Consider the following 48703-nt stretch of genomic DNA (forward strand, 5'->3'; position numbering starts at 1 on the left):
ACACCACTAATTTTAGGGGGGGATTACCCCAGAACCGTCCGTCAGCTGTTCTGAAAACACGATGGATTCAACCGTACGCGCCCAGCCCCCAAAGGGCAGATAAGCACTTGGATCCAAGGTCCAATTGCTGGCAGCAGAGGATTGCGTGAACTCAAGAGACACAGGATTAAAACACGGTTCAGACACCGCATTGTAGCTGTTTCCAGCAAAGACGATATTACGCATTCGAGAATTGTCCAGCGTGGCAAATGTCGTATCCACTTTCTCTGCCCGATCAATACTGCCGTTCAGCGATTTGAACGTATTGCCCTGCACCGAAAGACCTTGAATGAAATGGCCGCTTCCATAAGGCTTTACGACGATCCAGCTGAACCAATCGGCACTGTCGTTAACGGTGAAAATATTGCCGGTGATGGTCAGTCCGCCAAAGGAATATTCGGACGCGAAATCTGGTTCGGCATCATGTTCATTGGTCATTTCAATAAACGAGTTATCGATATAATTGCCCGTGATGACGGATTTCACATTCGGGTAAGTGAACACAAGACCCGCCATACGTGGGCTGTCAGTGTCAGTGTCGCCTTGGAACCAATGATTGCCGGTAAACAAGTGACCATTCCCGAATACGATGCCCGTGTGGCCAAATCGTTGGAAACGGTTGTCGCGGACTTTGGCGTCATTTGCGTTCACGTTGAATGCGATGGACTGACGCGTTTCTGCACGGATTGATTGTTCGCTAGAGACAAAGAAACAGCGATCTATGATCAAATCCTGACAGCCAGAACCCGACGATGTGATACCGCGATTGAGTGGCGATTTGAAATGGCAGTCACGTATCTGAAAGACCGAGCCGGACAATCCAAGCAACACGCCAGATGCACGACCGTTGCACAAGAATTCAACATCATCGATGACAAGCTGCGACAGCTTAGAGAAACCGCTGAAATCGAAGATATATTTATAGCGTGTAAAGGTATAGGTTTGGTTGGCGCTGGCTCCATAAAGCGGTTGGCTTAGCTCCAGTGTCTGCGCCCCGACGTTCACCGACGTCACATAGACTTCACGCCCAACACCGTTGCCTGTGACATGACTGCCCGGTTGAATGTTGGCGATATTCGACACATTGCTCAGTTGGCGCTTGTTGGTAACGGAATAGGACGCGGAAGACGTCGAAACATCTAAATCCCAATCCGTTGAGTCCTGACAATTGAGTTGCCCGTTGCGGATCACGCGACGCACTTCAGACGTGGTTTTATTCTCCACCGCCGCCTGCATATCGATCGGACCGTAAAGTTCAATGCGGCGACCACACAGATCAAGGCTATCGTGATCGGAGAAATTCAAAAGCGCTTGAAACGCCTTTTTAAAGGCCAAGACCTCATCCTCGAAAGCATCGATATAGGAATTCAAATGAAATTCACGACGCAAGGCCAGCCGCACATTATCGGCCATGGTCATGGTGCCTTCGAAAATGGCCTCATGCACCAAAGTCACATTGCTGGTTAGCAGATATGTGCCTTGAGGAACAAGAATTTTACGCCCATTTGCCGCGGCATCAGCAGCCTCAAAGGCATCAGAACAATCCGTCGTGCCATCGCCAATCGCGCCGTAATCGCGCACATCAATAATTCCGATACTGTCCGCCAAAAAGTATGACAAAACATCTTCGATTCGAATGTCATCGATGCGAATGGACCCACCATTTGCTCCCGTTAGATCAATGCCGAAATGCCCGTAAACGGCGTCCAATCCCCAGGCCATATCAACGCCGCCGCGCGCCCCTGTGCCAACGATGGCCGAAACCTCAACAACTTCACCGTACGACGTCAAGGTCACCTCTGGGCCGATTGTGTTGAAAAACTCTGTCACGGCACCTGATAGGCAATTTTTGTAGGAAAATGTTCTGAAGGCGTTGCAAAGCAGCCGAAGATACGGCGCTTGGCTCGTGAATTTAGAACATTGTTCTGCATTTCGAAGAGCGCCGAGAGCCTCAAGGACTTTTTCAACACAATCGGCGAATTCTGTTGAAAAACTCTTCCTTGATCTGGTGCCCATTCACTGATTCAATTCCTTTATTGATTGGAGGATTTGGCGATGATGGGACCGAAGCAGGAAGCGCAGGCGGCACTGTTTTATGAGTTTTCTCTGGAAGAGCATGTCCCGCAAGATCATCTGCTGCGGTCGATTGATCGGTTCGTCGATCTGGATGACATTCGACAATACCTAGCTGAGTTTTACAGCCATACAGGTCGCCCGTCGATTGATCCGGAACTGCTGATCCGGATGCTGCTGGTTGGCTATTGCTTCGGTATCAGATCAGAGCGCCGGTTGTGCGAAGAGGTGCACCTGAACCTCGCGTATCGTTGGTTCTGCCGCCTCGATTTATCTGATCCGGTGCCAAATCATTCGACATTTTCCAAGAACCGCCATGGCCGTTTTCGTGAAAGCGCACTGCTGCGGCATCTGTTTGAAAAGACCGTTGCCCGGTGCATCGCAAATGGCTTGGTCAGCGGGCAGCGTCTTGCCGCAGATGCCAGCTTGATTGAGGGTGAGACCGAAAATAAATTGATCTGGGGGATCAATTTGCGGTCGAACGCGAACAAGCAGAACTCAACGCCAAAGGGCGATTGGGATCGCAGCGCCATTGATCCCGTTGATGCGCCCCGCGCTGTGAAAGAGTATTTGGACGTTCTGGACGATGCTGCTTTCGGTGCTGCATCTGAGGTTGAACCCAAGTTCACATCTCATTCTGATCCAGCAAGCCAGTGGACAGCGGCACGCAAAGGCCCTGCGTTTTTTAGCTATTCCACCAATTACCTAATCGACACAGACCACAGTGTCATCGTGGACGTTGAAGGCACGCGCTCGATCCGACAAGCTGAGGTCGGCTCGGTGCGCACCATGTTGAATCGGATCAAAAACCGACACGACATTAATCCAGAACGGCTGATCGCAGACACAGCTTACGGTTCTGGCCCAATGTTAGGATGGTTGGTGGATCGCAAGATCGCGCCGCACATCCCGGTGATAGACAAAGCAGGTCGGACAGACGGCACATGGTCCCGCACCGACTTCGAATGGGATCCCGAAAACAACCAATACATCTGCCCTGAAGGGGAACCGCTCAAACAGTTCCGCCGGAACTATTCCGACCCAAACCGTAAGCCCACGGGCAAAGGCGTTGCCAAGTATCAGGCTTTAAAACACAGCTGCCAAGCCTGCCCGTCAAAGATGAAGTGCTGTCCAAAAGCCGATGCACGCAAGATCACCCGTGAAGAACACGAAGATGCCCGTCAGGTCGCCCGCGACATTGCAAAAACAAAGCAATATGCGATCTCGATGCGGCTGCGAAAGAAGGTCGAAATGCTCTTCGCCCACCTCAAACGGATCTTAGGGCTGGGGCGGCTCCGATTAAGAGGCCCAAACGGTGCTAATGACGAATTTTTACTCGCTGCAACCGCCCAAAACCTCCGCAAATTAGCCAAGATCTTTCCTGCACCGCAGCAAACGCGAAAAGCCTGATCAGAAAGGCGCTTGCGCCGAATTTGGAAGTCCCATTTCTGCACTCGCAACCGTTAGTTTTTCAACAGAATCGGCCTGTTTCTGTCACACCAGACACGTGGCTAAGCGACGCATCACCGGCCCAACCCGCGATCCGTACAGTTGGCAAGTTGCCCGACACACATTTGACGCGCGCAGTGATCTGCAAATACATTCCGGGCTGCAAAGGCGTCTCGCCCATATAACGCAGTTTTGTCGTGGTGCTTTGTTTGACAATCTCAAGCGCGCCGCCAAAATCGGCATCAGCGGCCACAAAGGCAGCGTTGGCGGCCCCGTCATAGGTTGCCGAGCCCGGCGTTCCATCTTCGCTGGACCATACGCCCAAACCGTTCGCAAACGCTGGTGGCATAAGCACCAGCCCTTCAGTAATGGCCTTGTTCATCCGAACCCCTTTCACACATCTCTTAGGTCACATGCGCAACTGGTCCGGCAAAGCATTTGCCAGTCCAAGAAAATCACTCTCACTTTGAAAGTCATGGCAGCGCATGCCCAGACACCAACAGTCTTACCGCAGGGGAATAACGGGACGCTTAAGGAGGCGTGCGCTTAAGCCGCTGTGCACGCAACGCAGGTCTAACACCCGTAATCAAGTGAACGGGGTAAAGACAGGCTTGGCTCAAATATAAAAAATCTCCGGTGCGATGAGACAGTCCCATATGCGCCGGAGGCTCTTTTCAAATCGACAGTTCTTATGCGTGGATTAAACCAGTTCGCCACTCAGGCCTTGGTCTATCAATGCGATGCTCTCATCCACGCCATAAAGCGCCATGAACCCACCAAAACGCGGCCCTTGAGAGGCCCCCAAAAGCACCTCGTAGAGCGCCTTGAACCAGTCGCGCAGATTGTCAAAGCCGTGATTTTTACCAACAGCAAATACGATGGATTGCAAAAAGTCGCCATCAGTCATGTTGGCCTCAGGAAGCGCATCGTCATTTCCCATCATCGCGTTTTTCTTGACGATTTGCTCAAGCGCCGCTTCGGGCGATGCCAAGGCTGCTTTCAAATCTTCAAGAGCAGCACGTTCTTGATCAGATGGGGCGCGGAAGGTTTTTTCAGGCTTCACGAAATCGTTGTAATAGGCCACAGCATAGCCAACAGCCGCATCCAAACCGGGATGCGTTTCAGGCGACGCGTCAGGGGCGTAGCGCTGCATAAAGCCCCACATTTGATCTTTTTCTTCGGCATTGGCCACCGATGCCAAGTTGAGCAACATCGTAAACGGCACAACCATATCCGATGTTGGCACGTCCTTTCCGTGGATGTGGAACACAGGGTTTGCGGCTTGCTGATCTGGCGTCTGCGTTGGGTATGCGCGCAACTGTTGATGATATTCATCCATCGCACGCGGAATCACATCAAAGTGCATCCGTTTTGCGGTCTTTGGCTTTTGGAACATGAAATAAGACAGGGATTCGGTCGACGCATAGGTCAACCATTCATCAATCGTCAGGCCATTGCCTTTCGACTTGGAAATTTTCTCACCGTTGGCATCCAAGAACAACTCATAGCTAAAGTTCTCAGGCCGAGTGCCGCCCAAAATGTCACAGATGCGGCCATAGATTGGCGCGTTGGTCGAATGATCTTTGCCAAACATCTCGAAATCCACACCCAAAGCCGCCCAGCGCGCGCCAAAGTCAGGCTTCCACTGCAATTTTACATTGCCGCCAGTGACAGGCACGGTCCATTCCTTGCCGTCTTCGTCGTCAAACGTGATGGTGTAATCGTCTTTGTTGACGGATTTCATTGGCACATACAAAACGCGCCCCGTTTCAGGATGGATCGGCAAGAAAATCGAATAGCTCGCCGCACGCTCTTCGCGCAAAGACTTGAGCATGACTTTCATCACGTCATCATATTTGTCGACGGCCTTTTTCAAGATTTCATCAAATTGGCCTGACTTGTACTGCTCAGTCGCGGAATAGAATTCGTAATCAAACCCAAAGGTGTCCAAAAACCGGCGCAGCATGGCGTTGTTGTGATCGCCAAAGCTCGCATGCGTGCCAAATGGATCAGGCACGGCCGTCAGCGGCATTTGTTCCGCTTCTTTCAGCATCTCTTGGTTCGGCACATTCGACGGCACTTTGCGCATCCCGTCCATATCGTCCGAGAAACAAATCAAACGGGTCGGAACGTCCGAGATCACCTCAAAGGCGCGGCGGATCATCGTCGTGCGCAGCACTTCGCCAAAAGTACCAAGATGCGGCAGACCTGAGGGGCCATAGCCCGTCTCGAACAGCACATAGCCTTTTTTATCCTTGGATTGCTCATACCGTTTCAAAACCTTACGAGCCTCGTCAAAAGGCCAAGCTTTGGAAGTCATACCAGCGGTGCGCAGGTCAGTCATGAGAGCAATCCTTGAATCGATTTTAAAAGGGGCAATCAGAATATGCCCCGTGCAAGCCAGCTACCTATTGCGCAAGGCCCATGGGGTCAAGAAAATGCTCACACAAATGCGGCAGATCGCAGCAATTCTATGGGGCAATACTTGTTCTTGGGACCGCTTGAGCCTAAGTTCAATCCTATCACAAGCCAACCGGAGCACCGTGACCATGACTGACACCGCACATTCTCTATCCGCCCAAGATTGCCTTGTGGCCGTCATGATTGCCGTGTCGATGTCAGACGCCAATGTGCGCACCTCTGAACTTGTGGCTATTCAGACCTTCATCAATCATCTGCCTATTTTTGTCGATTTTGATCCCGACCGGATCAAAACGGTCTCTGCCATCGTGATCGAATTGTTTTCTGAAGAAGACGGGCTGGACGCACTCTTTGGTTTGATCCGCGACAACCTACCAGAGCGCCTGTTTGAAACGGCTTATGCCCTGGCCTGCGACGTGGCCGCCTCAGATGGCACCATTCGCGAATCCGAGCTGCGATTGCTAGAAGAGATCCGCTATGAGTTGAATTTAGACCGCTTGCATGCCGCCGCAATCGAGCGCGGCGCACGGGCGCATTACGTCACGCTCTAACCCCGCCCCCTCAGCTGCCGTACACGACAGCCCAGCGTCGGATCATCGCCTGCTGCAATCGCTTGGCACGGGTGTTGAACGTCTTAGCTCCGCGCGGCACCTCATTGCCCTGCGCTTTGGCCGCAGTACGGGCTGACAAATCCGCCGCGAAAACCGCAAAAGTCAGTCTTTGCCCATCTGGGGCCGTAACATAGCCCGCAAGCGTCGATACAAAATCCAATGTACCTGTTTTGGCATGAATATCGATATCGGGTGATTTGATCACGTTGTAATCGCCATCACGGGCCGCGATCGGTTTAAGCAAGGGCCCGATAAGGGGCTCGATCCCCTTTGCTGACAGCAAGCGCACCATGTCTGACGTCGTGACAATAGACGCCCCGCCCAAGCCTGAGTGATCGACAAAGTCCACGTGTCGTACGCCAAGACGATCTTTGGCCCAAAGCGACATCGCTTGGGCAGAACTGCGCAAATCCATCGGATCAAGCCCGCGTTTACGACTTGCAGCAAGCCCTATGACCTCTGCCGTAAGATTGGTCGAGTATTTCAACATATCGCGCACGATCTTGGTCAAATCGATGCTTTGCAATTGCGCCAAACGCATGACGTTTGCGGGCAAAACCTCTAGACGTTCTGGATTTGGCAAAGACACCCCCTGCCCGCCCGCGACAGCGGCAAAGACTTCTCCCGCATAAAGCGCGGGCAAACGCACTGGCAACCAACGCGCGCCGCCATTGCCCAGCGCAGATCGTGACACCGTCCAGTCATCCCGTCCGACACCCGCCGTATGATCAAACACCGGCAAACCTCGGTCTGCGATTTTCATCTGCGCGATACGCACCTTGGGCGCAAATCGTTTGGCCCGTGCATCCATCACCAAATCAAACGCATCGCCGCGCTTTTTCCACTCGAAATGCACACGGTTGTAATTAACGTTCAACCCCGTGATCGTCGGGTTATAGCCAGCGTATTCTGTTTGTTGATGATCGATATGCTCAATACGCGGCAAGGCAGCGCCAAACACGTAAAATTTGCCTGTGACACCTGTCACACCCATCCCAGCAAGCTGTCCCGCCAAATCGCCAAGGCGATCTGTGTCGAGTGTCGGATCACCGCTGCCCGCCAAAATCACATCACCTTGAATGACGCCATTTACAAGCGCGCCTGTGGCGAAGACATCCGTGGCAAAAGTGAAATCACCGCCCAGATTCTCTAACGCGTAAATGGCCGTGATCACCTTGGCCACCGATGCAGGCGGCAAGCGCAACACAGGTCCGTGCGCCTCTAATATCTCGCCCGCCTCATTCGCGACAGCGTAAGACACAGCGCCCGAAATTTTGGACGCTTTGATCAAAGCCTCGCCCGATGGCACCGACATTTTGTGCAAATCTTTAGGGCGTGGAATGGGATAGGGCGATGAGGTGACAACAGGCACGCCAGCGCTTTGAGCCATTGCCGCCCCCGCAGCACCGCCCAAGAGCAACCCAAGGGCTGCGCGGCGGCTAAAAGACTGAACAGATTTCTGGCGAGGATTGTGAGACATGTGCGGAGTTAACCTTGATCTCAAGGCCTCTGCAAGTCGCGGGCGTGGCAAAATTGTGTAATTCTTCGTGATCAACAGCAAGACCAGCAGCAAGATCGTCAACGCGCCTGTGAACGCCTCAGTCGCGCCTCCATGCGCCCGCGTTGCGGATTTCCGTTGATGACGCGTCATTCATCGGCACGTTCACGAAACACCACGCAGGCGTACCGATGCGCCCCAATAGATGCGAAGCACGCGCAGGCACACGCGCGCGCTCGAAAATGCTTGCTGCCACCGATGTGCGCGCCGCAATCCGTTGACCGGGCCGTGCGATCACACCGATGGGCGTGGTCGCCAAGATTCCTTGCCAGTTTTGCCAGTGATGAAACTGCTTTAGATTATCCGCCCCCATCAACCACACGAACGTCACGCCGGGATAAATCTGATGCAGCCTGTCCAACATCTCGGCCGTATAGGTCGTGCCCAAATGCCGTTCTATATCTGTGACCTCGACGCGTGGATGCAGCATCACCTGACGCGCATGCTCCATCCGCTTTTCAATCGGCGCAGGACCAACGGGTTTGAGTGGATTGGCAGGGCTGACCAGCCACCACACACGGTCCAACCCGAACCGTTTCAGCGCCGCCTTGGTGATATGCACATGACCTTCATGCGCAGGATCAAAAGATCCCCCGAGCAAACCGATCACCTGACCAGCACGAGCATATGGCAAAGCGTGACGCATGAGCGCAGGTTGTGGTGGGGAAATGCTTTTGTGTCAATTGTCTAAACACGCTTCGCGTGATGTGGGGTTGCCAATGCGAGGGCATTCTTCCGCAAAGGCCCCTATTGCTTAATCAACAACTCTGGTTCACGTTCTTTAACAAACGTATATATGGCCAGATTTGAATTATGACTGACAAAAGATACCAAGTATTTATTAGTTCCACCTACGAAGACCTCAAAGAAGAACGGCGGGCGGTCCAAGACACTTTGATCAGCATGGGAGATTTCCCTGTTCAAATGGAATCCTTTCCAGCTACCGACGAAGAGCAACTCGAATATATCAAACCGCTAATTGAGGCCTGTGACTATTACATTTTAATAATTGGCGGGCGGTATGGATCGCTCTTAGCAGACGGTAAAAGTTATACAGAAAAAGAGTTTTTACACGCCGCTGCAACAGGCGTGCCTGTTATTGTTCTTGTGCATTCAAATCCAGAAGAATTGCCGCGCAACAAAACTGAGGAAACCTCAGAAGGACACGAAAAGCTTAAGACATTTACAGCATTGGCATCGGACGGTCGCATTAGAAAAAGTTGGAACACGACAGACGGGTTAAAGCTATGTGTTCGAGAAGCTGTTGATCATGCAAAAAAGACCAAAAAACGCACAGGATGGGTAAAGGGCGACACGGTTGCCAGCACCGCAGCGCTTCAAGAACTTGAAGCGCTGCGTAAAAAGGTCAAAAAGCTTGAAACTCTCAATCACCCAATCTTATTGGAAATGGCACCACTCAAATTGCCAGAATTGAGTGATACGGTTGAAATTGAGCTTGAACATTCAAATATCTATTCGAGATTTAATTCAAGCGCGAAAATACGCGGTACATGGCATGAGACATTGATAGCTTTTCACATGGGAGCGATTGTCTCGCTCAACGCATTTGGCGGAGATACAAGCTTTCAAATCGAAAAAGAAAATACTCGTAGAAAAATGGGAGGCCTGCTCGCAAGAACCGTACTAAAAGGTGCGCGCCCAGCAAATTCTTATGACGTATCAGAAACGTCTTTTGCATTACTTGAAAGCTATTTCATTGAAGCATCACTGCTAAACGACGATGGTGTGAAACCATTTTCAGAGCTTGCTCGAAAGTTAGCTCGTCGTTTTACGATTGCAGGTACCCCCCTAAAAAGTTTCGAAGTTATTGAGGGAGAAATTTCTGAGTATAAAGCGCTTATGCCAGACGAAGAGATCCCCTTCTAGCATTCACTTCAATAGCGACACACCGCCCCTTCCCCTCTCCCTCCACACAGGGTAAACCGTCTTAAATCGTTATTCTCCAAAGGAGCGCGGCTCATGGCAGCTAATAAATTCGTTTACTTCATGGACGGCGTGTCCAAGACCTACCCTGGCGGGAAAAAGGTGTTTGAAAACATCCGCCTCAACTTCCTGCCCGGTGTGAAAATCGGTGTGGTTGGCGTCAACGGCACCGGTAAATCATCGCTCATGCGCATCATGGCGGGGCAGGACAAAGAGTATCAAGGCGAAGCATGGCTGGCCGAGGGCGCAACCGTAGGCTACTTGCCGCAAGAACCTGTGCTTGACGAAACACTCGATGTGCGCGGCAATGTGATGCTGGGCGTTGCGGCGAAAAAGGCCATTCTGGATCGCTACAACGAATTGGCGACGAACTATTCTGATGAGACCGCCGACGAGATGGCGCAGCTGCAAGACGAAATCGACGCGCAGAACCTGTGGGATTTGGACAGTCAGGTGGACGTGTCCTTGGAAGCGCTGCGCTGCCCGCCCGACACCTCCGGTGTTGCTGATCTGTCTGGTGGTGAAAAACGCCGCGTGGCTTTGTGTAAATTGCTGCTAGAAGCGCCTGACATGTTGCTGCTCGATGAGCCGACCAACCACTTGGACGCCGAAACAATCGCTTGGTTGCAACAGCATTTGATCGATTACAAAGGGACCATTCTGATCGTCACCCACGACCGTTACTTCCTTGACGACATCACGGGTTGGATCTTGGAACTCGACCGTGGCGCGGGCATTCCATACGAGGGCAATTACACCTCATGGCTTGAACAAAAATCCAAACGTTTGGAACAAGAAAACCGCGAAGATAAGTCCAAACAAAAGACCCTTGAGCGCGAACTTGAGTGGATGCGTCAATCCCCGAAAGCGCGTCAAGCCAAGCAAAAAGCGCGGATCAATTCCTACAACGAATTGGCTGGGCAATCTGAACGCGACAAAGTTGGCCGCGCGCAAATCGTCATTCCAAATGGCCCGCGCCTTGGCAACAAAGTGATCGAAGTCCAAGGTTTGAAAAAAGCCATGGGCGACAAGCTTTTGGTCGAAGACCTGTCCTTCTCGCTGCCCCCTGGCGGTATCGTTGGCGTGATCGGCCCGAACGGCGCGGGTAAAACCACTCTGTTCAAAATGCTCACCGGCCAAGTGCAGCCCGATGAGGGCACTGTCGAATATGGCGACACGGTCAAGCTGTCTTACGTGGATCAAAGCCGCGATGATTTGGATTCCAACGCCAATGTGTTTGAGGCCATTTCTGACGGCCAAGACATCATTATGCTGGGTGATGCGGAAGTGAACGGACGCGCCTATTGTTCGACCTTCAACTTCAAAGGCGGCGATCAGCAGAAAAAAGTCGGCATCTTGTCAGGCGGTGAACGCAACCGTGTGCACATGGCGCGATTGCTGCGCTCTGGCGGCAACGTGCTGCTACTCGATGAGCCGACCAATGACTTGGACGTCGAAACACTTCGTGCCTTGGAAGACGCGCTGACGGATTTTGCAGGCTGCGCCGTGGTCATCTCGCACGACCGCTTTTTCCTCGACCGTATCTGTACGCACATCCTAGCCTTTGAAGGCGATGCGCATGTGGAATGGTTCGAAGGCAACTTTGAAGACTACGAAGAAGACAAAAAACGCCGCCTCGGCCCAGATGCGCTAGAGCCAAAACGCCTGAAACATAAGAAGTTTGCGAGGTAACAAAACGCGAAAGCGTTTTGTTACGGGAGTGCGAGGCAGCTTGTTTTCAAAGAAAACACGCGTTCGCGCTCCTTTCGGCATCAAGCGCAAGGGTTGCGTCAAACGCAACTGAATGCTCTTATTTAGATGCCTAGCTTTTAAAAATAGCGCTTTAACAATTCGAATTGCATACTGGAGACGACATTGAACTTTGAACGAATTTCTCGAGAAAACGGCAAGTGGGACGCACTTTGGAAAGAATGGGACCTAGCTTGCTCCGAATACGACGAATCTATTTCTGAATATGCCACAAGCTCATTGAGTATTTTACACCCACTGGCAAACGATCCGCAGGTCGCAAGTGCTGGCGTATTTGGTTTGTTTCAAGACGATCAAATTCTTGCGACATGCCAACTTAATGTGTGTGGCCTCCCAGGATACACTGGGAAGGTAATTCGCCTTCGGCATTTGGTATTGGCACCCAAATTCGACTTCGATGAAAGCAGTACAATTGAAGATTATGTGCAAGTGCTCACTGAAGTATTCGCCGGTACGATTGCGCAAGCGAACAGCACTATGAAGGCGAAACACGCTAAATTGCACTTCCGCAGCCCCGCGGATAAACAGTTTTTTAGTGATATAGAGCTAAGTTTGAAAAAGAGTTCAGCGTTTAGCAGTGTAGCATTGAAAGGCTCATGGCTTTATGTAAGCTTATAGTTGACACATTTGACTTGTAGACCAACACTTGATAAACGCGCTTTATATTAATTCTGGAGTCTTCCATGACCAAGCAAGATGAAGTTAAATCCGCTATTGAAACAGCGGTTAGGTTCGCCATTAAAAATATGGGAGTTGATAAATTTAAAAAGACTTCCTTCTTTGGGTCGAATGATCCTGAGCGAACACAGCTTGATCAAGCAGCATAACAAAAAGGCCCAGCAGTTTGCTGGGCCTTTTTGTTACCGATAGACCCTCGCGTATCGCTCTCAAATATCAGCCGCGAACACCAATCCCAAAACAGCCTAGGCTGTGGATTTATTGGCCTCGCCTTTGATTTTAACAGCGTCTTCAACAGCTTCGGCTTTGACCTCTTCAGTCGCGGTTTCAACAGCCTCTTCGGCCACCTCTTCAACAGCCTCCTCAACCACAACTTCTGGCTCTGGCGCGGGCAAAGCCAGCGCTTCGTCAGGGAACTGGTCGGGCAGTGCAAAACTGACTTCATTGGTCACAGGGTTCACCGTCACGGCAGGCATTTCGGGCAGCGACGCGATGGCCTCATTCAACTCGCCCACAAGACGTTCAAAGCTTTGGCGCTGGGTTTCAATAACCGCTTCTGGTTTCTTACCGCGCCCGAATTTTAGAAATTTGAACATCTTTTTCCTCACAGATTGTCGTTGATAGATTCTCTTTGCATATGCAGCATTATGCAGAACCACCCGTTCACGCACGGTGAATTTCGCGTGAGATCACTCAGTTCTGGATGCGCAGCGGGAATTCGCCGCCTAGAGATAGGAAAAGGAGACATCATGCACATTATTTTAGCAACGGCACTGACGGCACTCATAGCCCTTATCGCGGGGGTCACCAGCATCGCCGCACAACTGGGCGCGCATCCATGGTGGGCGAACCAAGTCATTCTGGTCGGCGCCCCCATCGGGATCGTTTTGGGCTTGGTGCTTTGGGGGGCGCGCCTCAACCGCGTGTTGCGCCTGTGTCTTGGAGTGGTCGCATTGGCCGCGGCCTTTGGAGTGGCGAAATACGGCCAGATCGGTTTTGCCAATTCTTACGCAGAGGACCAATTAGCAGGCAAACTTTGGTACATGGGCTGGATCGCAACATCGGCAGCCGCCAGTCTTTTGCTGATGGCCGCTGCCCGATCAAAAGTTGCAACGTAATAGGGTGTCAGCCTTTGGACACCGCGATCAGATCACGAGTGCTGTGACCCAAAGGCCAATGCCAAAGGCCGTATGCGCCAACAAACCTAAGCAACGGTTTTTCCATGGTGTCGGCGTTTTGGACAAAGCCCAGCCCAGGCCAAGGCCGGGATGCAACAAAAACCATCCCGCGCCGATGGTCACAATGGCAAAGACCCACGCGGGGAAGAATGTCGGGGCGGCAAGCCAGCTTGGCCCTGCGATCATCACGAATATAACGCCGTAAACGAGGCCAACCACATAGTGAAACACCCAGCCGATGGAGGTTTCGCGCGGCACGGGCGCAGCATTTGAAATCGCGCTGTGAAACACGGTGCCGTTGCGCAGATGGGCAACCCATCGCCCGACATTGCCCCAATTCGGCAATGGCAACCCGAGCAACCGATTCAGAGCAAGCGCCCAAATATCCATCGCAATGGTGCCGCCAAGCCCCACCGCAAGCCCTGCAATCAATATCGCGCCCATTTTCCCTACCCTTCGAAACTCTATAAATAGTGGTTTATATTGCTGTTTTCACAAGATCATGCAAATGGCGCAAGATGCAATTTACGCAATCTTGCTCAAACGGGCTGTGCATTCGAAATGTCTTTCCTTACGCGCGGATATGTGATCTATAGGCGGTGCGACGTTATCTCTATCGACCCTTCTGTTTTCCCTTATCCGGCACTCAGTCTTCGATCAGACACCTGACACGCCGATCTGCCGCAATATCGTGGGCAGTGATTAAGGAGAAAATACAATGGCTAATGGCACAGTAAAATGGTTCAATTCCACTAAAGGTTTCGGCTTTATCGAGCCAGAAGGTGGCAACAAAGACGTGTTTGTTCACATCTCTGCTGTTGAACGTTCCGGCCTTACAGGTCTTCGCGACGGTGCGAAAGTTACTTTCGACATCGAAGCTGGCCGTGACGGTCGCGAATCTGCGATTAACTTGACTGTAGAATAAACTACACTCTCGTTTGAGATAACGCTCGGTGCTTTTGCATCGGGCGTTTTTTTATGCCTGATCACTCTAATGATATAAAAATGGCGCGAAGTTTCCCTCGCGCCTTTTGTATATGTCACTCGAAAAAAGTCTGCTGTGACGCAGTCACTTCTTTTTGACGAATTCCGTCAGAATCACGATACGCTGACTTTCCACGCGTCCCTCGATATGCCCTGCATTGTCTGCAACCAACGAAATGCCACGCACAGCCGTGCCGCGTTTGGCGGTAAATCCGCCGCCTTTGACGGGTAAATCCTTAATCAACACAACCGTGTCGCCCGCTGACAAAACAGCGCCATTGCTATCGCGATGGATCACATCAGGCCCGCCAGATTTGGCCCATTCCTCGACCTCTGGTTCAAGGTAGAGCATTTCCAGCGCATCTGCCGCCCAAGTTTCCTCAGCAAAGCGGGTCAGTAATCGGTAGGACAATACTTTTACAGCATCTGATTCAGACCACATCGATCCGGTCAAAGCGTTCCAATGTCCGTCCGGTACGGCCTCACCTTTCAAACCACCTGCACAGACGTCACATAAAGCGACCTCATCGTGACGTGGAGCCACGGGCACTTGGGTCAAAGTGCCTGTCGCACCACAAATTTCACATTCAGACATATTGCTCTCCTTGATTTGAGCGAACCCTAGGCCTGCGCTCGAATCAGAGCAAGCAACAAACCGCCATTTTTGGCGCTTAGCACTGGAAACTGGTTCGCAAACGGATCATATTAAAGAGGTGTCCCGCGCATCTAATTGGATCAAAACCTATGACCCTTCAGACCACACTGATCGCGGCAGCTTTATGCGCAACTGTGTCAACACCCGCTTACGCCTTCAATGCCCGCTTGGAAGGTGACGCAACAGAGGCCATGCGAGGTCGGCTGTCATCCGCATCGGCTATTTTAGAGGCTGAGCGTGACGGAACGACCGAGCCATCCGACATCATCGCCGCCGTTCAATCCGACTATCGCACCTTGCTCGGAACACTCTATCGGTCAGGGTATTATGCCCCTGTCATTCGTATTTCGGTCGATGGACGCGAAGGCAGTACATTGTCGCTGATCACTTTGCCAAACAGCGTGGAAGACATCGTCATATCCGTCAATACAGGCGATAAATTTACATTCAAAACAACAACCGTCGCCCCGCTCGCGCCGCAAACAGAGCTGCCCGCGGGATTTTCCACGGGGCAGACCGCAAAGTCTGGCGAAATCGGAGCAGCCAAAGACAGCGCAATTGACGCATGGCGTGCGGCATCATACCCAAAAGCAGCCCTGTCGTCACAATCCATTGTCGCGGATCACAATACCAAAACCCTCGACGTTGCCCTTGGCATCGCACCGGGCCCCAAAGCTGTCTTTGGGCAATTAAGCTTTTCTGGCACCAAACGCGTGTCGCAAGAGCGGCTGACGGAAATCACCGGCGAGATCGAAGGCAAAGCCTTCAACCCTGAAACGCTTGAAACCGCAGCGGCGCGTCTGCGTAAAACCGGCGCCTTTCGATCCGTTGCCATAAGTGAAGCGGAAACACTGAACCCCGATGGCAGCTTGGACGTCACCGCAACAGTCACCGACGCCGCCCCGCGCCGCGTCGGGTTTGGCGCAGAGATCAATTCCCTCGAAGGCGGCACATTGTCGGCTTACTTTATGCACAGAAACATTTCGGGCAATGCAGATCGCCTGAGGTTTGATGCCGAAGTTGCCGGGCTTGGGTCTGATACAGGCATCGATTACACTGTTTCGACGACCTACCGCAGACCCGCGACGACGCGTCCGGTCTTGGCGCTCGTCGCCGAAGCAGAACTGGCGCGCATAGATGAGTCAAACTATCTGTCCACCTCGGCCACGGTGTCGGTCAGCGCCGAAGTGACTTTGTCTGACACAACCTATTTCATCGGCGGCGTCGGATATCGTTACTCTGATGTCTCGGATGACCTTGGTGATCGCACATTTTCGCATTTCATCCTACCCATTGAAGGCGCGCGCGACTCGCGCAACAATGCGCTGAACCCAACGTCCGGCACATATTTTGCCGCCGAAATTATGCCATTCATCGGCTTTTCAGGCTCAGCAACCGGCGGGCGCCTGTTTGCGGATATGCGCGGATACAAAGGGTTCGGAGACGACGACAGATTTGTGCTCGCGGGCCGCTTCATGGTCGGCTCTATCATTGGCAGCGATGTCACGGAAACCCCGCCTGACTTGCTATTTTACTCAGGTGGTGGCGGCACTGTACGCGGACAGCCTTACCAATCTCTTGATGTTGATTTAGACGATGACACCTCGACAGGTGGAGCGAGCTTTATTGGCCTATCGACCGAATTACGTGCAGGGATCACCGACAATATATCCTTGGTTGGTTTCGCAGATGTCGGTGGTATTGGCGAGAATGCGACACCGGATGACGCAATGAACTGGCACGCAGGCGCAGGGCTTGGGCTGCGTTATGACACCGGATTTGGCCCTATCCGCCTCGACATTGCGGCCCCTATTTCGGGCACGACAGGTGATGGCGTGCAATTTTATGTTGGAATTGGACAAGCGTTTTGAACACTCGTTTTGCACTCATAGCCATCGCGTCCTTGCCTTTGATGACGGCGGCGCTGGCCCAAGATACATCTGACGATACATCACGAGACCGGTCGTTGATTGTCGGGTTTCTCGAAGACAATCTGTCAGGCGCTGGCCGTGACATTCGGATTGATGGTTTCAAAGGCTTTTTGTCTTCCACAGCCACGATGGGCAGCCTGACCATATCCGATAGCGACGGCGTTTGGTTCACGTTGAACGATGCGGTGTTGGACTGGAACCGGTCGGCCTTGTTGGCAGGTCGTCTGGAGATTGAACAGGTTTCAGCCGCCTCCATCGAAGTTTTCAGGCGCCCCATATCAGAAGAGTCATCCGCCGCCCCAGAGGCCAGCGTTTTTTCTTTGCCCGAATTGCCTGTCAGCATCGACATTGGTGAAATCACAGCCGAAAGTGTCAAGCTGGGGGCAGATATTTTAGGACTTGGCGAAGCTGTCGAGCTGTCAATTTTAGGCGCAGCCACGCTTAAAGATGGTGATGGGTCTGCTGAGCTGGAAATCAAAAAACTATCCGGCCCTGTTGGGGCCTTCACATTGGACGCAGCTTACAACAACGCAGACGCCTATTTTGATCTCGACCTGTCGCTGACCGAAGGGCCAAACGGAATTATCTCTACGCTGATCGGCTTGCCGGGCGCACCCGACCTATCGCTGGTCGCCAAAGGCGCGGGCCCGCTTGATACCTTTACCGCTGATATCGAATTGGCCACTTTGGGCCAGCCCCGACTGTCAGGTACAATCGGGTTGTCGACGGTGATTGAAGCCACTGTGACGGATCAAATAGGATCACAAAGCGTGACCACAGACAACATAGAGGCGATCCAACCCAAGGCCCGCGCCTTTTTTGCGGACATCCGCGGCGATGTCACCCCACTGTTCGATTCTGCTTATGCACCGTTTTTTGGGGCCTCTTCCGCATTATCAGCTAAAGGGACATCCTTTCCCGACGGGCGCTTGACGTTAGAAGCCTTCTCGCTTGCGACGGACACCCTATCTCTGGACGGTGCTGTGGCCATTGGCACAGATTCCCTGCCCACATCCTTTGACCTGTCAGGCGTGATTGCCAACACATCTGGGGCCCCCACCCTATTGCCTATTGCTGGTGACAAGCAGTATTTGCAGCGCGCTGAAATCTCGGCCCAATACGATGCATCAAGGGGCGACACATGGACCGCCACAGCGCATCTGCTTGACTACACCCAACAAGATGTCGCCATCGGTGATGTGTCTTTGGACGCATCCGGCACCATTTCGCGCAGACCAAATCCTCAAGGATCGACCCTGTTGCGGGCCTTCGATGCCAGCCTCGAAATCATCGCGGACGGTATCGACCTAGATGATGCCACCTTGATGTCAACCGTTGGGTCCAATCTGTCGGCACAAACAAAATTGTCATGGCGCGATGGGACACCATTGGTGCTTGAAGCCGTCTCCATCGACGCAGGCGATGCAACCATGACCGCAGACGGCACCATTTCCGGCTTAGACAGCGGTTTTACATTTACGGGAAACCTTGGCGTCGATGCAGCCCGCCTGTCACGATTTGCGGCCATCACTGGCCTGTCGTTACAAGGCAGCCTAAGCGGCGATGCCTCAGGGTCGTTCACTCCGCTTGGCGGCAGTTTTGATGCCGAAATCACAACTCAAGCCCAAAACGCACGCATCGGTATTCCCAAAGTCGATGCGCTTCTGACGGGACAAAGCCAAGTGAGTCTGCGTGCGCAACGCGATGAAACCGGCCTGACGCTTGAAGCATTCGATGTCAAAACATCAGCGGTAAGCGCACAAGGCTCTGGCGTCTTAACCAGCACGACAGCGGACTTGAACCTCACGGCACGATTGGATGATGTGGCCCGTCTCGACGCAGGTATCAGCGGACCTTTGACGGCTGTCGCAAGCGTGTCGAAGGCAACCGAAAATGGAGCGTGGCAAACCTCTGCGACGATGACAGGACCAGGCGGATCTACCGCGCGCCTCACTGGTGATATTGCCCAAAGCTTTGACACCGCTGCGCTGCAAGTGTCTGGAGCAGCCCCTCTTGGTCTTGCAAACAGTTTGACCACGGCCACGCTGCTGCAAGGCACCGCAGATTTTGATTTGCGCTTGAACGGACCGCTGGCGTTAGAATCCTTGGCAGGAACAATATCTGCGCGCACCGACACCCGCGCCGTTTTACCCGCTGCGGGGCTCGCTTTGACCTTCAACCAACTGCGTGCGACTTTGGCCAATGCAAATGCGGATATCACTGCGAATGCGCGCGCAGACACAGGTGGCAGTATTTCGGCCTCTGGGCGCGTAGGCTTAAGCTCTAATTTCGCGGCCGATATCAATGTAATTTTAAACAACCTTGTCGTAGCTGACCCTGATCTTTACACCACATCGGTGAGTGGCAACCTTGCACTGGTCGGGCCCGTGTTGAGCGGGCCAAAAATCAGCGGCACGTTAAATCTAGGGCGCACAGATGTGCGTGTTGCAACTGTTGCGGTGGGCGCAGGTGGCGATATCCCCGCGATAACGCATAAATCCGAACCTGCATCTGTACGCCAAACCCGCGCCCGCGCAGGGGTTTTGTCAGACGGGCAAGCATCTGCAAACAGTGGCAGCAGTGCTATCGCCCTTGATATCACCGTGAATGCGGCCAATCAGGTGTACATTCGCGGACGCGGCCTGGATGCGGAACTTGGGGGCAAACTGCGCCTGATTGGCACAACGGATAACATCATTCCTGTCGGACAATTTTCGTTGGTCAGAGGGCGTTTGAACTTGCTTGGGAAACGCATTGAGATGGAAGAGGGCCAACTGGCCTTACAGGGCGATTTTGACCCTAGTTTTTCTCTTGTCGCAGCCACAACGACCGATGATTTGACAATTACCATCACAACATCTGGTCAATTGAGTTCGCCAAAGATCGAATTGTCCTCTTCGCCAGAACTGCCTGAAGACGAAATCTTGGCGCAGCTTTTGTTTGGTCGTGCGATCTCTGAAATCTCTGCGTTTCAAGCCGCACAAATGGCCGCAGCCGTTGCGACCTTGACCGGTGGAGGCAATGGAATCGTCGGATCCATCCGAGACGAACTGGGCGTAGACGATCTGGATGTGACCACATCCGATGAGGGGGAAACTGCGCTGAAGGTTGGTAAATATTTGTCGGATGAAGTCTACACCGACGTGACCATCGACAGCTCAGGTCAATCCGTCATCAACCTCAATTTGGATGCCTCTGATACGGTGACATTCAAAGGGTCTGCTTCACCGGATGGGGCGACCAGCCTTGGGGTGTTTTTCGAAAAAGATTACTAAAGCGGGCCTTAAACATCGCTTTATGCTGGCTTTTTCGCATGTTTCTGCACAAAGCCAACAATGTCGCGCGCGGGGCGTGCCCCCGCCAATCGCGCAATTTCCTTGCCGCCTTGATACAAAATCAACGCAGGGATGCCGCGGATATTGTTCTTTTGCGATACGGCGGGAAAGTCTTGGGTGTTCACTTTGGCAAAGCGCGCACGCCCTTTCAAAGCAATCGCAGCCTTGGCAAAATCAGGTGCCATTTGGCGACAAGGGCCACACCACGGCGCCCAAAAATCAACAAGCAAAGGCATGTCATCCAACTTGGCTGCCTTGGCCAAAGATGTCGGGTTCAATTCGGCCACTTTGTCAGAAATCAAAGCCCCACCACAGGTGCCGCACTTGGGGCTTGAGGCCAGTTTTTCAGCGGGTACACGATTGGCCTGACCACATTTGAGACAGGCAAGTTTGACAGGATAAGTCATCGTGTGATCCCTCAATGAAGTCGCGATACAGATTATATATTTGTGCTTGGGGCCAAACAATCAAGGCCCCGATCCATGGATCAGGGCCTATGTGTTTTAGTCGAGCGCTTCAACATAGTTTTCAAGCGGCGGACATTGACAGATCAAATTGCGATCCCCATGCGCGTTGTCAACACGCCCAACAGGGGGCCAATATTTGTCAACGCGGAAAGATCCGGGGGGAAAGCAACCTTGTTCGCGACTGTAAGGCCGATCCCAATCTGCAACCAAATCATTGACCGTATGCGGCGCAAGTTTGAGCGGATTGTTGTCTTTCGGCAATGCGCCACTTTCGATCTGAGCGATCTCGGCACGGATCGACAACATTGCCTCGATAAAGCGATCCAACTCGGCCTTGGTTTCCGATTCAGTCGGCTCGATCATCAACGTGCCAGCAACAGGCCAAGACATTGTCGGAGCATGGAAACCACTGTCCATCAAACGCTTGGCTATGTCTTCCACAGTCACATGCACACTTTCATCAAAGGCACGCGGGTCGATAATACATTCATGCGCCACGCGCCCCTTCCTGCCACGGTACAGCACAGGAAAGGCGTCATCCAAACGGGCCGCGATGTAATTTGCATTCAAGATCGCAACCTTTGTGGCCTGCGTCAGACCCTGCCCGCCCATCAACATACAGTAAGCCCATGAAATCGGTAGGATCGACGCAGAGCCATAAGGGGCCGCAGACACAGGGCCTGTTTCGCCACCGGTTTCAGGATGCCCCGGCAAGAACCGCTCAAGGTGTTTTTTCACCCCGATCGGTCCCATGCCTGGACCACCACCGCCATGGGGAATACAAAAGGTTTTATGCAAGTTCAGATGGCTGACATCTGATCCAATCTCACCCGGTTTTGCCAAGCCAACCATGGCGTTCAAATTCGCACCATCTAGATAGACCTGCCCGCCAAATTCATGCGTGATGGCGCAGACCTCTTTGACGGTTTCTTCAAACACGCCATGGGTCGACGGATAGGTGATCATACAAGCAGACAAACGATCACCAGCCGCTTCGGCTTTGGCGCGGAAATCATCGATGTCAATATCGCCATTCTCGGCAGAATTCACCACGACAACCTTCATGCCACACATCTGCGCCGAAGCAGGATTGGTGCCATGCGCGGACATAGGGATCAAGCAGATGTCACGCGCGCCCTGTCCATTTGCACGATGATAGGCGGCAATGGCCAAAAGCCCCGCATATTCGCCCTGCGCACCAGAATTAGGTTGCATCGACATCGCGTCATAGCCGGTGATCTCGCATAGTTTCGCGGACAGATCATCGATCATTTCCTGATAGCCGATGGATTGATCCACAGGTGCAAAAGGATGGATCGTATTAAACTCAGGCCATGTCACGGGCATCATTTCAACCGCGGCGTTAAGCTTCATCGTACACGACCCAAGCGGAATCATTGTGCGGTCCAGCGCCAAATCGCGATCCGCCAAGCGACGCATATAGCGCATCATTTCGCCTTCGGCACGGTTCATGCCAAAGATTGGATGGGTCAGGTAGTCGGTGTCACGCACGAGCGCTTCATCAAAGCCCAAATCCGTCGGCGCGTTATCCGCCTTGGCCTCATGACCGAAAGCGCGCCAGACCTTTTCGATGATCTCAGCGTCCACCATTTCATCGACAGAAATACCAATGCGATGTTTACCGATGGCGCGCAGATTGATGCCTTCGGCCACAGCAGAGCGCAAAATCACACCCTGCATCGCGCCCACATCAACGGTGAAAGTGTCATAGAAATTCTCAGGCGCAATTTTAAAGCCAGAGGATTTCAGCCCCTCTGCCAAACGCACGGCGTTAAAGTGGATCTGCTCACCAATGGCCCGCAGTCCTTGGGGGCCGTGAAAGACAGCATAGAACGAGGCCATAACCGCAAGCAGCGCTTGCGCGGTACAGACATTCGAAGTGGCTTTTTCGCGGCGGATATGTTGCTCGCGGGTTTGCAAAGCCAAACGGTACGCCCGCCCGCCATTGGCATCAATCGACACGCCGACGATACGCCCCGGCATGGCGCGTTTCATCGCATCCTTGCACGACATAAACGCAGCATGAGGTCCGCCAAACCCGATGGGCACACCAAAACGCTGCGCAGAACCGACAGCGATATCAGCATCCATCGCACCGGGATCTTTGAGCATCGTCAATGCCATAAGATCCGTTGCCAAAATCGCCACAGCTTTTACTGCATGCAGCGCGGCAATATCGGTGCTGTAGTCGCGCAGATCGCCATTGGTGCCGGGGTATTGGAAGATCGCGCCGAAAACCTTGCTTGGATCGATGTCTTTTGGATCACCAACAATCACGTCGATGTCCAAAGGGGCAGCGCGGGTTTTCATCACTTCGATGTTTTGCGGGTGGCAGTTTTCATCGATGAAAAAGCCCTTGGCTTTGGATTTCGACACACGCTGCGCCATAGTCATCGCCTCGGCGCAGGCGGTGGCCTCGTCCAGCAATGACGCGTTCGCAACAGGCAAACCCGTCATATCCGACACCATGGTTTGAAAGTTCAACAGCGCTTCCAAACGCCCTTGCGCGATCTCGGGTTGGTAGGGCGTGTAGGCCGTGTACCATGCGGGGTTTTCCAAGATGTTGCGTTGAATCGCGGGCGGAGTCGCGGTGGCGTAATACCCCTGCCCGATCAAAGAGGTCATGATCTTGTTCTTGCCCGCAACCTTACGCATCGCGCCCAAAACTTCGTGTTCTGTCATCGGCCCCCAAGACAGCGGCTCAAGCTGGCGGATGCTCATCGGCACGGTTTGATCGATCAAACTATCCAAAGACGAGGCCCCAACCACATCCAACATTTCGCGCATTTCATCAGGCGAAGGGCCAATATGGCGGCGGTTGGCAAAGTCGTATGGATTATATGTAGTCGGTGTGTAGGCCACGAAAAGATCCTTTTGAACGATCAAAGAAAAGGCGCCACAGTTGATGGGCGCATGAGGGCCAAGGCAGCGCCAAGGCCCTTTTAAATTAGCCAACCAAGGCTTTGTATTCAGCTTCGTCCATGAAATCGTCGAGCACAGACAGATCATCGATTTTCATTTTGAAAAACCAAGCATCGCCAATGGCGTCCTCATTCACTTTGGACGGGTCATCGACCAAAGCCGTATTCACTTCCACGATTTCGCCATCAAGCGGTGCCAAAATGTCGGAGGCTGCTTTCACGCTTTCGATCACGCAGACCTCTTCGTCCTTGGTCACGGTGATGCCTTCATCCGGCAGCTCGATAAAAACAACATCGCCAAGCTGGGCGGCGGCGTGTTCGGTGATACCGACCACAACAAGATCGTCTTCGACGCGCAGCCATTCGTGTTCTTCGGTGAATTTCATAGATCTTATCCTTGGATATTTTAGCGTTTGTAAGTGGATGGACGAAACGGCATGGGCGCGACTGTTACAGGCAGGCGCTTGCCACGCAGCTCGGCGAAAATTTCAACGCCATCGGCGGCAAAGTCAATGGGCAGATAGCCCATGGCAATGGGCCCCGCGACTGAGGGACCAAAACCGCCCGAGGTGACCGCACCAATTTGATCGGTGCTCTCAGCGGTGGCAAACAATGGCGTGCCTTCGCGCATCGGCGCGCGGCCTTGCGGCAACAGGCCAACGCGCAGCTTGTCTGCCCCTTTTTCCAATTCAGCCAAAATACGTGCCGCACCGGGAAAACCGCCCTCACGTGCGCCGCCTTTGCGCCGGATGCCTTGGATCGCCCAAGCGATATTGCCCTCAACGGGCGATGTCGTCGCGTCGATGTCATGGCCATAGAGGCAGAGCCCAGCTTCCAACCGCAGGCTATCGCGCGCGCCAAGGCCGATCAATTCGACTTCGTCCATTGCGACCAATTGGGTGGCGACATTTTCAGCAATCTCAGCAGGAATCGAAATTTCAAACCCGTCTTCGCCTGTGTAACCAGAGCGCGAAATCCACCACTGGGCGCCATCCACACTTACACGGTGACTGTCCATAAACCGCATGGATGTGACATGCGGCACAATCCGTGCAAGGGCGGCTTCGGCTTTGGGGCCTTGCAGGGCAAGCAAGGCGCGATCGGTGATTTCCGTGACGGTGACATGATCGGGCAGATTGGCGCGCAAATGGGCAATGTCTTGGGCTTTACAGGCGGCATTGACGACCAAAAACAAATGATCGCCCGTGTTGGCAATCATCAGGTCATCCAAAATACCGCCATCATCATTGGTGAAAATACCATAGCGTTGACGATCTGCTTTGAGGCCGGCGACAGAAACAGGCACCAAGGTTTCAAGCGCCAGCATGACAGCCTCAAGACCCTGCGAGGATGTCAGCGCGACCTGTCCCATGTGCGACACATCAAACAATCCAGCAGAGCTGCGCGTATGAAGATGCTCTTTCATCACCCCAAGCGGATATTGAACAGGCATATCATAACCGGCAAACGGCACCATTTTGCCACCATTTGCGATGTGAAAATCATAGAGCGCAGTGCGTAAAAGATCCGTCATTTTGTCCTTTCCAAGCGCATCACACGCTGAATTTCAAAACCGGAACATGTACCGGCATCACGACAAAGCCATCCTTTGTCTGATGCCCCCTCTGTCCTTAGCGCCTGAGATCGTTATCCCTTCGGCGGGCGCATCCACGCCTCTCTCCAGAGTTTTATGATCTTCGAAGGTCCGTTTGCCTGAGAGTTTACCGGGGCGGTTGCTCCTTCGGCACAGGTACACATACGATGCGCCCCGTTCTCCCAACGAAGATGTTGCTTGATCATTAGGCCAGCTGATCGATTCCAGCAAGAGGGGCTGTGCGAAAAAGCAATCCACGCAGAAAGAAACCCGCCAAACGCATCAGCGTGGCGGGTTTTCAAACACTCAATGTGCTTTGTGATTACAGAGCAGGCGCTTTTTGCAACAACGGCATCACGTTGGACATATCGGGTCCGCGCTCCAAACCGGTGACTGCCTTGCGCAGCGGCATAAACAGGCCTTTGCCTTTGCGTCCCGTCGCCTCTTTCACGGCTGTGGTCCACTCTTTCCACGTCTCGTCAGTGTAGGGCAAAGCGGGCATCATAGCGAAGGCTTGGGCGACAAACTCTTTGTCTTCATCGGCCACCAGCGGCGTGGCACCATCGCGGAACAGATCCCACCAGCCCGCCATATCGGCCTTAACCGTGATGTTTTCGCGCACGACATTCCAAAACAACTCGGCCTTGTCAGCAGGCACGCCCAAGGCTGCGATATCATCTGCCACATCGGTAAAAGGACGCGCCAAGTTGACTTGTGCAGTCAGCGGGAACAGGTCTTGTTCGTCGAATTTCGTCGGCGCTGAGCCAAAGGTCGAAATATCAAAGCCCTCAATGAGGTCTTCCATTTTGGACCGCACCTCAACAGGTTGCGATGATCCAGTGCGCGCCATCAAAGACATCAGCGCCATTGGCTCGATCCCTTGTGCGCGCAGGTCGCGCAACGACAGCGTGCCCAAACGTTTCGACAGTGCTTCGCCTTGCGGGCCGGTCAACAAAGAATGGTGCGCAAAACTTGGCACAGTGCCGCCCAAGGCCTTGATGATTTGAATTTGAGTCGCGGTGTTTGTCACGTGATCAGACCCGCGCACAACATAAGTCACGCCGTAATCAATGTCGTCACACACGGACGCGGGCGTGTACAAAAACTGCCCGTCGGCTTTAACCAACACAGGATCAGACACAGAGCCACAATCGATAGAAATATCGCCCAAGATGCCGTCAGTCCATTCAACACGTTCAAGATCAAGCTTGAAACGCCAGTGACCATCGCCGCGCTCAGCGCGCAAGGCATCTTTTTCGGCGTCAGTCAGGTTCAGACCAGCGCGGTCGTAAACTGGCGGCTTGCCCATGTTCAGTTGTTTTTTGCGTTTGAGATCAAGCTCGACTGGTGTCTCGAAACACTCGTACAAGCGGCCAGCCGCTTTCAACTCTTCCATCGCCGCCGTGTAGCGATCTAGACGCTCGGATTGACGCTCTGTGCGATCCCATGTGAGGCCAAGCCATGTCAGGTCTTCTTTCAATGCGTCGATGTATTCTTGCTTTGAGCGCACAGGGTCAGTGTCGTCGATGCGCAAAATAAATTGCCCACCCGCTTTACGTGTGATCAGGTAATTGAAAAGCGCCGTGCGAAGGTTGCCGACGTGGATATAGCCTGTAGGGCTTGGTGCAAAACGTGTGACGGTCATGGTGATCTCCTGTTGTGCTTGCTCTTTCATATTGCGCGCAAAGAGTCCATATCTGTGCGCGAGCTTGCCTCAGATGTAAGCGCAACACCTGCCCTATCTGGAGCCCCCAATGTCCGATACACTTTTGAACGCCACTGCCCCTGATCTAGCGATGTTCGAACAAATCGCGCGCGCCACGATTTCTGAATTGCCGCCTGCATTCAAAGTTTTGGCAACCTCCGTTGGCGTCACAGTGATGGATTTCATCCCTGAGGATTTGATGGCTGAAATCGGTCTAGACGACCCCTTTGCGCTGACAGGGCTTTATACGGGCATCCCGATGACGGAAAAATCCACTATGGATCAAGCCACAGCACCGGACACCATTTGGCTGTTTCGCAGGCCCATTTTGGACGAATGGTGCCTGCGCGGCGATGTGACAATCCAACAAATGGTTGCCCATGTCACAGTGCATGAACTGGCGCATCACTTTGGCTGGTCAGATGAAGAGATCGCCAAAATCGACAAATGGTGGGACCACTAGATTTCAGGCGGCGGCGACAGATTTTTGCCCTGCCGCAATCGCCAAACCGTCAACCACGGCTGTGAAGGCTTCTGACTTGATCGACCGCGCGTCTGGTACCACCGCTTTGATGGCGTCCGGCACGATGGACATCAAGCTGGTGCCGCCGACATAGACAACTGCGCCGATGGCCTCAGGGGACACGCCCGCAAGCTTCAATGTCTCGGCTGCGGCCTCAGTCAATTCGGCCTTATAACGGCCCAAAGACGCGCTCATCCCTGCCTCATCCAACTGGGAACTCAGACCTTTCTCAACCAATCCAAGCTCAATCACGCCCTGCCCGCCGGTGTTAACTGCGATTTTTCCGGCCTCGACCGCAAAGGCGACGTCATGGCCCAGTTCGGCCTCGATCACCTCATAGAGACGCGCCAATTTATCGGGTTCAACCGCGTGACGTTGCAGGTCTTTGATCAAACGTTCGGTATCTTTGGTGTAAAGAAACGGGATTTTCTGCCAAGTCGCCAGATCATTAAACAGCGTGGCAGGCACAGGCAAAAGCCCGTCCGCCAAAGCGCGGCGCACCTTGGTGCCAGCCCCGAACAGCGGCATCACATAATCCAGCGACAAGGCGCGGTCCAAATGGGTGCCACCCAAACGCACACCATAGGACGCCAATATATCAGCCTTACCATCTGCTTTGCGAAACACGGTAAAGTCTGATGTCCCGCCACCGATATCCACGACCAAACCGATCTCGCCTGCGGCCAAATCTTGCGCGGCCAAAGCGGCGGCTTCGGGTTCGGGCAGAAAATCGATATGCTTGAAACCGGCCCGCTGGTAAGCCTCTGTTAAATCGATCAAAGCCTGCGCATTCGCCGTATCATTGCTAGAATGAAACCGCACAGGACGCCCCGAGACAACACCCGTCACAGGCTGGCGCACATGATCTTCTGTGCGCGTGCGCAGCTCGGTGAGAAATTGCGTGATCACATCCAAAAGGCTTTGCCGTTTGGGACCAATCAAGCGTTGTTCACGTAACAAAGGCGTGCCCAAAACCGATTTGAGCGCACGCATATAACGCCCCTCATCACCCGCGATCAACGCGCGGTTGGCAGCAGAGCCAAGACGCATATTGCCCCGTGCATCAAAAAATACAGCCGTGGGCAGAGTTTTCGCGCCCTCTTCAATGTCCACCAACCAAGGCTGACCATTCACGGCCAAACCCACAGCCGAGTTGGAGGTTCCGAAATCGATTCCGACAGTGAGTTCCATGGACGCGCGCTCTACCTAATACTGTAAAGAGCGTGGTGATACGGCATGAATTGGGCGTGTTCAAGGGTACAAATCGGCGCAAATCCACTTGGCTGCGCCGATGATCTTTTATCCAGTGATTTAGTCCTGATCCCGCCAGCGATTGGCAATCGGATACCGACGATCCAACCAAAACGCGCGCGGCGTCAGACGCGTACCGGGGGCAGATTGGAACCGTTTGTATTCAGAAATATAAACAAGATGTTCGACCCGCTTCACCACATCGCGGGCGTAGCCTTGTGCTTCGATCTCGGCAACGCTGAGTTCGTGATCCACCAAGCCCTCAAGAATCGCATCCAGCACGTCATAGGGCGGCAAGCTATCGTCATCGCGTTGATCTGGGCGCAGCTCGGCTGACGGCGGCTTGTCGATGATCGACACAGGGATCACTTCGCCCGCAGGACCATTCATCCAAGGCCGGTGATTGGCATTGCGCCAGCGGCATTGTTCGAACACGCGGGTTTTGTACAGGTCTTTGATCGGGTTATAACCTCCGTTCATGTCGCCATATATCGTACAATAGCCCACGGCAACTTCGGATTTATTGCCCGTGGTCAAAAGCATTTCGCCAAATTTATTGGACAAGGCCATCAACAATAGACCACGCAGGCGCGACTGCACGTTTTCTTCGGTGGTGTCGGCCTCGCGCCCTTCAAACAGCGGGGCAAGCGTGTCAGTTATCGCATCACGCCCCGCTTTGATCGGCACAAAATCATAGTGACAGCCCAGACGATTGGCGATGTCTTTGGCGTCATCCAGCGAGCCTTGCGATGTGTATTCAGACGGCAACATCACACAGCGCACGTTGTCGGCGCCCAGCGCATCGGCGGCAATCGTGGCGACAATCGCAGAATCGATCCCGCCGGACAGACCCAGAAGAACCTTTTTGAAACCGGTTTTCCCCATGTAATCGCGCAAGGATTCGACCATGGCGCGATAGTCTTGTTCCCATTCATCAGGATGTGTTGTGATCTCGCCTTGCTCGGCCACCCAAGCCCCGTCAGTCTGCACAAAATCTACATGGCGCAAGGCCTCGTCGAACACAGGCAGTTGATGCGCGATTTTGCCGTGACGGTTGAGCACAAAAGAGCCGCCATCAAACACTTGATCGTCCTGTCCACCGACCATGTTGAGATAAACCAGCGGCAGATCATTTTCGGTTACACGGGCCACCATATGGCCCAAACGACGGTCAAATTTATTGCGGTAGTAAGGCGACCCGTTGGGCACCAACAGGATTTCCGCGCCCGTTTCGGCCAAAGCCTCAGACACATCCCCATGCCACGCATCTTCGCAAATCGGTGTGCCGATGCGGATCGGACCAACACGGTACGGCCCATGCACATCGCCGCTTTCATACAGGCGCACTTCGTCAAACACGGTCTCATTGGGACGGTGATGTTTCAGAACGACAGTTTGCACCTTGCCCTCAGACAAAATCCAATAGCCGTTGTACAGCTTGTCGCCATAAGCATAAGGCCCGCCGATGCCCATCGCAGGCCCATCAGCGGTCAAAGGGGCCAATGCTTCAATCGCACGCATGGCGTGACTGGTGAAAGCGGGCTTCATCACCAAATCTTGAGTTTGGTAACCGGTGATAAACATTTCCGTAAAGGCGATCATGTCAGCGTTTGCTGATTTGGCCTGCGCGTAAGCCGCGCGCGCGGCGTCAGCGTTGGCGTCAATCGCACCAAGCGACGGGTTCAATTGTGCCAACGTCAGGCGGAATTTATCGGTCATTTCACAGGCCTCTTACACTTTGAGACAGGTTTAGCAGACTGAGCGGCAAGGGAAAGCCGATGACACCAAAAACATTTGCTCACAGCCGCCAGACTGCCTAGGTTAGCGGCAACACTTGGCCCGTCCTTGGGCCGTAATTTCGACAAAAGCGCCCGATTTGGACGCATCCGCCACAGACCGCAACGGGAAGACCAAAGTGACCAATATCAAACGCAGCCTTGCCATGCTCAGCCTCGCGACCGCTCTGGTCCTCCCCTCTGTCACCCTTGCACAAGACGGTAAAGTGCAAACACGTCAATATGACGAAGGCGGATTGTATGAAGGCACATTCCAAGACGGCCAACAACATGGCACCGGCACCTACCGTTTGCCCAACGGGTTCGAATACACAGGCGACTGGGTCATGGGCGAAATCAAAGGCCAAGGCGTGGCGCGATATCCTGACGGCGCGGTCTATGAGGGCGCCTTTGAAAAGGGCAAACAGCATGGGTTCGGCAAGATCACCTATGCAGATGGCGGCACCTTTGAGGGCGATTGGGAAAACGGCGTGATCACCGGATCTGGCGTGGCCCATTACGCCAGCGGCATCACCTATGAAGGCGGTTTCTTGAACAACAACCACCACGGCCAAGGCCGCATGGAAAGCCCCACCGGCTATGTCTATGAGGGCGCTTGGGTCAATGGCGTCAAAGAAGGTAAAGGTACGATCACTTACCCCGAGGGCGCTGTTTACGTCGGCAACCTGTCACTTGATGTGCGACATGGTTCGGGCGTTTTAACCCTGCCAGATGGCTTGACGCTGGATTGCCAATGGGTGGCAGGTCAATGCAACGGGATCGGCACCATCAGTCAGCCAAACGGCGATGTCTACACCGGCATGCTTGTGGATGGAAAACGCCAAGGCGAAGGGCAAGTCACCTATGCCAATGGTGATCTGTATGTCGGCGACTTTGACGACGACAAACGTCACGGCGCGGGCACATTTACCGGCACTGACGGCTATATTTACACTGGCGCATGGGTCCAAGGCCGCATTGAGGGCAAAGGCCAAGTCACTTACCCTGATGGCTCAGTCTATGTTGGCGATTTCTTAGACGATTTGGCGCATGGCATGGGCAAAATCACCTATCCCGGCGGCACGACATATGATGGCGCGTGGGAATATGGCGTGATTGAGGGCATGGGGCGCGCAGAATATGCCAACGGGTTGATCTATGAAGGTATGTTCCACAACGCGCAAAACCACGGCAAAGGTAAAATGACCTACACCGATGGGTTCATTTATGATGGCGATTGGAACAACGGCGAACGCTCAGGAAAAGGCATAGCAACCTACGCGGATGGCACGACCTATGACGGCGATTTTCTGGGCGGCAAACGCGAAGGCACCGGCACGCTAACTATGCCGACAGGCTACACTTACGTGGGCGAATGGAAAGATGGCGAAATCAACGGGCTCGGCACCGCCACATATGCCAATGGCGACGTTTACGTTGGTCTGTTTGCAGGCGGCAAACGCCAAGGCCGCGGCACGATCACCTATGCTTCGGGTGAAGTCGCTTCGGGCGAATGGGCAGACGGCGCGTTGATTACGACCAGTGAACCAGAGGCAACGACAGAAACACAAGAGCCCCCAGCAACAGAAGCGGCGGAAGTCCCTGCCAACGAATAACGGCGTGTTTTATCGTAATTTTGCCAAAACATCCGCTCTGAGAGACGGATAAGACCGGATCGTTTACACAAACGCCCCAGGCTCACCACGGCACTTCTGCGCCGCGCCAATCATAAAACTTGCCCGTATTTTCAGGAAATGCGTTTTCCAAAATGCGTAACATGTTTTGCGCGGCCTCATCTGGGGATACGGTCTTGTTTGTCCTTTGGTAATCTTCGGTAAACTTTGTCGCGACAGTTCCAGGGTGATAAGCAATCACACAAGACTGCTTGTGCGAGCGCGACAATTCTATCGCGGCAGTGTGAACCACTTGGTTGAGCGCGGCTTTTGCGGCACGGTAACTGTACCACCCACCCATTCTATTATCAGTGATAGAGCCCACACGCGCCGTCAGCACAGCCACCTTGCAAGGGCTATTTTTAGACAAAAGACGTGGCAATGCACGCAGGATCATCGCAGGGCCAATACAATTCACCATGAACTGGTCCGCCATAGCATCGGGAGCCAAAGCTTTGATCGTTTTCTCTGGTGGTCCCCCTGCCCCATCAAGCTGCCCCGTTGCAATCACAACCAAATCAAACACTTCGGTGATATCTGCGAAAGCCACGTCGATGCTATCAGGTTTGCGAAAATCCAAACCGTGGGTACTGCGCGACAGCCCGATGACGTCCCATCCAAAGCTGCGCAAATTTGCGTCAACTGCCGCGCCGATGCCGCCTGTGTGTCCAATGATCAATGCGCGCATGAATATCTCCCCTTTTACAGACTACGCTGAGGCATTGAAAAAAGTTCACTTTTGGGGGTTTTCTTTAGCCGCCCCGTGATTATAGTCGCCCGTATGACGAACCAGACACATATTTCAACCCAGTCCCTGCGTGACAGCGCAGCGCTTCGTCGTGACCTACTTCTTCTTAGCTGCTTCTGAGCGTGCCTTCGGCGCGACCGCTCAGAAGTGAACAGCGCGCCAAGTCGAACACCCCAAAAACAGTATAGCTAAGAACATCGAGAGACCTCACATGACATCTGTATCCGACAAGAACCAAGTATTGATTTTCGACACGACGCTGCGCGATGGCGAGCAATCCCCTGGCGCCACCATGAGCCACAACGAGAAGCTGGAAATTGCCAGCTTGCTGGATGAAATGGGCGTCGATATTATTGAAGCGGGTTTTCCGATTGCCTCTCAAGGCGACTTTGACGCGGTCTCCGAGATTGCTAAGAACTCTAAGAATTCCGTGATCTGTGGTTTGGCGCGCGCCAGCATTGGCGATATTGATCGCTGCATGGAAGCGGTGAAACATGCCGCACGCCCACGCATTCACACCTTTATTGGCACCTCGCCTTTGCACCGCGACATCACGGCGCTCAACATGGATGAGATGGCGGATAAGATCCACGACACTGTCACCCACGCGCGCAATCTGTGTGACAATGTGCAGTGGTCACCAATGGATGCGATCCGCACAGAACATGATTACCTGTGCCGTGTGGTCGAAATTGCTATCAAAGCAGGTGCCACAACGATCAACATCCCCGACACTGTTGGCTATACCATTCCGCGCGAAAGCTCTGACATCATCAAGATGCTGTTGGAACGGGTGCCTGGCGCTGACGACATCATTTTCGCCACGCATTGTCACAACGATCTGGGAATGGCGACAGCCAACTCTTTGGCCGCAGTTGAGGCTGGCGCACGCCAAATCGAATGTACCATCAACGGTTTGGGCGAACGCGCGGGCAACACAGCGCTGGAAGAGGTCGTGATGGCGCTGAAAGTGCGCCAAGACATCATGCCTTATGCGACCAAAATCGACACCACCAAGATCATGAACATCTCGCGCCGTGTGTCGCAAGTATCTGGTTTTGTGGTCCAGCCGAACAAAGCCATCGTTGGTAAAAACGCATTTGCGCATGAATCTGGCATCCACCAAGACGGTATGCTGAAGAACGCGGAAACCTTTGAAATCATGCGCCCTGCGGATGTGGGCCTGTCTGGCACGTCCCTGCCTTTGGGCAAACATTCGGGCCGCGCCGCGTTGCGGGCCAAACTCGAAGAACTGGGCTATGAGCTGGGCGACAATCAGTTGAAAGACGTGTTCGTGCGTTTCAAAGAACTGGCAGATCGCAAAAAAGAAGTGCTCGATGATGACGTCGTCGCTTTGATGCAAGACACTGGGTCCGAAGGCCAAAACGAGTTCATCAAGATCAAGAAACTGCGGGTGATCTGTGGCTCGGAAGCGCCGCAAACCGCTGACATCATTTTGGAAATCGACGGCGAGGAACAGCATTGCACAGCAGAAGGTGACGGTCCTGTGGATGCAACATTCAAAGCCATCAAAACGCTTTACCCGACCAAGGCGCGTTTGCAGATTTACCAAGTGAACGCTGTGACAGAAGGCACCGACGCGCAAGCGACTGTTTCTGTGCGCTTGGAAGAAGACGGGCGCATTGCCACGGGCCAGAGTTCGCACACTGATACGGTGTTTGCCTCAGCCAAGGCTTATGTCAACGCGGTCAATCGCTTGATCGTGCGCCGCACAAAATCTGCGCCGGGGGCTGACACCAAAGAAGTCAAATACACCGACGCGGGCTAATCTGACTATAATCGAACTGTGAAAGGGCGTGTCATCTGGCGCGCCCTTTTTTATTAAGCCACGCGCCCAGTGCATGGACGATATGCAATCGCATTTTTACCTTGCGTCACAGATGGATAGACCTTGAAACCGCACGCGCCATGCGCACATGCAAAGACAGATACACAAAAGGATTCCTGCTATGAAAAGCGCTGCACACACCACCTTTGGCGACCCCGTTGATGTCATGACATCTGCAGATATACCTTTGCCCGAACCCAAAGACGGCGAAGTGCGTATCCGCATGATCCTGTCGCCCATTCACAATCACGATCTGTGGACGGTGCGCGGCGAGTATGGCTACAAACCAACACTGCCAGCCGTCGGCGGGTCCGAGGCCGTCGGCACGGTTGAAGCCGTCGGCGCAGGCGTCGATGCAGCCATGATCGGCCAACGGGTCGCCGCAGCAGGTATTCATGGCACATGGGCCGAGTATTTCATCGCCCCCGCAGCAGGTGTCATCCCCCTGCCCGATACAATCTCAGACGAGGCCGCGGCGCAATTGATTGCGATGCCATTCTCGGCCATCTCACTGCTTGATTTCATCAACGTATCCGAAGGCGATTGGGTCGTTCAAACTGCAGCCAACGGCGCTGTGGGAAAAATATTTGCCGAACTTGCGCGTTCTAAAGGCATTCACACTGTCAACTTGGTGCGCCGCAAGGCGGCAGTGGCCGAATTGGAAGCCATGGGTCTTGAGAATGTGATTTCCACGGATCAAGACGGCTGGAAAGAGCAAGCGCAGGCTTTAATCGGTGAGGTTGGCGCAAAAGCGGCAGTCGACTCTGTCGGTGGCGCGATGGGCGAAGATCTGGTTGATTTGCTGGGCTGGCAAGGCGAATTGATCACCTTTGGCACCGCCTCTGGCGCGCCGTTGACGCTCAATTCCGGCGCTTTGATATTCAAACATATCACGGTGAAAGGGTTCTGGGGCTCTAAAGTATCTGAGATGATGGAGCCAGCTAAACGCGTGGGTTTGATCACGGAACTTGTAACGCTGGCGGCCACTGGCAAGTTGACACTGGACGCAGGCGGCGTCTTTGCCATTGACGAGATCACCCAAGCGGTGACGGCCGCGCAAACATCTGGACGCACAGGTAAAATCCTGATCCGCCCGTAACATACGCGACTATATAATGAGACGATGCAAGCATGGGTCATTTCTATGCTTGCATCCATAAGCTGCACATTTATCCGCGACAGCCGCGTCACAAAGGCGAGACTTTGCCTGAGGTGTGCATCCGCCCCTTTCCCAAGGACGCTCAGAGGCATATAAGGCCATTTACGGGGGATTCTCCCAATTTTGGGTTTGACGAGGATTGAGCTAACTATGGCGATACTTAAGGGACTTTTCTCTTCGGATATGGCAATTGACCTTGGGACAGCGAACACGCTTGTCTATGTCAAGGGCAAGGGCATTATCCTTAATGAGCCATCGGTTGTGGCCTACCACGTCAAAGACGGGCGCAAGCAGGTTTTGGCTGTCGGCGAAGACGCCAAACACATGCTGGGCAAAACCCCGGGATCGATTGAGGCCATTCGCCCCATGCGGGACGGTGTGATTGCAGATTTCGACACGGCTGAGGAAATGATCAAACATTTCATCCGCAAAGTGCACCGCCGGACTTTGTTCCCGAAACCAAAGATCATCGTCTGTGTGCCGCATGGCGCGACACCTGTTGAAAAACGGGCGATCCGCAACTCTGTTTTATCCGCAGGCGCAGGCCGCGCCGGTTTGATTGCAGAACCGATTGCAGCAGCCATCGGCGCGGGCATGCCGATCACGGACCCCACCGGCAACATGGTTGTCGACATCGGTGGCGGGACGACTGAGGTGGCTGTTTTATCCTTGGGCGACATCGTTTATGCGCGCTCTGTCCGTGTTGGTGGTGACCGCATGGATGACGCAATCATCGCGTATTTGCGCCGTCAACAGAACCTGCTGATCGGTGAGGGCACCGCCGAGCGCATCAAAACCACCATCGGTACAGCGCGTATGCCTGACGATGGACGGGGCGCTGCTATGACCATTCGCGGGCGTGACCTGTTGAACGGTGTGCCAAAAGAAATCGAAATCACCCAAGCTCAAGTGGCCGAAGCTCTATCTGAGCCTGTGCAGCAAATCGTCGAAGCGGTCATGGCCGCCCTAGAGACCACGCCACCCGATTTGGCGGCGGACATCGTGGACCGCGGCGTGATGCTGACCGGTGGGGGCGCGCTTTTGGGTGACCTTGATCTGGCCTTGCGCGAACAAACTGGCTTGGCGATTTCTGTCGCTGACGAGCCGCTCAACTGTGTGGCCTTGGGCACAGGCAAGGCTTTGGAGTATGAAAAACAGCTCCGTCATGTGATTGATTACGACAGCTGATCGCTGGCCACAGGGGGACAGTGCATGCGCCCCTTGCCCGCGATCCTTTAAAGGTTCGAAGTAAACGTGGCCAAAGACACGAACACAACTGACGACTATATTCGGCCTCTGCGCAGATTGCTGTCTGCGTTGTTTATTGTTTTGTTGTTTGGTATTTTCATTTTGTGGCGCATCGATAGCCCCCGCGTCGAACGCGTCCGCGCGCAGCTTGTGGACCGTGTTGTGCCCTCTTTTGAATGGGCTTTGGTGCCCGTGACCAAGACTGTCGATATGGTCGAAAACTTTCAAAGTTACCGACGTATTTATGAACAAAATCAGGAATTGCGGCGCGAGTTACGTCAAATGCAGGCGTGGAAAGAAGCGGCATTGCAGCTGGAACAAAAGAACGCCAAGCTGCTTGATCTGAACAACGTCCAACTTGATCCCAAATATACTTATGTCACCGGTGTGGTGATGGCCGACAGCGGATCACCGTTTCGTCAATCCGTGCTGTTAAATGTCGGATCGCGAGACGGGATTTTGGACGGTTGGGCGACGATGGACGGGATCGGCCTTGTGGGGCGCATTTCGGGCTTGGGCGAAAACACAGCACGGGTCGTGCTGCTCACCGACAGCAATTCGCGCTTGCCAGTGACCATTCAACCCTCTGGCCAGCGTGCGATTTTATCTGGCGACAATACCGCGCGCCCGCCACTTGAATTTATCGAAAGCCTCGAATTGGTTCGCCCCGGTGATCGGGTCGTATCCTCAGGCGATGGCGGGGTTTTCCCGTCAGGCTTGGTGATAGGCCAAGTCGCGCTTGGCGCGGATCGACGCTTGCGGGTTGTTTTGGCCGCCGATTATGAACGGCTCGACTATCTGCGCGTGCTGCGATCGCTTGAAGGCGAGCGCATCACCGACCCCGGATCATTGATTGTCCCCGAAGCGCCATTGTCAACCACAGCTGAACCTGCGGAGGCGTCCAATGGTTGAGCCTTGGGTGATCAGACAGTGGATGTATCGCGGCGGTTTCGTATTGATCTGCACGATTGCGCTGTTCTTTTGTATTCTACCGCTTGAGGTTGGCGCAGGGCGTTGGCCTGGCCCCGATTTAATGCTGGCTTTCGCTTTCGCTTGGGTGCTGCGCCGCCCTGCTTATGTGCCTATGGTCTTGGTGGGTCTCATTTTTTTAATAGGTGATTTTATATTCATGCGCCCGCCCGGTCTTTGGGCGGCGCTTTGCGTCATAGCGGTCGAATTTTTACGAGGTCGCGAAGGCATGTCACGCGATATGCCCTTTTTAATCGAATGGGCAACAGTCTCTGCGCTCTTGCTTGGACTTGCTGTTGTCTACCGCATCTGTTTAGGAATTTCCATCGTCGATCACACTTCGTTTGGCTTGGTGATCTTGCAGCAAATTTCGACCTTATTGGTTTATCCCATCGTCGTGCTGATCTCGACGTTTTTGATGGGCGTGACAAAAATCACCGCAGCAGAAGCCGAACAGATCGGATATGCACGATGAGACGATCCCCAGCAGATACAGCCGAGAGCGCCAGAAAAATATCGCGGCGCGCCCTGTTTTTGGGCGGCACACAGCTGGCCTTTATGGGGGTGCTTGGTCTGCGCATGAGATTCATGCAGGTGGACCAAGCTGAAGAGTTTCGCCTTTTGGCCGATGAAAACCGCCTCAAAGTGCGTCTTCTGCCCCCTGCCCGCGGGTTACTATATGATCGCAACGGCGTGATTTTAGCCGAAAATGAACAAACCTTTCGGATCGTCATTCGCAAAGAAGACGCGGCCGATCTTGATGTCGTTTTGGAAAAACTCGAAAAGCTGATTGGTTTGACGCCAGATGAGCAAGAACGCGTACGCAAGACAGTCAAAAGCCGTGACACTGGCCCCTCTGTGCCCGTGACCATCGCAGATCGATTGACATGGGAAGCCTTTTCCACGGTCGCAGCCAACGGGCCAGCTTTGCCCGGCGTATCCCCCGAAGTGGGTCTGACGCGGTTTTACCCGTTCCGCGATGATTTCGTACACACAGTCGGCTATGTCCGCCCTGTGACCCGCGACAAGTTGGATCAGATGGACGTCGTCGACCCGATTTACCGCATCCCCGATTTCCAAATCGGCCTCACGGGCGTCGAAACCAAATTGGAAGATCTGCTCAAAGGGCGCGCAGGCACCTTGCGGGTTGAACAAAATGTTCACGGGCGCACCATTCGCGAATTGGACCGTCAAGAAGGCGTAGCGGGCTCTAACATCCAATTGACCTTTGATCAAAAGGTTCAGAATTTCGTTCAAGCACGCCTAGATGGAGAAAGTGCCGCAGCCGTGATCATGGAAGTGCGCACGGGCGATGTGATTGCTGCGGGTTCCACCCCTGCCTTTGATCCCAACAAATTTGTGCGCGGGATTTCCGGCGCGGATTACAAAGCTTTGCTGGAAAATATTTACCGCCCCTTGCCGTCAAAATCTGTCCAAGGCGCCTACCCGCCTGGATCGACCTTTAAAATGGTCACGGCACTTGCAGCGCTTGAGGCTGGGGTTGTGACCCCAGACGAGACCGTGCGCTGTACGGGCCACGTCGAGGTTGGCGGACGTCGTTTTCACTGCTGGAAACGCGCTGGACACGGTAACGTCAATCTTATCGGCTCGTTACGTCATTCTTGTGATGTCTACTATTATGAACTGGCCCAGCGCGCTGGGATTGAAAAAATTGCTGACATGGGCCGCAGACTTGGACTTGGCGACGACTATGGTTTGCCGCTTCCGGGTATGTCCACGGGGCTGATGCCTGACAAACAATGGAAACGTGAAAAGCGCGGCGCGGATTGGGTGATCGGCGACAGTTTGAATGCCGCCATTGGCCAAGGCTTTGTGCTGACGACCCCGATGCAACTGGCCGTGATGACATCGCGACTGGCCACGGGGCGCGCGATTACGCCACGCCTTGTCAAAACGATCGACGGGATTGAACAACCGATCCAAGACGCGGGCCCATTGGATATCAACGAAAATATGCTGCGCGCTGTGCGCACAGGCATGTATGAGGTGTTGAACAGTTCACGTGGCACGGCTTACCGCTCGCGGATTGTGGAAGACGGCATGCACATGGCAGGCAAAACCGGCACAAGCCAAACCCGCAACGTGGTTGTGAACAACAATAACGTGCCATGGGAAGAACGCGATCATGCACTGTTTGTCTCCTTTGCGCCTTACGATGATCCCAAATACGCCGTCTCAGTCGTCGTCGAACACGGCGGAGGCGGGTCGACGGCGGCCGCTCCGATTGCGCGCGATTTGATGCTGTTTGCTTTACATGGTGCAGTGCCGCCTTTGGCCTCTTATCCACAATCTCAACGCGGGACGATCAAAAACCGTCTCGAGGCTTTGCCCCTGCGCCCTGATGATGGTGGCGCCAGCACAAGGAGCAACGCATGAGTTACCTCGAACAAAACCTCAAAACAGTGCCCACAGGCCTGTCCAAAATCCTTTACGTCAATTGGGCTTTGGTGATTTTGCTTACGGCGGTGGCCAGTGTCGGGTTCATCATGCTCTATTCCAATGCAGGCGGATCGTTTTCGCCATGGGCGGAACCGCAAATGAAGCGGTTTGGCGTGGGCCTGGCGCTTATGCTGATGATCGCAATGGTCCCAATCTGGTTTTGGCGCAATGTGGCTGGCATCGGCTATCTGCTGTCTTTGGTTTTACTGCTGGTCGTCGAATTTTTCGGCGATGTCGGCATGGGCGCGCAGCGTTGGATCGACCTTGGATTTATGCGACTGCAGCCGTCTGAATTGATGAAGGTCACCTTGGTGATGTTGCTGGCTGGCTATTACGACTGGCTGGACATCAAAAAAGTCTCGCGTCCGCTTTGGGTTGCGATCCCTGTAATTTTAATCTTGGTGCCCACGGCTTTGGTGCTCAAACAACCCGATCTTGGCACCTCGCTTTTGCTGGTGTTCGGTGGTGCGATCATCATGTTCGCAGCGGGGGTCAGTTGGTGGTATTTTGGAGCCATTGCGGCGATGGGAGCCGCCTTGGTGACATCTGTGTTTTCATCGCGTGGCACGCCTTGGCAATTGCTCAAAGACTATCAATACCGGCGTATCGATACGTTTTTGGATCCCTCATCTGACCCATTGGGCGCGGGGTATCACATCACCCAATCCAAAATTGCCCTCGGCTCGGGCGGCTGGACGGGGCGCGGATTCATGCAAGGCACGCAATCGCGGCTGAACTTTTTGCCCGAAAAACACACCGATTTCATCTTCACCACCTTGGCCGAAGAATTCGGCTTTTTGGGCGGATTTTCCTTGCTCATGCTCTATGCTGGCGTGATCGTGTTTTGTCTGATTTCTGCGATGAACAACAAAGACCGTTTTGGCGCTTTGGTGACCATCGGCATCGCCGCCACATTTTTCTTGTTCTTCGCAGTGAACATGTCGATGGTTATGGGCCTTGCCCCCGTTGTGGGCGTGCCCTTGCCGATGGTATCTTACGGCGGCTCTGCCATGCTGGTGTTGATGGCCGCCTTTGGCATCGTACAATCGGCCCATGTCCATCGCCCACGCAGTAAATCGTAACAAACACCGAGGCGTGACATGACCGTAAATATTCTTTTTTCAGCACAGGACGACCTGTGGGGTGCCTATAAAGACGAACTGCCCGCAGCGCTGTCGGCGCAAGGTGTCACTGCACAGATCAACCCTGACATGCCCGCAGCGCAAACCGATTACATCGTTTATGCCCCCAACCCTGCACTAACAAATTTTGCCCCCTTCACCCGTACAAAAGCGGTGCTCAGCCTTTGGGCCGGCGTCGAAACCATCGTCGGCAACGCCACTCTGACGCAACCTTTGTGCCGTATGGTGGACGAGGGATTAGAGCTTGGCATGACCGAATGGGTGGTGGGGCATGTGATGCGTCACCATCTGGGGATGGATCGTTACATTCACGGGCTGAAAGGCCTGTGGGATCAAACCACACCGCCGCTGGCGCGCGACAGGCGCGTCACTGTTTTGGGGCTGGGGATGCTCGGTGGTGCTGCGGCCACGGCTCTGGCCTCACTCGGTTTTAACGTCACAGGCTGGTCACGCAGCCCTAAAGACATCAAGGGTGTCACCTGTTTACATGGTGTTAATGGGTTGAAACACGCCCTTCAGAGTGCTGAGATCTGCGTGCTGTTGTTGCCCAATACAATTGAGACAGAAAACACGTTGAACGCTGAAACTTTGGCGCTGATGCCGCGCGGCGCTGTCATTCTGAACCCCGGGCGCGGGGTTTTAATTGATGATAGCGCCTTGCTTGCAAGCCTTGAAAGCGGCCAAATTGGCCACGCCACATTAGATGTGTTTCGCATCGAGCCCTTGCCTGAAACACATGTGTTTTGGCAGCACCCGAACATCACGGTGACTCCGCATATCGCGGCAGATACGCGACCCAAGTCAGCGTCTCAGGTGATTGCAGAGAATATCAAACGATCTGAAACGGGCCAGCCATTGTTGCATCTTGTGGATCGCACAGCGGGTTATTAACACGCGGGCAAACCATCTCGAAACTCGACATTAACGCAAGATAGGTGGCTTGTTTGGGTCCATTCCGGGCGCAGATGGCCCTGTCGATTGCGGCTCTGGCTGTGGCAGATCAAAGCGCAACCCATGGCGTGCAAGGGCCGCACAAAGTGGATCGCTGGGGGCAAAAAACGCAACATCCAAAGCGCCCGCCTCAATACCTGAAAACGTCAAAGCCTCGGCCACCAATTGCGCCAACGCGCCTTCTGAGCCGGGCATGTGATCTACATAGGCCAAAAGATGGGTTTTCGTGCCACCTTCATAAGTTACGCCCGCCAAATAAGCGACACGCGCCAAACCACCCGCAATCGCCAGTTTTGTATCAAGCGCTGTGACCAGAGTTTCAGGCAGACCATGCGGTGGGGTGATTTCTTCCGGTTTGGCTTCGGCCTCGCTCGGGGCGTGGGCCAGCGTGTTTTTAAGCCAATCCATCGCCTCAGGCGGCAAAAGCATCTCAGACGGAGCGACGGTCAAATTCAATCCAAGGCCGATACCCTGCCCCGCCAACATATCGGCCAAAACCCGTCCCGACAGTGCGGCATAGGGCGCTTCCCCTGCGAATTCTGCCAAGCGTTCCTCGCGGTCAAACACCAAAACATAGCTTTGGTCTTCGACGGGAAACACACGTGGCTCAATCGGGCCGTCGCCAATGGGTTCGGCATCCAACAACAAAAACAACTCGCAATCGGCCAGCCGTTCAAAGAACCGCAATCGCAACGTGTCGTCGTTTTGGGCAGCCTCCATCGCAGCGTGGGCCACATCGATAGGCGTGAGATCGGGCGTGGATTGGTCGGTCATACAGGCTCCTCTACCGACATGGATCTAGCCCATCACAACATAGGCCCAAACGGATCGGTTTGTTCGGTACAACCCGTATTGTTCTCAGGCCGAGGAGGCAAGCAAAACTGCATTCATGTCGGCCGCGCAGATTCTATTGCTTAGATCACACCAAAAGGCTCCGGACGATCTGCGCCCATTCACAACAGTCGCGTTTGCGATTATTTTGACAAATTGTATCCTTTACAGACACATTACCCTGTAATCACACTGTGATTCTTCGGAATTGTTTCCCGATCGGTGTCTAATTAACGCAAGTAGTGTCAAATTACCGCAAGTTTACCCGTTTTATGACAATGAATGTTGTTCTGATGTGGATTAACCGCCTTTTGCGCGACATAATATGAACAAATTGAGTGCGTAAGACTCTCTTTAAGAAAAGTCCGTTAAGGATAAATGAGCAAAGAAGTTTCGAGGCGTAACGATGCTCGAGTTTGACAATGTAAGTAAGTCCTTTTGGACAGGCACACAGCGAAAGGTGATCCTTGATCGGGCTTCCTTTCGGGTAGAGCTTGGCAATTCTCTTGGCATTTTGGCCCCCAATGGCACGGGCAAAACCACGATCATCAACATGATGAGCGGGTTGGAAAAACCTGACGAGGGCGATATTCGCCGCGGCTGTCGCATTTCCTTTCCTTTGGGGTTCATGGGCGGGCTAATCGGCAAACATACAGGGCGCGAAAACGTCCGTTTCATTGCACAACTCTATGATCTTGACCCCGATTACGTCGAAGCCTTTTGCAGATGGCTATGTGACATAAACGAATACTTCGATATGCCAGTGGGCACCTATTCCTCCGGTATGCGCTCGCGCCTGTCTTTCGCGCTGCTTTTGGCGCTCGATTTTGACATTTACCTGATCGACGAAGGCATGCCCTCGACCGCGGATGTCAATTTCAACCGCAAAGCTGGCGCAATCTTGCGCGAGAGGCTAGAGAAAGCCACAATCATTGTGGTGTCTCACCAAGCCTCCACTTTAGAAAAATTCTGTCGATCTGCTGCAGTCCTACGCAAAGGTAAACTGCATATGTTCGACACATTAGAAGAGGCAAAAGTGCTCTATGACTACGAAGCCTAAAGCCCAAAAGTTTCGCGTCCGCAGATCTCCGCGCGCAGTAAACATGTCTGAAGCAGCTGCACGCGTCAACGCGCCACAAGCTCCCGCAGCGGCACCAGCCAATGTATCGACGCAACAGCCAGCTGCGCAAGCGGCGCCCTCCTCCGCGTCTCGTGCACCTGTCGATGACTCGCGACTGTTTGATAACGGTGGCAATGACGACGGTTTTGGCAACGTCCCATTTCCGGGTGCTGCTGCCGCACAACCACGCCCTGCGGCCACACAGCGTCGCACATCCCGCGGTGCGATTTCGGACGCTTTGGCCTCTAACGCACAAGACCCTGCATCCTCCACCGTGGCCACTGGCGATGTCACACCTGCCGATGAAATATCCATCGATCAAGACATCGATACGATTAAACGCGAGGGCCTGACGGGGCGCCAATTGCGCATGGCGCGTCGCGTCGCGCAAAAGCATGGCCTCGCACCGACATCCGATTTCGATGCCGTGCGGTTGCTGCGCCAAAAAGGGATTGATCCCTTCCAACGCTCGGCCATGCTCGACATGGTCACCACCGAAGATGACGCTAATCTTCCCGCGACCACCGGCAACAAGCTGCCTAAAACCATCGAAACCGCCGCCATGCCCTCCGCTGACGTGATGGAACGATTGTCGCGCGAAAGCGAAATTTCACAAATTCAGCTCGACATTGCAAAACGACGTCGCCGTAAAACGATGCTGCTTGTCTCTCGCCTGGCTGTGTTTGTCGGCATTCCTACATTTTTGTCCGCAGTCTATTTCTACACGATCGCCACGCCGATGTACGCCACGAAATCAGCCTTTGTGATTCAACAAGCCGATTCTGCTTCGGCTGGCGCTGGCGGTCTTTTTTCAGGATCACCCTTAGGCGGGTCGCAAGATTCCATTGCCGTTCAGGATTACCTTGAAAGCCGTGACGCCATGCTGCGTCTTGATGCCGACGTTGGGTTTAAAAGTCATTTCGCCTCAGAAGCCATCGATTCCATTCAGCGCCTGCCCGAGAACCCGACCAATGAGAAAGCCTATAAGGTCTACTCAAAACGCGTCAGCATTGGCTACGATCCGACCGAAGGTTTGCTGAAAATGGAAGTGGTCGCAGCAGACCCGAACGTGTCGAAGCAGTTCAGTGACGCCTTGATCAAATACGCAGAGGAGCGGGTGGACAACCTCACCCAGCGCAAGCGCGAAGACCAAATGAAGGGGGCGCGCGAAAGCTTGGAAGACGCCGAACTCAAAATGGATGAAGCGCAAGAAAGCGTTGTGCTCTTGCAAGAACAACTGGGCATCATTTCACCAGAGGCCGAAACCGGCGCACTGATGGGGCAGATTTCGACGTTTGAAACCCAGCTACAACAAAAGCAATTGCAACTGCAGCAACTTTTGGACAATGAGCGCCCCAACCAAGCCCGTGTTGAAGGCGTCAGAGGCGATATTGGCCGTCTGGAAGGCACCGTGGCCAATCTGCGCGCCCAGATGACTGAGGCGACAGGGTCGTCAAGCTCTTTGGCCCGTATCTCGGCTGAGTTGCGCATGGCAGAAGTTGATCTTCAAACCCGCCAAATGATGGCACAACAAGCCATTCAATCGCTCGAGGTGGCCCGTATCGAAGCCAACAGACAAACACGTTACCTGTCGCTAAGCTCTAGCCCTGTGGCGCCAGATGAGCCCACCTATCCGCGCAAGTTTGAAAACACCATTCTGGCGTTCTTGCTGTTCTCAGGCATCTATCTGCTGGCCTCTCTCACAGCTGCGGTGCTGCGTGAACAGGTTTCGGCGTAAATCTAACACATCTTGAAAATAGACACATAAGGGCGCCCATCGTTGCGTCCTTATTTATGGGGTACTGTTTTGTATAAGATGTAGTTTTGTCGACGGATTTATATAAAGCCTCCATTAGGCATACACGATCTACACATTCCAACCTCCCCTCTTCCCTTTCCGAATTCGGAGCGTTTGGTTCGCCAAGGCCGCACAAAGCCGGTTCCATCACGACCTTTCAAAATTTTCTTATTCGAGTTTCCAAATTTATGCAAAAAGGGGTTGCACAGCCCGCAACGACAGACTAATCAACGCTCCAAGTTGGGGTGTAGCCAAGTGGTAAGGCAACGCTTTTTGGTAGCGTGTACCGTAGGTTCGAATCCTACCACCCCAGCCAATCTTTCTAATTGTGATGTTCGGTCAAAATTGGAACCTAACCGGTCCAACTTGAAACCTTGACCAGGCAAGACTGGAGTCTGGGGCCAGAAAAGCCATCCTTGATTGATTACATGGTTCCTGCCGCGCTGACGTGAAATTCTAATAATCTACACGCTCTGATCCCGAGCACCGCCCGCTCAGCGCAAATTGCGCAGGCTTACGACAATCACATACCTCAATCGCACTGAGCCCTTTAGGCAACCGATTGAGCCTGCGGAGGCGCTCTCACACCGCATGGATCGCTAAGTCTATCTTTGATGCGTCACTCACGGCCCAAACCGGACCTTGGTGCATTACGCAGCTAACGGCAGGTTCGAGCCCTGAGTAGACCGATGCTGCGGAGTGCAGGAATGTCCGATTTCGGAGAGCTGACAAGATTTCTCGGAAATTCCGGCCCTTAGGTGCCATTCGAAGCAGTGGTTCGCGCCGCGGCGCAGCTTTACCGAACAAGTCGTTCGTTCCACTCGCATCATTGCCGCGACCGATGTTTCTGCAATTGCCGCAATCGCCCAGCCTTCAGGCTTTTGAGCACTAGGATATGCTGCGTGCTAAGCATGGACGATACGCTTTCTAAACTATCCCCTCATTTCAGTTCTGGCGCGGTACGCATTTCTAATGCAACCTACATTTATATTTTATTACAGGGGGCGCTCATGCCTATTTACATAAGAGATTCTATTAGCTTGGGTCCTTTCAGGATTAACCTTTCCAAATCAGGTCTAGGTATTTCTGCAGGCGTTAAAGGATTTAGGGTCGGGACTGGACCACGAGGCCATTATATCCACGCGGGCAAAAATGGCGTTTATTACAGAAAAACGCTTGGCGGTATTGGCCGAAAATCGAGTGCTGGGTCCTCCCATGTGGAGGCTAATTATGCCTCAGAGGTTGCTAAGATCGCTCCTAGCGAAAAGCTACCGACCTACATGACTGAGGATGGCGTACTAATGCGGCGCATCGTTTCGGCCGAGGCTGACGTCCTTATTTCAGAGAGCCATTCAGAGGCCCTAAGAAGCCTGAATGAGGCGAGGGAACGCCCTTCGTATGCACTCATGTTTTGCATCGCTGCGGCGATCGGTCTTGCCTTTTCCTTCTCCACGCAAAACCCAGCTATCATCAGCCTTTTCGCCATCCTCTTTGTCGTGACCTACTTGATTGGAAACATGATGGATGTACCTAGGCGAAACGTTATTTTCGCCTATAGTCTCGAGCCTGAGGCGGAGGACCGGTACAAGGTGCTCGTCGACGCCATCGATCAGATCGCAAACGCTCGCAATGTCTGACGTCAGCACCCGTGGGACAGATTTGAGGATTTGAATAACGGAGGATTTCTGGTTCATCTTATCGATTAGGAGATCGAGATGACGAAGAAGCCCCAGACATCAAAAGACGCCGCCGACAAGGTGGTTAAGAACATCCGCCGCAAGACGCGGCAAACCTATTCAGCTGAAGAGAAAATCCGCATCGTCTTGGCGGGCCTGCGTGGCGAGGAAAGCATCTCGGTGCTATGCCGTCGCG

At 53.6% G+C, this 48703-nt stretch carries 39 protein-coding genes, 1 tRNA gene, 2 pseudogenes and 1 riboswitch; of the genes and pseudogenes, 25 read left to right on the forward strand and 17 right to left on the reverse strand.

Annotated elements, in window-relative coordinates; genetic code table 11:
- Window positions 1–12: 12 nt before the first annotated feature.
- Window positions 13–1869, reverse strand: a complete 1857-nt coding sequence (locus KO497_RS08755; RefSeq protein ID WP_354668103.1) for a glycosyl hydrolase family 28-related protein — start codon at window positions 1867–1869, stop codon at window positions 13–15.
- Window positions 1870–2094: 225 nt separating this feature from the next.
- Between KO497_RS08755 and KO497_RS08760 the strand changes: the two genes are divergently transcribed.
- Entirely contained in the window at window positions 2095–3522 is a 1428-nt protein-coding gene (locus KO497_RS08760; protein WP_215943597.1) for an IS1182 family transposase, read from the forward strand.
- 73 nt (window positions 3523–3595) lie between these two features.
- On the opposite strand, the pseudogene KO497_RS08765 reads toward KO497_RS08760, so the two are convergent.
- Together KO497_RS08765 and KO497_RS08770 are read right to left on the reverse strand one after the other, a co-directional pair.
- Window positions 3596–3943, reverse strand: a pseudogene (locus KO497_RS08765) (right-handed parallel beta-helix repeat-containing protein); the annotation flags it as partial.
- 318 nt (window positions 3944–4261) lie between these two features.
- On the reverse strand, window positions 4262–5905 hold the full coding sequence (locus KO497_RS08770) for a lysine--tRNA ligase (protein ID WP_215943598.1): 1644 nt from the start codon (window positions 5903–5905) through the stop codon (window positions 4262–4264).
- Window positions 5906–6110: 205 nt separating this feature from the next.
- Between KO497_RS08770 and KO497_RS08775 the strand changes: the two genes are divergently transcribed.
- Window positions 6111–6533, forward strand: coding sequence for a tellurite resistance TerB family protein (locus tag KO497_RS08775; protein WP_215943599.1), 423 nt, complete (start codon window positions 6111–6113; stop codon window positions 6531–6533).
- Between the two features lie 10 nt (window positions 6534–6543).
- On the opposite strand, the gene dacB is transcribed toward KO497_RS08775, so the two are convergent.
- Complete coding sequence (dacB, locus tag KO497_RS08780; protein ID WP_215943600.1) at window positions 6544–8073, reverse strand: D-alanyl-D-alanine carboxypeptidase/D-alanyl-D-alanine endopeptidase; 1530 nt, start codon at window positions 8071–8073, stop codon at window positions 6544–6546.
- Between the two features lie 118 nt (window positions 8074–8191).
- Complete coding sequence (locus KO497_RS08785) at window positions 8192–8797, reverse strand: nicotinate-nucleotide adenylyltransferase (protein WP_215943601.1); 606 nt, start codon at window positions 8795–8797, stop codon at window positions 8192–8194.
- A gap of 167 nt (window positions 8798–8964) precedes the next feature.
- On the opposite strand from KO497_RS08785, the gene KO497_RS08790 reads away from it, so the two are divergent.
- The 4 genes from KO497_RS08790 (at window position 8965) to KO497_RS08805 (ending at window position 12692) form a co-directional block, all read left to right on the forward strand.
- Complete coding sequence (locus KO497_RS08790; RefSeq protein ID WP_215943602.1) at window positions 8965–10038, forward strand: DUF4062 domain-containing protein; 1074 nt, start codon at window positions 8965–8967, stop codon at window positions 10036–10038.
- A 93-nt stretch (window positions 10039–10131) separates the two neighbouring features.
- Complete coding sequence (ettA, locus tag KO497_RS08795) at window positions 10132–11787, forward strand: energy-dependent translational throttle protein EttA (RefSeq protein ID WP_215943603.1); 1656 nt, start codon at window positions 10132–10134, stop codon at window positions 11785–11787.
- Between the two features lie 183 nt (window positions 11788–11970).
- Complete coding sequence (locus KO497_RS08800) at window positions 11971–12483, forward strand: hypothetical protein (RefSeq protein WP_215943604.1); 513 nt, start codon at window positions 11971–11973, stop codon at window positions 12481–12483.
- Between the two features lie 65 nt (window positions 12484–12548).
- Complete coding sequence (locus KO497_RS08805; protein ID WP_215943605.1) at window positions 12549–12692, forward strand: hypothetical protein; 144 nt, start codon at window positions 12549–12551, stop codon at window positions 12690–12692.
- 96 nt (window positions 12693–12788) lie between these two features.
- Here the strand turns inward: KO497_RS08805 and KO497_RS08810 are convergent, their stop codons facing one another.
- Complete coding sequence (locus tag KO497_RS08810; protein ID WP_215943606.1) at window positions 12789–13139, reverse strand: hypothetical protein; 351 nt, start codon at window positions 13137–13139, stop codon at window positions 12789–12791.
- 153 nt (window positions 13140–13292) lie between these two features.
- On the opposite strand from KO497_RS08810, the gene KO497_RS08815 reads away from it, so the two are divergent.
- Entirely contained in the window at window positions 13293–13661 is a 369-nt protein-coding gene (locus tag KO497_RS08815; protein WP_215943607.1) for a hypothetical protein, read from the forward strand.
- A 27-nt stretch (window positions 13662–13688) separates the two neighbouring features.
- Here KO497_RS08815 and KO497_RS08820 read toward each other — a convergent pair whose 3' ends face one another.
- A complete protein-coding gene (locus KO497_RS08820) occupies window positions 13689–14165 on the reverse strand; it encodes a DUF2938 domain-containing protein (protein WP_215943608.1) in 477 nt (158 codons plus the stop codon).
- Window positions 14166–14439: 274 nt separating this feature from the next.
- On the opposite strand from KO497_RS08820, the gene KO497_RS08825 reads away from it, so the two are divergent.
- Complete coding sequence (locus KO497_RS08825) at window positions 14440–14646, forward strand: cold-shock protein (protein WP_085848732.1); 207 nt, start codon at window positions 14440–14442, stop codon at window positions 14644–14646.
- Window positions 14647–14790: 144 nt separating this feature from the next.
- Here the strand turns inward: KO497_RS08825 and KO497_RS08830 are convergent, their stop codons facing one another.
- The gene (locus KO497_RS08830) at window positions 14791–15300 is read right to left on the reverse strand and encodes a PhnA domain-containing protein (RefSeq protein ID WP_215943609.1); all 510 of its coding nucleotides are present in this window, start codon (window positions 15298–15300) and stop codon (window positions 14791–14793) included.
- A 149-nt stretch (window positions 15301–15449) separates the two neighbouring features.
- Here KO497_RS08830 and KO497_RS08835 point away from each other — a divergent pair, with 149 nt between their 5' ends.
- Both KO497_RS08835 and KO497_RS08840 read left to right on the forward strand, forming a co-directional pair.
- The gene (locus KO497_RS08835) at window positions 15450–17231 is read left to right on the forward strand and encodes an autotransporter assembly complex protein TamA (RefSeq protein ID WP_215943610.1); all 1782 of its coding nucleotides are present in this window, start codon (window positions 15450–15452) and stop codon (window positions 17229–17231) included.
- On the forward strand, window positions 17228–20566 hold the full coding sequence (locus KO497_RS08840) for a translocation/assembly module TamB domain-containing protein (RefSeq protein ID WP_215943611.1): 3339 nt from the start codon (window positions 17228–17230) through the stop codon (window positions 20564–20566). The genes KO497_RS08835 and KO497_RS08840 overlap by 4 nt, the downstream gene beginning before the upstream one ends.
- 20 nt (window positions 20567–20586) lie before the next feature.
- On the opposite strand, the gene KO497_RS08845 is transcribed toward KO497_RS08840, so the two are convergent.
- From KO497_RS08845 to gltX, 5 genes are all read right to left on the reverse strand, one after another.
- A complete protein-coding gene (locus tag KO497_RS08845) occupies window positions 20587–21033 on the reverse strand; it encodes a thioredoxin family protein (protein ID WP_215943612.1) in 447 nt (148 codons plus the stop codon).
- 96 nt (window positions 21034–21129) lie between these two features.
- A complete protein-coding gene (gcvP, locus tag KO497_RS08850; protein ID WP_215943613.1) occupies window positions 21130–23976 on the reverse strand; it encodes an aminomethyl-transferring glycine dehydrogenase in 2847 nt (948 codons plus the stop codon).
- An 85-nt stretch (window positions 23977–24061) separates the two neighbouring features.
- Window positions 24062–24421 carry a glycine cleavage system protein GcvH gene (gene gcvH / locus KO497_RS08855; RefSeq protein ID WP_215943614.1) on the reverse strand — a complete coding sequence of 120 codons (360 nt, stop codon included), beginning with the start codon at window positions 24419–24421 and terminating at the stop codon, window positions 24062–24064.
- Between the two features lie 20 nt (window positions 24422–24441).
- Window positions 24442–25569, reverse strand: coding sequence for a glycine cleavage system aminomethyltransferase GcvT (gcvT, locus tag KO497_RS08860; protein WP_215943615.1), 1128 nt, complete (start codon window positions 25567–25569; stop codon window positions 24442–24444).
- A 157-nt stretch (window positions 25570–25726) separates the two neighbouring features.
- A riboswitch (glycine riboswitch) is annotated at window positions 25727–25824 on the reverse strand.
- 127 nt (window positions 25825–25951) lie between these two features.
- Window positions 25952–27274, reverse strand: coding sequence for a glutamate--tRNA ligase (gene gltX / locus KO497_RS08865; RefSeq protein ID WP_215943616.1), 1323 nt, complete (start codon window positions 27272–27274; stop codon window positions 25952–25954).
- Between the two features lie 109 nt (window positions 27275–27383).
- On the opposite strand from gltX, the gene KO497_RS08870 reads away from it, so the two are divergent.
- The gene (locus KO497_RS08870) at window positions 27384–27797 is read left to right on the forward strand and encodes a metallopeptidase family protein (protein ID WP_215943617.1); all 414 of its coding nucleotides are present in this window, start codon (window positions 27384–27386) and stop codon (window positions 27795–27797) included.
- A gap of 3 nt (window positions 27798–27800) precedes the next feature.
- Here KO497_RS08870 and KO497_RS08875 read toward each other — a convergent pair whose 3' ends face one another.
- Both KO497_RS08875 and KO497_RS08880 read right to left on the reverse strand, forming a co-directional pair.
- Complete coding sequence (locus KO497_RS08875; protein ID WP_215943618.1) at window positions 27801–29048, reverse strand: Hsp70 family protein; 1248 nt, start codon at window positions 29046–29048, stop codon at window positions 27801–27803.
- A gap of 120 nt (window positions 29049–29168) precedes the next feature.
- Window positions 29169–30827: an NAD+ synthase gene (locus tag KO497_RS08880; RefSeq protein WP_215943619.1), complete on the reverse strand. Its 1659-nt coding sequence runs from the start codon at window positions 30825–30827 to the stop codon at window positions 29169–29171.
- A gap of 223 nt (window positions 30828–31050) precedes the next feature.
- On the opposite strand from KO497_RS08880, the gene KO497_RS08885 reads away from it, so the two are divergent.
- Window positions 31051–32499: an MORN repeat-containing protein gene (locus tag KO497_RS08885; protein WP_215943633.1), complete on the forward strand. Its 1449-nt coding sequence runs from the start codon at window positions 31051–31053 to the stop codon at window positions 32497–32499.
- A gap of 82 nt (window positions 32500–32581) precedes the next feature.
- Here KO497_RS08885 and KO497_RS08890 read toward each other — a convergent pair whose 3' ends face one another.
- A complete protein-coding gene (locus KO497_RS08890; protein WP_215943620.1) occupies window positions 32582–33244 on the reverse strand; it encodes an SDR family NAD(P)-dependent oxidoreductase in 663 nt (220 codons plus the stop codon).
- Between the two features lie 271 nt (window positions 33245–33515).
- On the opposite strand from KO497_RS08890, the gene KO497_RS08895 reads away from it, so the two are divergent.
- The 8 genes from KO497_RS08895 to KO497_RS08930 all read left to right on the forward strand — a co-directional run bounded on the left by KO497_RS08895 (window position 33516) and on the right by KO497_RS08930 (window position 43022).
- A complete protein-coding gene (locus KO497_RS08895; protein ID WP_215943621.1) occupies window positions 33516–35093 on the forward strand; it encodes a 2-isopropylmalate synthase in 1578 nt (525 codons plus the stop codon).
- Between the two features lie 181 nt (window positions 35094–35274).
- Window positions 35275–36252: a zinc-binding dehydrogenase gene (locus KO497_RS08900; RefSeq protein ID WP_215943622.1), complete on the forward strand. Its 978-nt coding sequence runs from the start codon at window positions 35275–35277 to the stop codon at window positions 36250–36252.
- A 210-nt stretch (window positions 36253–36462) separates the two neighbouring features.
- On the forward strand, window positions 36463–37500 hold the full coding sequence (locus tag KO497_RS08905; RefSeq protein ID WP_215943623.1) for a rod shape-determining protein: 1038 nt from the start codon (window positions 36463–36465) through the stop codon (window positions 37498–37500).
- A 66-nt stretch (window positions 37501–37566) separates the two neighbouring features.
- Window positions 37567–38472, forward strand: coding sequence for a rod shape-determining protein MreC (gene mreC, locus KO497_RS08910; protein WP_215943624.1), 906 nt, complete (start codon window positions 37567–37569; stop codon window positions 38470–38472).
- Complete coding sequence (locus tag KO497_RS08915) at window positions 38465–39004, forward strand: rod shape-determining protein MreD (RefSeq protein ID WP_215943625.1); 540 nt, start codon at window positions 38465–38467, stop codon at window positions 39002–39004. Before mreC ends, KO497_RS08915 begins: the two co-directional genes overlap by 8 nt.
- Window positions 39001–40926: a penicillin-binding protein 2 gene (gene mrdA, locus KO497_RS08920; RefSeq protein ID WP_215943626.1), complete on the forward strand. Its 1926-nt coding sequence runs from the start codon at window positions 39001–39003 to the stop codon at window positions 40924–40926. The genes KO497_RS08915 and mrdA overlap by 4 nt, the downstream gene beginning before the upstream one ends.
- Window positions 40923–42071, forward strand: coding sequence for a rod shape-determining protein RodA (rodA, locus tag KO497_RS08925; protein WP_215943627.1), 1149 nt, complete (start codon window positions 40923–40925; stop codon window positions 42069–42071). Before mrdA ends, rodA begins: the two co-directional genes overlap by 4 nt.
- An 18-nt stretch (window positions 42072–42089) precedes the next feature.
- The gene (locus KO497_RS08930; RefSeq protein WP_215943628.1) at window positions 42090–43022 is read left to right on the forward strand and encodes a 2-hydroxyacid dehydrogenase; all 933 of its coding nucleotides are present in this window, start codon (window positions 42090–42092) and stop codon (window positions 43020–43022) included.
- Between the two features lie 30 nt (window positions 43023–43052).
- Here the strand turns inward: KO497_RS08930 and KO497_RS08935 are convergent, their stop codons facing one another.
- On the reverse strand, window positions 43053–43856 hold the full coding sequence (locus KO497_RS08935; protein ID WP_215943629.1) for an SseB family protein: 804 nt from the start codon (window positions 43854–43856) through the stop codon (window positions 43053–43055).
- Between the two features lie 463 nt (window positions 43857–44319).
- Here KO497_RS08935 and KO497_RS08940 point away from each other — a divergent pair, with 463 nt between their 5' ends.
- The 5 genes and pseudogenes from KO497_RS08940 to KO497_RS08960 all read left to right on the forward strand — a co-directional run.
- Window positions 44320–44973, forward strand: a complete 654-nt coding sequence (locus tag KO497_RS08940; RefSeq protein ID WP_215943630.1) for an ABC transporter ATP-binding protein — start codon at window positions 44320–44322, stop codon at window positions 44971–44973.
- 43 nt (window positions 44974–45016) lie between these two features.
- Complete coding sequence (locus tag KO497_RS08945) at window positions 45017–46771, forward strand: capsule biosynthesis protein (protein WP_252729587.1); 1755 nt, start codon at window positions 45017–45019, stop codon at window positions 46769–46771.
- Window positions 46772–47072: 301 nt separating this feature from the next.
- Window positions 47073–47147: transfer RNA gene (locus KO497_RS08950), tRNA-Gln, on the forward strand.
- A 595-nt stretch (window positions 47148–47742) separates the two neighbouring features.
- The gene (locus tag KO497_RS08955) at window positions 47743–48468 is read left to right on the forward strand and encodes a DUF4236 domain-containing protein (RefSeq protein WP_215943632.1); all 726 of its coding nucleotides are present in this window, start codon (window positions 47743–47745) and stop codon (window positions 48466–48468) included.
- A gap of 78 nt (window positions 48469–48546) precedes the next feature.
- A pseudogene (locus KO497_RS08960) lies at window positions 48547–48703 on the forward strand (IS3 family transposase); the annotation flags it as partial.

Origin of the sequence: Pacificibacter marinus (genome assembly GCF_018860665.1) — a bacterium.
Classification (GTDB): domain Bacteria; phylum Pseudomonadota; class Alphaproteobacteria; order Rhodobacterales; family Rhodobacteraceae; genus Celeribacter; species Celeribacter marinus_A.

What these genes read in the sequence shown, in the direction of transcription:
- KO497_RS08870 (WP_215943617.1), top strand. Translation starts at nt 27,384, where the DNA reads ATGTCCGATACACTTTTGAACGCCACTGCCCCTGATCTAGCGATGTTC.
- KO497_RS08810 (WP_215943606.1), bottom strand. Translation starts at nt 13,139, where the DNA reads ATGTTCAAATTTCTAAAATTCGGGCGCGGTAAGAAACCAGAAGCGGTT.
- KO497_RS08815 (WP_215943607.1), top strand. Translation starts at nt 13,293, where the DNA reads ATGCACATTATTTTAGCAACGGCACTGACGGCACTCATAGCCCTTATC.
- KO497_RS08785 (WP_215943601.1), bottom strand. Translation starts at nt 8,797, where the DNA reads ATGCGTCACGCTTTGCCATATGCTCGTGCTGGTCAGGTGATCGGTTTG.
- KO497_RS08900 (WP_215943622.1), top strand. Translation starts at nt 35,275, where the DNA reads ATGAAAAGCGCTGCACACACCACCTTTGGCGACCCCGTTGATGTCATG.
- KO497_RS08770 (WP_215943598.1), bottom strand. Translation starts at nt 5,905, where the DNA reads ATGACTGACCTGCGCACCGCTGGTATGACTTCCAAAGCTTGGCCTTTT.
- KO497_RS08890 (WP_215943620.1), bottom strand. Translation starts at nt 33,244, where the DNA reads ATGCGCGCATTGATCATTGGACACACAGGCGGCATCGGCGCGGCAGTT.
- KO497_RS08895 (WP_215943621.1), top strand. Translation starts at nt 33,516, where the DNA reads ATGACATCTGTATCCGACAAGAACCAAGTATTGATTTTCGACACGACG.
- rodA (WP_215943627.1), top strand. Translation starts at nt 40,923, where the DNA reads ATGAGTTACCTCGAACAAAACCTCAAAACAGTGCCCACAGGCCTGTCC.
- KO497_RS08905 (WP_215943623.1), top strand. Translation starts at nt 36,463, where the DNA reads ATGGCGATACTTAAGGGACTTTTCTCTTCGGATATGGCAATTGACCTT.
- KO497_RS08880 (WP_215943619.1), bottom strand. Translation starts at nt 30,827, where the DNA reads ATGACCGATAAATTCCGCCTGACGTTGGCACAATTGAACCCGTCGCTT.
- ettA (WP_215943603.1), top strand. Translation starts at nt 10,132, where the DNA reads ATGGCAGCTAATAAATTCGTTTACTTCATGGACGGCGTGTCCAAGACC.
- KO497_RS08945 (WP_252729587.1), top strand. Translation starts at nt 45,017, where the DNA reads ATGTCTGAAGCAGCTGCACGCGTCAACGCGCCACAAGCTCCCGCAGCG.
- KO497_RS08805 (WP_215943605.1), top strand. Translation starts at nt 12,549, where the DNA reads ATGACCAAGCAAGATGAAGTTAAATCCGCTATTGAAACAGCGGTTAGG.
- KO497_RS08915 (WP_215943625.1), top strand. Translation starts at nt 38,465, where the DNA reads ATGGTTGAGCCTTGGGTGATCAGACAGTGGATGTATCGCGGCGGTTTC.
- gltX (WP_215943616.1), bottom strand. Translation starts at nt 27,274, where the DNA reads ATGACCGTCACACGTTTTGCACCAAGCCCTACAGGCTATATCCACGTC.
- KO497_RS08830 (WP_215943609.1), bottom strand. Translation starts at nt 15,300, where the DNA reads ATGTCTGAATGTGAAATTTGTGGTGCGACAGGCACTTTGACCCAAGTG.
- KO497_RS08790 (WP_215943602.1), top strand. Translation starts at nt 8,965, where the DNA reads ATGACTGACAAAAGATACCAAGTATTTATTAGTTCCACCTACGAAGAC.
- KO497_RS08940 (WP_215943630.1), top strand. Translation starts at nt 44,320, where the DNA reads ATGCTCGAGTTTGACAATGTAAGTAAGTCCTTTTGGACAGGCACACAG.
- KO497_RS08775 (WP_215943599.1), top strand. Translation starts at nt 6,111, where the DNA reads ATGACTGACACCGCACATTCTCTATCCGCCCAAGATTGCCTTGTGGCC.
- KO497_RS08875 (WP_215943618.1), bottom strand. Translation starts at nt 29,048, where the DNA reads ATGGAACTCACTGTCGGAATCGATTTCGGAACCTCCAACTCGGCTGTG.
- dacB (WP_215943600.1), bottom strand. Translation starts at nt 8,073, where the DNA reads ATGTCTCACAATCCTCGCCAGAAATCTGTTCAGTCTTTTAGCCGCCGC.
- KO497_RS08930 (WP_215943628.1), top strand. Translation starts at nt 42,090, where the DNA reads ATGACCGTAAATATTCTTTTTTCAGCACAGGACGACCTGTGGGGTGCC.
- KO497_RS08935 (WP_215943629.1), bottom strand. Translation starts at nt 43,856, where the DNA reads ATGACCGACCAATCCACGCCCGATCTCACGCCTATCGATGTGGCCCAC.
- KO497_RS08835 (WP_215943610.1), top strand. Translation starts at nt 15,450, where the DNA reads ATGACCCTTCAGACCACACTGATCGCGGCAGCTTTATGCGCAACTGTG.
- KO497_RS08845 (WP_215943612.1), bottom strand. Translation starts at nt 21,033, where the DNA reads ATGACTTATCCTGTCAAACTTGCCTGTCTCAAATGTGGTCAGGCCAAT.
- mrdA (WP_215943626.1), top strand. Translation starts at nt 39,001, where the DNA reads ATGAGACGATCCCCAGCAGATACAGCCGAGAGCGCCAGAAAAATATCG.
- KO497_RS08885 (WP_215943633.1), top strand. Translation starts at nt 31,051, where the DNA reads ATGCTCAGCCTCGCGACCGCTCTGGTCCTCCCCTCTGTCACCCTTGCA.
- KO497_RS08955 (WP_215943632.1), top strand. Translation starts at nt 47,743, where the DNA reads ATGGACGATACGCTTTCTAAACTATCCCCTCATTTCAGTTCTGGCGCG.
- gcvH (WP_215943614.1), bottom strand. Translation starts at nt 24,421, where the DNA reads ATGAAATTCACCGAAGAACACGAATGGCTGCGCGTCGAAGACGATCTT.
- KO497_RS08820 (WP_215943608.1), bottom strand. Translation starts at nt 14,165, where the DNA reads ATGGGCGCGATATTGATTGCAGGGCTTGCGGTGGGGCTTGGCGGCACC.
- KO497_RS08760 (WP_215943597.1), top strand. Translation starts at nt 2,095, where the DNA reads ATGATGGGACCGAAGCAGGAAGCGCAGGCGGCACTGTTTTATGAGTTT.
- gcvT (WP_215943615.1), bottom strand. Translation starts at nt 25,569, where the DNA reads ATGACGGATCTTTTACGCACTGCGCTCTATGATTTTCACATCGCAAAT.
- KO497_RS08825 (WP_085848732.1), top strand. Translation starts at nt 14,440, where the DNA reads ATGGCTAATGGCACAGTAAAATGGTTCAATTCCACTAAAGGTTTCGGC.